Source organism: bacterium (assembly GCA_035505375.1).
Lineage (GTDB): Bacteria > Hydrothermota > Tepidihabitantia > Tepidihabitantales > Tepidihabitantaceae > UBA2258.
Window position 1 is genome coordinate 1 of record DATJQV010000034.1, and the last position, 56,664, is coordinate 56,664.

The following is a 56,664-nucleotide window of genomic DNA, read 5'->3' on the forward strand; positions in this document are numbered from 1 at the left end:
CACCTTCGCTCGACAGCAGGTCGACTTCTCATGCAAGGTAGCCATGCACGAGAATACAGCAGAGAAAACAGACTTAACTCACTCATCCGCAACCACTAGCCGCGCTCACTTTCAACGGCATTTCCGCCACGCTTGCCCTTCTTGTAACATGGTAGACCCCTTCTGCAAAGCTGGTATAAGGGCCGCGTCAGGATCGCACTATCTAAGAGAAAGAAAGGGAAGAAGAGGGATATTGAGCTTGTCCAATAACTCGACTGGCGCGTGCTTCTGCCACTATCCATTGAGTCAGGCATCGGCCAAGAGGACCAGCGCTTGTGGCGAGAACCTACCGCGCGGTAGTCTTGGAACAAGCTCCACTCCCCAATTTCTGGTCCGAATCGTGTGAATGGCGTCGTCCAGTCCCAGCCAAGCGCGGTGAAGAAGGGAACAGGCGAAGCTCGAACGACGCGCTGTCCGACAGGGGCCGCTGCGGCCAAGCCCGAATGATGAATTGACAGACTGAAGCCGTTCGGGAATGCAGCGCGGAGTTGTTCTTCTCAGTCGTCGTTGGACAGAAAGATCTTGCGGTTCTGGGCGAGGCGGTCAGCGAGACGTTTGAGGGCGTCGGGCGCGGTCCGTGACAAGGGGACAAGATGAAGGACTGAGGATGGAGGAGAGAGGATGAAGTTCCTCATTCCTTGCCTCTCCGTCGTCGGGCCGGTTTGTCGGAGGCGATGAACTCGGGCCGCGCCGTTCTGCGGCGCGCTTGTCGAGCGGGCAGGAGAATGCGCTCCCGCAAGGGACGCTCAACGCCCGAATCGGCGGATGAAGCGTGCTTCTCCCCGGGAACAAGGGCGAGTTCCACCCTTGCATCGAGGGCCAGCGCCAGCTTCGCCATCGTGGCGAGGGTCAGGTTGGCGGTGGAGCGGAGCACCTTGGCAACGTAAGCCCTCGACGTGCCAAGTCGGCGGGCCAATTCGGCCTGAGACACGCCGCGCTCGTCCATCATCCGGCCGATTTCCTCGCTGAAGACGAGCTTGATGTGTTCGACCCAGTACTCCGGTTCGCCCTCGTGGCGGGCGACCATCTGTCGGAACCACTCGGTAGCTTCAGTCATCTAAGCAAGCCCTCTCTCGCGCAGAGTTCATACGTTTCCATAACTTTCTCAATCTCCAGGTTCAGGCGAGCCCGGCCGGCGCGCTTCGGGCCTCCGTGGGTGCAGACCAGGGCGCGCCCAGAGAGGAAGCAGTACAGCCTCACGCCCGACGAGTGCTCCTTCAGTTCGTACGCCGGACCTCGCAGGTGGCGAAAGCGCTCCTCGCCTGTGCCGGCTCGACCGACCTCGGCCAGGCGCTGCATAACGCCGTCAAGGCTCCGCACCGCCCGTTCCGGTAGCGTACTGAGGAACTCCTGCGTCTCACACCTGCCGTCGCGCTCGAACGCCAACACGGTCCTCGCTGGCCCGTTCCTTATCGGAATCAGCTTCACCAAAATGCTAACCTATAGGTTTACACGGTCAAGTTCGGTCGACTGAGAGCCGACTGGTTCCGTCAGGAGGCGAAGTTGCTTTGCTTTGTAGTCAGGGGACAGGAAGACCTTGCGGTCACGCTCGAACCACTCGACGAGATCAGCCACCAGTGCGGGAGGTGAAGCTCCCATGGCGGCTCTAGAATAGACTCCCGCCGATGCAAGTCAAGCTGGAAGGAGGAGATTCCAGGAATGAAGGATTCGATGATTCCAGTGGCGGGTGACGGACAGTCGGCGGTCAGGACGGCGTGACGGTCCCTGACGACAGCAACTACGGCTTCGGCGCGGGGATGTCGAAGACGTCACGCGGCTTCGCCGCGAGTTTCCAGTTGCCAGTTGGCAGGTTGCAGTGGCCGGACGATTGGCCGCTGGGCAGGTTCCAGCGCGTGGTCTAGGGTTTCGGCGCTTCTACGTCAAAGACATCCTTACGGATTTTGGCCAGGACCTTGGGGTCGCAGCCACGAGCGGACCACTTGTCCAGCAGCACCTGGGCCGCCATCGCAAAGCTCTCACCCGAGATGCCCTGCTCCCGGCTCAGCTTGTAGAGCTGCCGGCCGAAGTTGAGGTAGGGTACGTACTGCGAGGTCGAGACGCCGCAGGCGTTGATGACCTCTTTGACCTTCACCTCCATGGCGTAGACCTGGGTAATGGCCGCTTCGTAGCGCGCGGCCATGTCTCCATGCAGGTCGTTCAGCGTATCCTCCACTCGCTCAACATTGTACTTCGCCTTCCAGCGATCGGCTCTCTTCTTCGGGTCAGTCATTTCGTACCTCCGTTCATGCTGTCTATTCTCGTGTCGTAGAATACCAGAGGCTGTGATAGCAGTCAAATACCGCAGTTTCGAGTCATAAGTCATTGCTTAGTAGTCTGTTATAATGTCCGGACATGCATTCAGCATAGCACCCGGCAGGTCACTCCCCCAGTCACTCCCCCAGTCACTCTCCGAGTGACTCCCCGAGTCACTTACCGAGTCACTCGGCGAGTGACCCCCCGAGTGAATTACCCAGTCAATTACCGAGTGACTTACAGAATGACTCGACGAGTGAGTCACCGAGTGACGCGGTGAGTGAGTCTCTGACTGACTTACCGATTGACTCCGCGAGTGACTCGCAGGGTGACTTACCGAGTGACTTGCCGAGTGATTCATGGAGTGATTCGAGGAGTGATTTGCAGAGTGACTCCAGGAGTCACCTGCCGAGTAGTTCGGGAACTGACTTGCCGGGTGCTTACCTATGTGCCGGTGTGGAACAACCTGCGGATGACTTCACATCTGGCAATCGGCCAGCCGCGGACCGTGCAACCGACGACATAGACTCCGTCGGACACCTGATTTCCCGCGTCATCTTTGCCGTCCCAGGCTACGGCATGCGCGCCTGCGGTCTTGCGGCATTCGAGCAGGGTCCGGACACGGTTGCCGCAGACGACGTACACGGCGACGAGGACACTGTCGTCTTCAGGCAGGCCGCACCGAAGCAGCAGCCTCTTCCGGTCCGGCTCGAATCCGGCGGCCGGGCCATTGGCCGGCGTGATAAAGGGCTGGGCAAAGTGTGGAGCCAGAGACCGGACCTCGACGCTTTCCATCTCCGTGTGACTTCGGATTGAGTCGCCGGAAGTCCACTCCCGGTTCCATGCGTTGGTGTCGCCATGCAGGTAACGTTCGAAGTACGCCGTCAGGTATCGGCGGACGGCCCTTTTCTGGGCGTCGCGCGTGTAGATCGAATGTCCGCCGTTCTGCCAGAAGACAGTGTGGTCCATGGAATAACCATGGTTGGCCCCGTGCAATGCCGCAAACGTGGCGGGCGCGTGCGCCCCTTGCCAATACGTGTTGCGGGCATGTTTCCACGGCGCGAACCGGTCGAACTGGCCGAACAGAAGCAGCGTGGGCGTCAGGACGTCTTGCGCGCGAGTCCGCGGCGTGCTGGGCGGTCCGGAGACGGCAACGATGGCGCGCAGCGTATCGTACAGCCCGAACCGGTCAGCCGCCAGCAGGACGATGCTCGCGCCCATTGAGTGGCCGGCAAAGCCCCAGTTCCACCGGTCGAGCGCTCCGTAGAAGCGGTCGCCGGGTACGGTGTCGAGCGCCGACACGTAGCGCGCGGCGTCAACCACAAGCCGGGCGCGCAGGTCGTGCTGCGGGATGATGGTCGGGTCCGAGTAGGTGGGCATGACGACTACGAAGCCCCGGGTAGCGAGGTGATAGGCGTAGCTGAAGTAGCGGTCGATGCCCATCATCCAGCCGTGGGCGAACACTATGATTGGGGCCGGAATCGCCGACTTCGGAAACGTGCCGGCGGAGTCAGGGAAACAGACGAGCGAATGCCTCATCAACTGGTAAGCGCCCGGGATGTCAATGGTCCGCGTGCCGCAGGGATACGGGCCGGGAGCCGAGTAGTCCGGGCCCAAGCCGCAGGCAACGGCGCACAGCAAACCGAGGGCACCGAGCAACCGGTGCATCATTCTCCACCGCCGGCCGCGAGCTTCGCGACCTGGATGCGTAGTGCGGCGAGCCCGGTGCTGTCGGCGCGGCCCGAGGCGTGCCAGCGGACGACGCCGCTGCCGTCGAGCAGGAACACGTACACCCGGCTGCGGTCTTCTACGCCGAGGCGCTTTGAGTAGCCGTCGATGTCGCCGTAGAAGGGCGCAACCCAGTGGCGGTTCTCTTCCGATGTGGCCTTGCGCATGCCCGAGTTGATGACACCGCGCAGCAGGCCGGGGATGCTGGGGCCCATCATCGGTACTTCGCAGGCGCGGAACTGGTTCACGGCGGTGTACTCCTGACGGAAGGGGCCGAGCCATGAGTCGATGTCGTCCTGCGACTGGCGCTGATACCCGAACCCAACCAACGTCATGTAAGTTGCCACAGAGTCGGGAAGGACAAGGCGCGTGCCGTCGAGCGCCGTTGCCTCAAGCCGTGGCAGTTTCACATAGGTTATGGGCGCAGCTCCTGCCATGGCCAGCAGCACCAATAGGCATGCGGCTAAGTTCTTCATGCTCACAGTTTCGACCGGCTTCCGTTCATGACCGGTTCAACGAGCAAGCGTTCATTGTTCAACGTTACTTCGTTCATCGTTGCCGGGCAAGGAATGCTCCGCGGCTGCGTTCATCGGCCCGTGCGTGGTTAACAACAACCTGACATCGTGCTTATCCGCAGCAAGCAGCGTCAATGCAGACTGGTGGTGAAAACAAAAGGAGTGAATGATGGCCGAAACGAAGATATGGAAAGCCAGAATGAGAAAAGCCTACCCCGAAGCCACGACTCACGTGGTCGTCGGTGAGGTCCTCGAAGAGAACCCGCTGTATCTCAGGATGCGATGCCGCGCCTTCCACTTCAAGCGCCCGACCGTGAATGCCAACATCACCACCAGCGACATCAAGGTCAGGCTGTTTCCGTGGGGGCAGATTTCCTATGTCACCGAACTGCCCGATTCCTCGGATTGGGAACTGGCGGAGGCCGGACTGGATGAGAAAGGGGACGTCGTCCTGAAGCACCCTATCAGCTCCGAGAGCATAAGTCTGAAGGAAGGGCTGGACGGCTGACGGATCAGCCGAAGTCAGAATTCAGAAGCTAGAATGCAGAAAGCAGAAGTGGCTGTCCGAATTGAGATGTTAGATGGAAGATGAGAGATGTAAGATGCACGATGGCATGGGCTTGAACCATGAACAAGAACTGCAGGCAGTCGAGCCGGAGCCGTACGTCGTCCGCCGTCCCTTGTTCCGTCGCTCTTTGTTGCTGGGAAGACAGAGGCAGTCCCGCGCACGGTCGAGGAAAAGCGGGTTTGCCTCCTTGAGGGACGATCCAGACGCTTCACGGGACTGTCCTCTGTTTTACCTCTGTCAGAGAACCGGATACTGCCTGCGTGGCACCGCGTAAGGTGGACTTTGAGTGATTAACAGAAACCTGACAATCGGCTTATACGCGCTTAGTCGATGGTTCATACACTTCCGCCGACCCTGAAAGGAGAAAACCGTATGAAGAAGACCGTAGTCGCCATGCTGCTGGCGATACTGGCAGCCGGCTCTGTCTACGCCCTTGACCCGGGCCAATCAGAGCTCGAATACAACGGCTGGTTCCGCTACACCAACCAGTCAAGCCCGTTCAAAGTCACGAGCCCGACCGTGAGCCGCTCCACGCTGGAGCGCGATTATCTGCGGGCCGGGCATCAGTGGACAAACAAGCTGTACTCGAAACTGACCCTCGACTTCCTGTCCTCGTCGAGCTACGCCGACGGCTTTTCGACGCGCATCAAGGAAGCGTACGTCGACATGGTGACGCCCATCAAGGACTTCAACCTCACCGCCGGAATGCAGAAGGTCTACTTCGGCGAAATCTACTCCTGGGATTATACCCATCCGGACAAGGAACTGGCTGACGACCGCGGCGTCTGCGCCAGCGCTGACTACGGCATGACGCTCAACGGATTCCTGCCCTCGGGCCTCGGCGAGCTGCAGCTCGGCGCGTACAACGGCGAAGGCTACAAGGTCACCGGCGCGAAGAACTCAGCCGCTCCCATGCTTCTTGCCAACCTGCGACTGACTCCGATTGCCGGATTCCAGGTCGGTGCCTCGGTCTTCAACAAGGTCAAAGATTTCTCCCCCTACTCCAACGGCAAGGCGGGACGCGGCACCGGCGCCGACACCACCAAGTTCTTCAACGCCGACACCGCCAACCGGAACCGTTTCGCCTTCGCGCCCATGGCGAAGGTGGCGTTCGGCCCGGTTTCGCTCACCGGCGAGTACATCATGTACAGCTACACACGTAACCTCTCCTACTATGCGCTGACGAGAGACACATCCACCCACAAAGTGACTGACTCGACCCTGACCGTGAGCAACAAGAACTACAAGATGTCGGGCATTGACCTGATGCCGCTCGTGACTCTGATGAACTCACACCTCGACGTCTTCGGCCGGTTCAGCACCTGGCAACAGAAAGAGCAGTCCGGAGACTCGATGCCGGAGAACAAGGCCAAGAGCCTGATGCGCTACGGCCTCGGCTTCAACTGGCACTTCCTCAAGCGCGCCGGCGGCTCCAAGCCCGCGGTCGCTTTCCAGTTCGCCTGGATTCACGAGCAGTCAGATGCGCTGAAGCCCGCGCCATCCACGGACAAGGTCGACCCGACGAACACGTTCATGGCCCAGTTCCGCCTCGAGTGGAACCACGTCCTGAACGCGAACTGACATTCGCAAGATATCAAGGAGAAGAACATGAAGAAACTGATAACAACCGTAGCACTGGCAGCCATGGTGACCCTCGGCACCGCCAAGGAAGTGGTGGTGAAGGGCTCGGACACCATGCTGAACCTGGTGCAGAACCTGGCCGAGGCCTTCAACAGCGCCCACCCGGACGCAACCGTGTCCGTCACCGGTGGCGGTTCCGGAGTCGGCATCAGCGCCGTCATCAACAAGCAGACCGACATCGGCGACGCCTCAAGGCCCATCGCGTCGAAGGAAATCTCCAGCGCCCGGGCCAACGGCGTCAACCCGGTGGAATACGCCATCGCGATTGACGGCGTCTGCATCATCGTCAATTCCGCGAACTCGGTCGAGAAGCTCACCGTCGATCAACTCGGTCAGCTCTATCAGGGCAAGATCACGAATTGGAGCGCGGTCGGTGGCCCCAGCCAGAAGGTCACGCTCTACGGACGTCAGCCCAGCTCCGGCACCTTCGTCTATGTCCGCGACGAAGCCGTGAAGGGCGAGTACGCCGCCTCGATGAACCAGATGAACGGTAACGCCCAGATTGTCGAAGCAGTCAAGGCCGACGCGGGCGCCATCGGCTACGTCGGTGTAGGCTATGCTCGCGAACAAGGCGTCAAGGTCCTGCAGCTCTCCAAAGACGGCACGAACTACTACTCGCCGCTCGACCAGGACGCCGTTAACTCCGGCAAGTACGCGCTGGCCCGGCCGCTGTTCCAGTACACCAACGGCAAGGCCAAGGGCGATGCCAGGGACTTCATCGCGTTCGAGGTCGGCCCGGAAGGACAGAAGGTTGTCAGCGACCAGGGTTTCTACCCGCTGACTCCGGGCTATCAGGCAAGCGACAGCGCCAATCTCCAGTAGATCAGTGTCTGCCTCTCTCAAGCCTGCAGGGGTGTCAGGGACATCCCTGCAGGCCGTGGCCGGCACGGGACAGCCGCGGCGCCGCTCAAGGAAGCTGACCGATAGGGCCGCAGGCGTGGTCTTCTGGGTCAGTGCGCTGCTATCCGCGGTTGTCCTGCTTGGAATTCTGCTTTTCCTGCTACTTTACGGCGTCCGGACCTTCCGCGAAGTGCCGGTATTCCGCTTCCTCTTCGGCACGGTCTGGAATCCGGATGCCTACGGCGTATCGTCATTCGGCCTCATCCCGCTGCTGCTCGGTTCGCTTCTGAGCACGGCCATCGCGCTCATCATCGCCGTGCCGTTAGGCATTGCCTCAGCCATCCTGATTTCCGAACGCCTCAAGGGCTGGGTGCGAGTCACGGCGAAAACCCTGGTCGAGCTCTTCGCCGGCTTCCCGTCAGTTGTGCTGGGGTTCTTCGGTCTGGTGATACTCGCCCCGTTCATCGCCCACCTCTTCCACGTACCATCCGGGCTGAACCTGCTTAACGCCAGTCTGCTGCTCGGGCTCATGTCGCTGCCGACAATCATCTCGGTTTCGGACGACGCACTCCGGGTGGTTCCGCATTCGTACCGCGAGGGCGCCTACGCGCTTGGGGCTACGCCCTGGACCACCGCGTTCCGCATCGTCCTGCCCGCGGCGAAGTCGGGCATACTCGCCGCGGTAATGCTCGGATTCGGCCGCGCGGTCGGGGAGACCATGGCAGTGATGATGGTCGCCGGCAACGCCCCGCTGATGCCGCACTCGCTCTTTCAGCCGTTTCGCACGATCACCTCGACCATCGCCATCGAACTCGGCGAATCCGCTTTCGGCTCGGCCCACTACTATTCGCTCTTCGCCCTCGGGTTCGTGCTGTTCCTGATTGCGCTCGGCACCAACCTGGTCGCCGAGTCGCTCATGAGACGCGCGAAGCGGAGTTTCACGCTGTGAAGAATGAGATTCAAGGAACCGAGGATTCAAGGGGTCCAGTGAACGGAATGTCCGGCTCGGGTCCGCACTCGAATCCTGGAATCCTGGAATCCTCGACCCCGGTCGGAAAGAAGCTCCGCCGCACCCGGTCCGCGAGCAGCTTCGGGTTTTGGATACTGGCGGTGCCGCTGGTCGCCTTCCTGGGCTTCATCGTGCTCATGTTCTACTACCTGTTCCGCAACGGGCTGGGCGTTATCAGTTGGCGATTCCTCACCCAGCCGCCGACGCACGGCATGACCCAGGGCGGCATCTGGCCCTGCATCGTGGGCACCGTTCTCGTCACCTTCGTCTCCCTCATCTTCTCCGTGCCGGTCGGCGTATGCTCGGCCATCTACCTTTCCGAGTACGCGCCGGCGAACTACGTGACCCGCGCAATACGCAGTTCCATCCGCAGCCTTGCCGGCATACCGTCAATTGTCTATGGGCTGTTCGGGGTAGCGCTCTTCGTCTCGGCCATGAGGCTCGGTCTCTCGGTCCTCGCCTCCGGCCTGACCCTCGGTCTGATGAACCTGCCGTGGATAATCGCCACCGCCGAAGAGGCAATAAGCGCAATCCCCGGTTCGTTCCGCGAAGGCGCGCTGGCCCTGGGCGCGACCAAATGGGAAGCCATAGGCCGCAACGTCCTGCCCTACGCCTTTCCCGGTATCCTAACCGGCGTCCTGCTCGCCGTCGCCCGGACCATGGGCGAAACCGCGCCGATTCTCTTTACCGGCGTGACCTACTACACGAAGCAATTGCCGACCTCGCCCCTCAACAAGTTCATGGCTCTACCCTACCACCTCTTCACCCTTTCGACTCAGCACGAACAGATGCTCAAGGTCCGCCCCCTGGCTTTCGGGACGGCCATGGTGTTGCTTGCATTCGTACTCGCGTTCGATGGCGTGGCCTTCGCTTTCCGGCTTCGGGCATCGTCATCCAATAAATGGCAGGTGTAGAGAAATGACGAAGTCAGATTGCCGAATGACGATTGCGCCGGGACCTCAATTCAAGGAGATGTGGAAATGACGCTGCCCGTCCGACAGCCGACAATCGCCAATCTAAAATCTAAGACCGAGAATCCCCTCAGCCAGACCGGGACGCCGGTGACCAGACCGGACCGAGGTCGGATCGAGGTCGACAGCCTGAACCTCTGGTTCGGCGACAATCACGTGCTCAAGAACGTGTCGTTCGAGATACCGGCCAACGCGGTCACCGCCATCATGGGCCCGTCCGGATGCGGCAAGTCCACGCTGCTGCGCACCATCAACCGGATGAACGACCTGATACTGGGCACCCGGGTGACGGGCGACATCCGCATCGACGGCGAGAGTATTTTCGCGGACTCGACCGACGTCATCGAGTTGCGCAAGCGGGTCGGAATGGTCTTCCAGAAGCCCAATCCCTTCCCCAAATCCATTTTCGAGAACGTCGCGTTCGGGCCCGCCATCCACCGGATGGGCGGCCAAGCCGACATCCAGCAACGGGTCGAACGGGCGCTCCGCCACGCCAACCTCTGGGAGGAGGTCAGGGACCGGCTCCACGACAGCGCTTTCTCTCTGTCCGGAGGACAGCAGCAACGGCTCTGTACGGCCCGCGCTCTCTCGGTCGAGCCCGAGATCATCCTGCTCGATGAACCGGCCTCAGCCCTTGACCCGCACTCGACCGCGCGGCTTGAGGAGTTGATACGCCAGCTCAAGCAGGACTACACCGTCGTCATCGTCACCCACAACATGCAGCAGGCGGCCCGCGTCTCCGACTGGTGCGCGTTCCTGATGCTGGGCGAGCTGGTCGAATTCGGCCGGACCGAACACGTCTTCACCAATCCTCGAGACAAGCGGACCGAGGACTTCCTGACCGGGAAGTTCGGATGAGCCGCACGATGTTTTCCTTGAACCTGTCAAGGAACTGGCCATAATGAATCGTAGTGAGGAGTGCTGATTGACTACCCTTCTAGAAGACAAAATAGCTGAGCTGAGACAACAGCTCATCACCATGGCCGGCATCGTCGAGGAGATGATAGCCGACAGCATTGAGGCGCTCGTTAACCGGGATCCGGCGCTGGCCGAGACGGTCATCAGCCAACATGAGGACCACGTTAACCGGCTTGAAATTGAGAACCAGGATACCGCCATCAACCTCATAGCGCTGCACCAACCCGAAGCAAAGGACCTGCGCACGATCGCGATGGCTGTAATGATCAACGACGTGCTTGAAAGGCTGGGCGACCACGCGGTCAATATCGCGCAGGCGGCACAGTATCTGATTCCCCGCCCACCGGTCAAACCGCTCGTCCACATCCCGCAGATGGCCGACCAGGCCGTCGCCATGCTCAAGGACTCACTCGACGCCTTCACCCGGACCGACCCCGAACTGGCCCGTTCTGTCTGCGCACGCGACAACGCAGTTGACGAACTCAATCTCTCTGTCCGATCCGAACTCATCGCAACCATGGTTGCCGATTCCGGCACCATCGAGCGGGCTCTGAAGCTGATTCTGATAGCGCTCAACCTCGAGCGGATTGCCGATCTGGCGACAAACATCGCCGAGGACGTAATCTACATGACCACCGGCGAAGTCATCAAGCACGGAAGGGGCGCGGCGCCTTCTACCGACCCGGCCGCCCCACCTTCCTCTGACCATTGAGCCGCCTGGTAGCCGTCGTTGATGACGAACCTGATATCCTTGAACTCGTCTCGCTCCACCTGAGCAAGGCCGGGTTCGCCGTCCGGACCTTCCCCGACGCCACCCGCTTTCAGAAGTCGCTCGCGTCCAGTCTGCCCGACCTTGTTATCCTCGACCTGATGTTGCCCGACGCCGACGGAATCGACGTCTGCAAGTACTTGAAGCAGGAAGCCCGCACCGCGCACGTGCCTGTTGTCATGCTGACCGCCCGCGGAGACGAACTCGACCGGGTGCTGGGTCTGGAAATCGGCGCCGACGACTACATAACCAAGCCGTTCTCGCCCAAAGAACTCGTGGCACGCGTCAAGGCGGTGCTGCGCCGTCACGAAAAGAAGGTGGAGCCGGACACGGTCGCGTTGGCCGAGGGAATCGCCCTGGACAAGAACCGCTACGAGGTCACTGTCCGGGGCCGCAAGCTCGAACTGACGACCACCGAGTTCAAGCTCATCGAGATTCTTGCGGAACGCCGCGGATGGGTGTTCAGCCGTGACGAACTCCTGAGCCGGCTGTGGGGCGATGAGAAAGCAGTACTCGACCGCACGATCGACGTACACATCACCAACTTGAGAAAGAAGCTGGGCAAGGCCGGGCACCTTATTGAAAACGTACGGGGCGTCGGCTACAAGCTCCGCGATTGAAGCGCTACATCCTGCTCCGGTTGCTCGCCATCCAGTTGGCGATAATCGTGGTTCTTCTGATCGCCGGCCTTGTCGCCGCTCACGGCACCGGCCGTGCCCTGGTGTGGATTGCTGCTGCCATCGTGACCGGTGCTGCCGGGGTCACGTCGTACCTGTTTGCTCGCGGCTTGGCGCGTCCGGTCCGTGACCTGACCGTTGCATTCCGCAAGCTCAGCGCCGGCGAGTTTGACGTGAGGGTCATGCTTGGGAAGCGCGGCCGGCTCCGCGAACTTGGGGACAGCTTCAATGAGATGGCCTTCAATACCAAGACGCTGGTGGCCGAGCTGCGGCAGCAGCGCGAGGCCCTCAACGCCATCGTCGGGTCAATCCAGGAGGGACTGGCCGTAGTGGACAGTTCCGGCCGAATCGTCCTCGCGAATGCCAGTTTCCGGAAGCTCGCCGGTGAACCGAAGGTCGAGGGCCGGCACTACTGGGAAGTCATAAGAGAACCGGACTTCGTCGAACTCGTGCGTGCGGTGACGACTGAAAGCCCGACCGCCGTGCGCCAACTACAGATAGGCGGGCAAGACTTCGCGTGCAGCGCCAGCTACCTCTCAGCGGCCAACCAGGTCGTCTTGACCTGCCACGACAACACCGAGGTCGCACGGGCGGCGCGCATGAAGAAGGACTTCGTCCAGAACGTTTCGCATGAACTACGCACGCCACTCACCGCCATCAAAGGCTTTGCGGAAACCATGGAGACCACGGTCGACAGCAACAATCGGCCCTATCTTGAGACCATCATCCGCAACACCGACCGGCTGGTCAGCCTCGTGAAGGACCTGCTCGCCCTGTCTGAACTCGAAGAACACGGGACAGAGCTCCAGCTTGAAGACGTGGACCTGAGCCAGGTCGCCGCACAGATGCTCGTGCTTTTTGAGAAGGCCGCGAGCGACAAGGGACTCGCGCTGAAGCTGTCATCCTCAGGCTGGAGCGGTTCGCTTCGTGCCGACCGGTTCAAGCTTGAACAGGTATTCACCAACCTGCTTGACAACGCCGTGAAGTACACCGAAAAGGGAGAGATCGAAGTCACGTTGAGCCGTGATTCGGCCGTTGGGAGTGGCGCATCGGGTAATGAGTGCGCTGTCATCGAAGTCCGCGACACCGGGCCGGGCATCGCGCCTGAGCACCTGCCGAGGCTATTCGAGCGCTTCTACGTGGTGGACAAAGGCCGCTCGCGCCAGCTTGGCGGTACCGGCCTGGGCCTGTCCATCGTCAAGCACATCGTTCTGCTTCACGGCGGCGAGGTTTCGGTACGAAGCACTCTCGGCGTCGGCACGGCCTTTCGGATAGTGCTCCCGGTCCGCGCGGGCTCTTCCTAGCCGACCGCTCCTCACCGTCTTTCGTCTTCCGCTTCTGCTTGAATCTCCGGCGTCTAACTGCGGCCTGACACCTTCCTTATAACCGCTTAACAACGACCTGCTAGAATGGGCCCGAGATGAATACCCGTTTGCCGTTCGCCTCATCCTTCCGAACGAGCCAAACGGGCTTCGGTACTACCTCAGGCAGGGGAGAGAAACCGCTCTCCCCTGCCGCCATCTTCGGCGGACCTCTTGCACCGAAAGAAAGGAAACAGTGTACATGGGCATCGTCCATTCTCCCGAGACGCAAGTCGCCCACAGCTCAGGCGCGCAGACTACGACAGCTTCGGAGACCCGTTCAGAAGTGGTGACCGGCAACACAATGCCGCGTCTCTCGCCCCCGTTCGCCTTCGAGGTCGAGGAGTTCCACTCCCAGATTCCGGATGATGACTGGCGCCACCGGCACGGAGTGCCCCAGATACTCGATTTTCCCTGAATAGTGGGACTTAAGACACGAGGACCATACGCAGGTGCTGCTTTGACCGAGGCCCTGTTGAGCGAGAAGCCGCCGGCGCCAGGCCAATAGCCATCGGCTGCGCTGCCGGGCCGACATCACGGGTCGTCTACCGCAAACCACGGGTGAGGGGGCAAAGGCGTGTATGCGACGGCAGACGTTCTACCAAACTGTGTGGAAATGCGGGTATTAGTCAGCACATTTTCCATGATTGACAAATACCTGCCGGGGGCTAGACTTCCGTTAATTGATGTCGGGTCGCGTCCTCGATTCCGGCGCCGTTGCGCGCTCCGAGCCTGCGCCCCGACATGGGGAGCACTTAACGAAGCGTAAGTAATGCTGATACCGTTTCTTGATGCGACCGCGGACAGTCTGGAGCTCCTGGACGAGTCTCAGAAGGGCATCTGGATTGCGGACAACCACGGACGCATCGTCTTACCAAACCGGGCCTTGGCCCGGCTCTCCGGCTACGGCGGCCATAAGGGACGCATGGTACCGGTCATGGAGAATTCGTGAACTCGGCCGTCGCCCATGTGTCATCAAGCCGCCTGGCTCGAAGCTTGATTATCCCACTGGCTGCGCAGCATACTACCCCCCGGCAATCCAACCCCGGCCCTGGCCGCCTAGGTGGCCAAATGAGTAGCGGCATAGTGGGAGTTTTGAGTAACTTCGGCGCGGAAGTCATGTTCAGCTTCATCCTGCCGACCAAGGAGGACGTGTGATCAATACCAAGAAAAAGATTCTCGTGGTCGAATCTGATTCCGGCCTGCGTGAAATCGTGCGAGGCCAGCTCGTGAAAGAAGGCTTCGACGTAACCACGGCCGCCGACGGATTCCAGGCTGTGATAACTGCACGTCAGACTGAGTTCGACCTCGTCATCCTGGAGCTGATGCTTCCCAAGATGGACGGCTACTCGGTCTGTCAGCTGCTGAAGTCGAGCGGGGCAAATGCCCCAATCGTTATCTTCAGTGCCCGCTCGTCGCCGGAGGACGTTCGCCGCGGCTTGGACATGGGCGCGAGCGCATTCGTTCCCAAGCCGAGCGATGTTTCGGTACTAGTCGGCAAGGTCCGCGAGATTCTCTTTCCCCAGCAGGCTGCGCCGGGAAAGCAGGCTGCCCCAACGGTCGTTGAACAACCAGCGGCGAAACAGCCCAAGGAAGCACCGGAAGTCAAGGAACGCGTCGAACCCGCACCCAAGCCCAAGGAAGAGGCACCGAAGCCCGCCCCTCAACCTCCCAAGGAACTGACCGAAGCTGACGCTCTGGCCGAGGCCGAACGCAAGGAGCTGGAAGAAGAAGAACGCAGGCTTGCCCAGAAGCGAGCACGGTTGGAGACCGAGGCCAAGGCCCGCGTCGAGGCCGACCGCAAGAAGAAGGAAGAAGAGCAACGGCTCGCCGCGCAACGCGCCAGGGACGAAGCCGAGGCCAGAGCCAAGGCTGAGGCCGAACGTAGACGGAAGGAAGACGAACAGCGACTCGCCGCGCAACGCGCGAAAGAAGAAGCGGACGCTAAGGCCAAGGCTGAGGCCGACCGCAAGAAGAAGGAAGAAGAGCAGCGGCTCGCCGCGCAACGCGCCAAGGAAGAGGCCGAAGCCAAGGTCAAGGCTGAGGCCGAGCGGAAGCGCAAAGAGGAAGAGGAACGCAAGCTCGCCGCTCAGCGCGCCAAGGAAGAGGCCGAGGCCAAAGCTCGCGCCGAGGTCGAACGCAAGCGTAAAGAGGAAGAGGCGCGTAAACTTGCCGAGCAGCGCGCCAAAGAGGAAGCCGAAGCCAGGGCCAAAGCCGAAGCGGAGCGCAAGCGGAAAGAAGAAGAACAGCGGATTGCCGCTCAGCGTGCCAAAGAGGAGGCCGAAGCCAGGGCCAAGGTCGAGGCCGAGCGCAGGCGCAAGGAAGAAGAACGGAGACTGGCCGAACAGCGTGCCCGTGAAGAAGCTGAGGCCAAGGCTCGCGCCGAGGCCGAGCGCAGACGGAAAGAGGAGGAGGCGCGCCGGCTGGCCGAGCAGCGCATCCGGGAAGAAGCTGAGGCCAGAGCCCGTGCCGAGGCCGAGATAAAACGGCTCGAGGAACAGGAGCGCAGGCTCGCCCTGCAGCGCGAAAAGGATGAGGCCAAGGTAAACGCCCGCATCGATGGAGAGCGCAAGAGACTGGAAGAGGAAGAGAAGCGACTCGCCGACCGCCGAGCCCGACTCGAGGCCGAGGCCAAGGTCTACGCCGAGGAGAGCCGCAAACGGAAGGAAGAGGAAAAGAAACTCGCAGACCGGCGTGCCCAACTGCAGGCCGAAGTCAAAGCCTATGTCGAGGCTGATCGCAAACGGAAAGAAGAAGAGGCTCGGCTTGCCGCACAGCGTGCGAAGGAAGAAGCTGAGGCCAGGGCACGGGCCGAGGCCGAACGCAAACGCAAAGAGGAAGAGGAACGTAAGCGCCGCGAAGAGGAGCAGCGCGCCAAAGAGGAAGCCGAAGCCAGGGCCAGAGCTGAGGCCGAGCAGAAGCGAATCGAGGAAGAGGAGCGGCAACTGGCAGAGAAGCGCGCCCGCATCCAGGCAGCGGCCCAGGCCCGTGCGGAAGCGGAGCGCAAGCTCGCCGAGCAGCGTGCCAGGGAAGAAGCGGAAGCCAAAGCCAGAGCCGAGGAAGAGCGCAAGCGGCTTGAGGAAGCGGAACGAAAGGTCGCCGAGCGCAAGGCCAAGGCGGAAGCCGAGGCCAAAGCCCGTGCCGAAGCCGAAAGGAAGCTCGCGGAGTTGCGCGCCAGGGAAGAGGCCGAAGCCAGAGCCCGGGCGGAAGAGGAACGCAAGCTGGCCGAGCACCGCGCTCAGGTAGAGGCCGCAGCCAAGGCCCGCGCTGAAGCCGAGCGCAAGCGCCTGCAGGAAGAGACCGAAGCCAAGGCTCGTCTCGAGGCAGAACGCAAGGAGTGCGAGGAAGCGGAACGGAAGCTCGCGGAGCGCCGCGCCCGCCTGGAAGCCGAAGCCAAGGCTCGGGCCGAGAAGAACCGCAAGCCATAGAACTGTCCTCGCGCCTTCTGGGCTGAGACCGGGCCGCTCTACTTACGGCCGATGACCACAAGACAGCTCATAACGGCCGCGCTGGCTGAAGACACAGGTTCCGGCGACATCACGTCGCGGCTCACCGTCCCATCAAACCGGCTTGTCCATGCGCGACTGGTCGCACGTGCCAACGGCATTCTGGCTGGAATCGACGTCTGTCGACAGGTCTTTCTCACCCTCGACCACACCATCCGATTCAGGCACAAGCAGAGTGACGGCATCCGGTTCCAGAAGGACGAGGTTCTGGCCGAAATCCAAGGCAGGGCTCTGCCCGTCCTGACCGCCGAGCGTACCGCCCTGAACTTCATCCAGCGGCTGTCAGGAGTAGCCACCGCAACCAGGCGATTCGTGGACGCGGTTCGTGGCACGAACGCGGTCATCCTGGATACGCGCAAGACGACGCCGGGCTGGCGAGCGTTGGAGAAGTACGCGGTCCGCTGCGGTGGCGGTACGAACCATCGTGTCGGGCTGTTCGATATGATTCTCATCAAGGACAACCACATCGCCGCCGCCGGCTCGATTACCGCGGCTCTCGAACGGTGCCGCTCAAGCCGACTTCCGGTCGAAGTTGAGACTCAGACTCTGGCCGACGTCAAGGAAGCCCTTGCTGCCGGGGCAACTCGCATTCTGCTCGACAACATGACAGTGACCCAAATGAGGAAGGCTGTGGCTATCGCCCGAGGGAAAGCGAAGTTCGAGGCCTCGGGCGGCATCAACTTGAAGAATGTGCGCCGGGTCGCGGAAACCGGAGTGGACTACATCTCGGTCGGGGCCATCACACACTCGGCTCCGGCCGTTGACATCGCGCTCGATTTCCTGCCGGACTGAGCCGGCTAGATCTCCTTCACAAAGTACTTGCCCGGCAACTGCCGAACCAGACCCTTGATCTCAAGCTGCATCAGAACCGAGAGCAGTCCTGCCATCGGCATCCCCAGCCCCTCGCAGATCTCGTCCACGTGCGCGGGCTCGTCAGTCAGGAACTCCATCACCGGCTTCTCCTCGGCCGCCACTTCTACCCTCGACCGCTCGTCAGCCCGCTTCGCCACCCCCAACTCAAGCAGCACGTCGTCGACCGAAATCAACGGCCTTGCCCCATTCTTCAGCAGTCGGTTGATACCGAGGCTCTGCTGCGACGTGATGTTGCCCGGTACCGCAAACACGGCCCGGCCCTGATCGGTCGCCCATGCCACGGTATTGAGCACTCCGGACTTCTCCCCGGCCTCGACCGCCACGACTGCCCGAGAGAGTCCGGACACCACCCGGTTTCGCTTCGGAAAGTTCATGGCCAGCGGCTCGACTCCGAGCGAGAATTCGGACATGACCGCGCCTCGGGCAGCGATGGCCTCGTATAACCGGCGGTTCTCCGGCGGATAGAAGACATCTATGCCGCATCCGAGCACGGCCAGCGTCCGGCCGCCGCCGTCGAGCGCGCCCTTGTGCGCGAAAGTGTCCACGCCCCGTGCCAATCCGCTCACCACGGTGACGCCATGCTGCGCGAGTTCGTGTCCCAGCTTCTCCGCGACCTGCCGGCCGTAGTGCGACGGCACCCGTGTGCCAACTACCGCGGCCGCAGTCCTGTCATCCGGCAAGAGATCCCCTCTGACGAACAACACCGGCGGCATGTGCGCGAGCTTCTTCAGGTTCTCGGGATAGTCCCTGTCACCGTAGCCGATGGTCCTGATGCCCAGTTCCCGCGCCGCCTTCAGCCGCCGCTCGGTCTCATCGCTGCGCCGATACGACCGGACGGCCGCGGCAAGTTCCTGGTCAACGCCCTTGACCTCGAGCAGGTCATTCAGGCCGGCGGCGAACACTCGCTCCGGCGTACGGAATCGGGCAAGCAGGTTCTTCAGCCGCGTCTCGTTCATCCGCGGCACCGCGTACAGGTCGACGTAGCCTTCGTTCACTATGCCCTCGGAAAGAGCCGGTTGATGCCCTGCCGCAGTTCGTCGATGCCCTCGCCGGTAAGACCGGATACCCAGACACGCTCCGCATCCAGCCGGATCGCGGGTTTGCGCCCGGTCAGCAGGTCCACCTTGTTCAGGACAACGATCCTCGGCCGTTTCAGAATCTCCTCATTGTAGCTGCCGATCTCGCCTACCAGTTCCTCATAGTCACGCTTGGGATGGCCTTCGGCCACGTCGATGACAAACACCAGCATCCGCGTCCGCTCGATGTGACGCAGAAACGCAAGGCCGAGTCCCTTGCCCTCGTGTGCGCCCTTGATGATGCCCGGCATGTCCGCGACCGTAAACCGCACGTCCCGGGTCTGGATTACGCCGAGGTTCGGCGTCAGCGTGGTGAACGGGTAGCTCGCCACCTTGGGGTTGGCCCGCGTCAGGCGGGATAGCAACGTCGATTTGCCGGCGTTGGGCAGCCCGACGATGCCGACGTCGGCCACCAGTCTCAGCACGAGCTTGACCTTGCGCTCCACGGCGGGCTCGCCCGGATCGAAGCGCCGCGGCGCCTGGTCGGTCGAGGTGGCGAATCTCGCGTTGCCTCGGCCACCTCTGCCGCCTTGCACGATGGCCAGTTCCTGGTTCGGCGCGAGAATCTCGCCGAGCTTTGCGCCGGTCCCGATATTGAAAACGTCGGTACCGAGCGGCACGGGCACGCGTATGCTCTCACCCTTCGCGCCGTGACGGTTCGCGCCCCTCCCGTGCCCACCCGCGCCCGCCTTGTAGAATCGGTGATACTCCAGATCGGCCAGAGTCTGCAGATAGTGATTGCCCCACAAGACCACCGAACCGCCATCCCCGCCGTCGCCGCCGTCCGGCCCGCCCTTCGGGACGAACTTCTCGCGGCGGAACGAAACGCAGCCGTCACCACCTGACCCGGATCGAACCTGGATAGTGACTACGTCAACAAAACGCATGGAGGAATGGGGCTAGGGCAAGGGTTCAACGGATCGAGTGTCTCGCACTTTATCCCTTTGTCCCTCTATCCCTTGGCGAGTTTCCGCCGCAGCGCCATCATCACCGGTTCCGGAACGAAACAGCTCAGCTCGCCGCCCTTGGCCGCAAGCTCCCGCACCAGCGAGGAACTAAGGTAGAAATACCGCTCCGAAGGCACGAAGAAAACGGTTTCCACGGCCGGCGCCAGCTTGCGGTTGGTCAGCGCCATCTGGAACTCATAGTCGAAGTCCATCACGGCCCGCATACCGCGGATGATGGCATGAGCGTGCTCCTGCCGAGCGAAATCCACCAACAGGCTGTCGAAACCCTGCACGGTTACCCCGTCCATTCCCTTCGTGACTACCTTTGCCAGGTCTATACGCTCCTGCCATGCGAACAACGGGTGCTTCTCCTGCCGACTCGCCACACCGACAACTACCTTGTCGAAGAGTTGCGCCGCGCGCTTGACCACGTCCAAGTGCCCTAATGTTATCGGGTCAAAGCTGCCGGGATATACCGCGACCCGCCGTTCTGCCTCCGGCTCTCTGCACTCTGACTTCTGGCTTCTGGTTTCTGCCCTCGCCTGCCTCATGATAGCCTCCTCAACACGCTTACCAAGGTCTCGCCGTAGGTTCCCTGCTTGATCGTCTCCCAGCCGTTCGGCGCCAGCGGCATCTCCTGCCGGTGATGTTCGGCCACGAACCACCCGTCCGGGGCAAGGACGTCGAACTCGGCTGCCCGGTCGAGCGTCGCCTGGACCAGCCCGTGCAGGTACGGCGGGTCTGCCAGCACGAGATCGAAGCGCACCCCTGCCAGTTTCTTGAGCACCCGCAGCACGTCACCGCGCACGAGTGTCACATTCGGCAGACCCTTCAGGTTTTGCCGCAGGAACCGCAACACCATCGCCTGCTGCTCCACGAAGACGACCGACTCCGCGCCCCGCGACAACGCCTCGATACCGAGCGAGCCGCCGCCCGCGTAGAGGTCGCAGGCCTTCGCCCCGCGCACCCGGGAACCGACGATGTTGAACATCGCCTGCCGCGTCACCGCCTTGGTCGGCCGCAGGCCCGCCCGCGGATACTCAAGCTCCCGGCTCTTGTACCGTCCACTGCTCACGCGCACGTGGCAACCTGGTTTCTGAATTCTACTCTGTCCGAACTCTGAATCTGCGTCATCTGCGTAATCTGCGGATAATCCTGTCCTCGTCCGCAATTCTGCATTCTGGTTTCTGGTTTCTGAATTCTGCTTTGTCCGAATCCTGAATCTGCGTCCACCTGCGGTTGCTCTATTCGGGCCTAAGGATGATTATCGGCGTCAGTTCATCGCCCTGGCCAGCCGGGTTGTCGCGCATCGCCTCCTGCACCAGCTTCACGTCCAGGCCGTCATTCGCACCGACAACCAGGCAGCCGAAGATGTCATTGGCGTCAACGATGGCGACCGGGAAGCCCAGTTCCTTCGAGAGCATCTGCGCGGTTCCGTCCGGGTCCTTGGGCCCCTTGATGACGCACTCGTAGAACTCCTTCACCCCTGAAGTGTGGGCCGCGTCAATCATCGCCGCCTGCTTGCCCGCAACCTTGTAGAAATCGCCGCTTCTCCCCCGCAGCTTGCCCCACGCGCCCGCAAGCGCGGCCCGGACAATCCTCGGCGCGCCGACCTCCTCTATCGCACACTGCATCGACCAGGACGCGCGCAGCCCGATACCGTATGGCACCTTCTTCACGAACCGCCAGAGCACCGTTGCCCAAAACCCCGGCCGTATCTTCGAAATTGGTATCGCCCGTCCCTGCATGACGGCCACCGGACTCTCGGCGATCGTAATGATGTCTCCTGGTTGCGCCACCGCCAGCGCATACCGCTTCACGGTTTCCACCATCGGGTCGGTCTCCAGCAGCACGTGTGTCTTGACCGGAATTCGCCTGATTCTCCGGCCACACGCCTCGATGACCGGCGGCTTCTCTTTCTTCGCCATGCGTCAATGTACCAACAATCGGCCTGGAATCAACATACGAGGCCAAGTACCAAGGACAAAGGACTAAGGACAAAGCAAGTAGAAAAGGGACATGGACAAGTCGGACTTGGTACTTTCCACTTTGGTCTCACTTTGCTTTGTCCTTACAACTTTGTCCTTGGGCGTCGCCTGCCTGCTCTGCTTTACTTAAGGCGTGCCTCGCCTATCATTCTCCCCGATGCACGAAGCCCCGGCAGGCGACGCCCGCACCGATGCCCATTTCACCCGCCGCGTCGGGGCGTTCAGCGTCGGGACACTGCTCTCGCGGATTCTCGGCGTCGTGCGCGAGTCGGTGTTCGCTTACCTGTTCGGCGCGGGTTTTGCGACCGATGCCTTCAACGTGGCGTTCCGCATACCCAACATGCTGCGCGACCTGTTTGCCGAGAGCGCACTCTCCGCCGCGTTCGTGCCGACCTTTGTCCGGAGCCTGCACGAAGGAGACCGGCGCAGGTCGTGGGCCTTTGCCTCAAACATGTTCAACACGGTCGCGCTCATCACCGGCGCGCTGTCGGTTCTCGGCATCATCTTCGCGCCCGCGGTCGTGAAGGTCATCGCGCTCGGCTTCTCGCACGACCCGGCCAAGATGCACCTGACGATGGTCCTCACCCGCGTCATGTTCCCTTTCCTCCTGTTCATTGCCATCGCCGCATGGGCCATGGGAATCCTCAATGCCTGCGGCACGTTCTTCATGCCGGCGGCCGCGCCCGCCGCCTTCAACGTCTTTTCGGCCCTGATTCCGCTTGCCGCCTATGGCTTCCTGAAGGCCCGCGGCATCGAGCCGATCCTGGGCATGGCCTGGGGCGTAACCATCGGTGCAGTGGCCCAGTACTTCATCCAGGTGCCGAGCCTGCGGCGTCACGGTTACCGCTGGACCCCGGTAATGGACGTCCGCTCCCCGGAACTGCGCCAGGTCTTTCGGCGCTGGGTGCCGATGGTCCTCGGTTTTGCCACCTGGCAGATCAACTTCATGGTCAACACGTTCCTGCTGGCTTTCCTGCCCCAGGGCTCGGTCACCTGGGTGAACTATGCCTACCGGATTCAACATCTGCCTGCCGGGCTCTTCGGGACCGCGGTCGAATCCGTATCCGTCGCGGAGTTCTCGCACCAGATGGCGCGCGCCGACGTGCCCCGGCTCAAGAGCCGCTTCCGTCACTCGATGGCGCTGATCTCGGTACTGACCCTGCCGGCCGCGATTCTCCTGATAGCGCTGGCGGTTCCGGTAACGCGCCTCATTTACCAGCACGGCCGGTTCACCCCGCACGACACGACTCTGACCGCGCAGGCGCTGGCGCTCTACTGCCTGGGCATCTGGGCGGCCGGAGCTACCAACATCGTCGCCGCCGGCTTCTACTCGACCGGCGACACACGGACGCCCGCCTTCACCGGAATGAGCGTTGTTGCCGCCAACATCGCCATCAACCTCGTCCTGATGCGGTACCTCGGATTCCGCTCCTTTCCGCTCGCCGCCTCCTTCACCCAGCTCGTCAACTTCATCATCCTCTATGCCATACTCCGCCGGCGCACGGGCGGACTTGAGGGACGCTATATCGCCGGGATAACCGTCCGCACGCTGGCCGCGGCTCTGCTCGCCGGCGCAGTCACCTTCGGCTGCGCCCGTGGCATCGGACACTACCTTCCGACACGACGCATCCTCTATCAGGTGGTACAGGTCCTCGTCTCCGGCGGTGTCGGCGTACTGGTTTACTACGGCCTCGCACTCCTGTTCCGCGTGCACGAAGTCAAACAAGCGGCAAAGGACTTCCTTGGACCCTTGTTGCGGCGCGGGCGATAACATGCGATGCAGCAGCAGGCAATGACCAAGCGCCAAACCTCAATGACCAATCAAGTCCGAAGCTCCAACAACCCAAAAGTGAGTCCGCCCGGTCTTGGGCATTGTCCGCGCTCGTCATTGACTAGTCAATGGGATTTGGGGACTGACGCTTCCGACTCAGGTGTCGGCTCGGTCGCGGCCGGGAACTGGTACGGCGGAATGCACGTCTAAGAATTTGACATGTCTGTAAATCTGCTCGGAAACGACGAAGCTCGGGCCCCGGTTTTAATCGCCGGCTGGCCGGGAATGGGTCAGGTCGGGCTCGGCGCGTGCGACTACCTGCGCCAGAAGCTGAATGCTCAACTCTTCGCTCAGATAGACGTCGGCTCCTATCACCTGCCCGACGCGCTTACCGTTGAGGACGGAATCGGCAGAATGCCGGACCCACCCAAGCAGGACCTCTACTACTGCAAGGAGCCGCCCCTGTTCATCTTCGAAGGCGACGCCCAGTTGAACGGGCAGCCCGGATTCAGGTTGGCCGCGGAGTTGCTGGACTGCGTCCGCCGGCACGGCACCGAGACCGTGTACACCGGAGCTGCCTACGCAATGGCGGTCAGTTTCCGCCAGCGCCCCGATATCTTCGCCGCGGCCACCGACGAGCAGCTCAAAGTACAACTCGCCGCGCTCGAGGTCAAGCCGCTCAAGGAAGGCAGCATCTCCGGCCTGAACGGACTCCTGCTGGGTCTGGCTGCGCAGCGCGGCATGCCTGCTGCCTGCCTGCTCGCGACCATGCCCCACTACGCCATCGAAGCGCCGAATCCCAAGGCCTCACGTGCCCTCATCCAGGTCTTCCAGCGCATCCTCAACACCAGCGTGGACATGACCGACATCGACGAAGCTGTGCGCCAGTCCGACCAGATGTTCAAAGACTTCGAGGGCAAGGTCAACGAGGCGATTCAGCAACTCAAAGAGAACCTGTCCGAACATGCCGAAGCTCACGAGGGCGAAGGCCCAGAGCCCGAGGAACGACCCGAGCCGCACGACCTCATGCAGCGGGTCGAGCAGCTCTTTGAAGAAGTCCAGCGCGACCGGGCCAAGGCGACCATCCTCAAACAGGAACTCGACCGCTGGGGCATCTTCCACCTCTACGAAGACCGGTTCCTCGACCTCTTCGAGAAACAACACCGCCCCGGCCTGTAGCCCCGCCCCCGCTGGTCCGCCATCACTCCGCGACTGGAGTCCTCAAGCTCTCGACTACTTGCTCCCATCTGCCTGATCTGCTGTTCCTGCTGTCGGCTGCGTAGTCTTGCTGACACCTCCTCCATCGGCAACTGCTGACAGCTAACGGACAGAGCTACTCTGCAGACAATTCTCCGAGCAAACCGGAGAGCAACGGCCGGAGCTCACTTGGGAGCAACCCGGACAGGAACCCTCGGACTTGCTCGTACCGTAACGCTCCGACCAAACCGGAGAGGAACCGGCAGAGCAACGGATAGACCAACCGGGGAAGCTAGCCGGAGAGGAACCGGTGAAGCAACCCGGCGAATTCCGGTGGAGGTTCATCCGAGAATTGCGGTGGAGATAACCTCCCTGTCTACTGTCTACTGAATCCTGTCTACTATCTGCGGGGTAATCCCCCGGGTGGGGGGGCGATTCAAGAGCTACAGGCCCAACGCCTGAAGCCGCAAGCAGATAACCTCAACGGCCCGCTCGCGGCGAATGATACGAATTAGTCTCATCGACGCCGAGGTCGGTTACCGCCCGCTGATGGCTATCGGCCGAAGGCTGTTAGCGGTCAGCGGCCAAACCGCGCCCGGAATAGAACAAGCTGGACATCGGCAAATGAATTTAAGCAAAGACTCGTCTAAAGGAGTACTCATGAAGCGAAGTCTTATCGCTGCAGTAGCAGTCCTGCTGCTACTCTCCGGCATGACCTATGCGTTCCAGCCGAGGCCGCATCGACGGCCACGGATCATCTCCGGTCCGGTGCTTGGTCGGTTCGGCTATCACCGTGAGCCGCGCTGGACGGGACAATACGTGGAGAATTGCCTCCCGCCTGAGTTTGTGCCCTGCCGCGGCTGGATCCCGCCCGGCGACATAGGATATCAGTATTACGGCTGGGGCTGGCGCTTTGGCTGGGGATACGGTCGATACGGCGGCTGGAGCGGGAAGCATGAGCATCGCGGCTGGACCCGAACCGCGATGAACACCGTCGAGACGCGGGCGGTGGTCACGATGGTCACGGCAATGGCGGTGGCCGCGGCCGCTGACAGCCTGCATCGGGCTCGGTCTATCCAGGCGGGTGCCACACCCGCCTGATTTGTTGCCCCTGCTTTCCGCACTCATACTTCCAGCCCTGCCCACACTAACTAGCACGAGCCGGGTCCGGGACGCATCGAGTCGCACGGCGACGACATCGAAATAGCTGACACGGCGCACCCGCCGGTCTTCGGGCCCGGTGCGGAAGCGCCTGGTCAGCGCCTACTGCGCGTCGTACCCGCCGTCCACCAGCAGGCACTCGCCGGTGATGAACGACGCGGCGTCCGAGCAGAGCCAGACAACCGCCTCGGCCACTTCTTCCGGACGCCCAAGCCGCTTCATCGGGTGCAGGTCGACGACGGCTTTGTAGGCATCGCTGCCCGGGACCAGCCCGGCGTTCTCGATCATCGGCGTTGCAGTGAACCCGGGGCAGACCGAGTTCACGCGGATGTTGCGGGTCGCGTACTCGAGGGCCGCCGTCTTGGTGAGACCGTTGACGCCGTGCTTGGCCGCGGTGTAGGCGGGCGCTCCCACGAAACCCACAGTGCCGAGGATCGACGAGACGTTGACGATGGCCCCGCCCTGCCTGAGCATCAGGGGAATCTCATGCTTCATGCACAGCCAGACGCCGGTGAGATTGACGTCCAGCACGCGCCGCCAGGATTCTTCCGGGTAGTCTGCGGTCTGGGCCTGCGCTCCGCCGATCCCGGCGTTGTTGCAGGCATAGTCAAGCCGCCCGAACTCACTCAGCGTTTGCTCTACGAGCGACCTTATGACCATGGGCTCAGCGACATCGGTCTTGACGAACACGGCGTCTCCCCCGCGCGCCTTGATGGCGCTCACGGTCTGAGCACCTCCGGCCGCCGACACGTCGGACACGACCACCTTTGCCCCGAGCTCCGCGAACTTCAGGGCGCAGCTCGCGCCGATCCCGGAACCGGCGCCGGTGACTATTGCCACCTTGTTGTCAAAAGGCCTGGTATTCATGTCGTCTCCTTGTCTACACCAACGAAGGGATCCGCCTGGTCAGTTCCGCCCAGTCGTCGCCGATTGCCTTCCGGACAAGTTGCGCGACCCCGGCGAAGACCGGCGGCGGCATCAACATCTGGAAGTTCCTCATCACGTTTTCCCGATCGGTGACATCCAACAGGGGAAAGAGCCATGCGACCGCCTCGGGATAGCGATCCTGCGGCACCGACTTGGAAAGCGTACCGGCCATGTCGGCCAGGTCGGACGCGGTCAGGCGCTCTCGTATCAGCGGGTACAGTTGTGCATCCTCTTTGCGCAGGTGAATGTCGAGGTGGAACTTGAACGTGGCGGTCGCGCGCGCGGTGGCCAATGGGTCGCCGGCCGTCACCGCCTCGCTCAGCATGTCGGACAGCGTATCCAGACCGCGGTGATCGACTGTGTAGGGCTCGGCGAGCCGCGGCGCAATCCGTTCAAGCGCCGGGAAGACGACCAGTTCCTCGCCGCGGGCATGCCACGCCAGCACCTCATTGAAGAAGCGGAAGCGTTCGAGGTTCGGCTTCTCACCCTGGCCTCCGCGTGCGAGGTCCAACGCCGCCGCGTCGATCTTCTTTATGTCCGCTCGGAACGCGTTGTGGAACGCGAGAACTGAATCAAGTGGTCCGGTCATGTTGGCTCCTTCCAGCGTTTAGCTGCGTTTTCCCGGGCATACGGCCCTGCTGTCCAGACATCGGCAGCGTGGCTGACCGTCTGCCGGGGACTTTCGGTCTTGAGTCATCGCACCTTCTATGCGCTCGACTTCGCATTCCTGCCCGGCTAATGCCGTCGCCGGGCCAGTATTTTCGACGCCCAACTACACTGCGGTGCATTGATGTCAAGATAGTCGGCCCGCATTTTCTCCAGCAGAGCTACTGCCTCGTCCCGCTTGCCCTGTTTAAGCAGCACGAAGGCGTCAGCCGAGTCAGCACTGAACTGCCGGGCCAGTTCGCCTTCGGCTGATGCAACCAGACGCTGCACGCCATCCCTGTTCGTACCTGCCAGCCGAGCCAGGGCCTTCTTCCAGAAGTCGATGGCCAGACCGAAATTGCCGGGAAGACGCTTGTCATAGACCGCTGCCGCGCGGGCCGCGCAGAAGGCAGCGTAGTTGGCCAACTGCTTGGCGTTGTACATCATTGACAACTCCATAACCACCAGCAGGAAGAACAAGAGCACCGGGAAGACAATCACGGTTTCGAGCAGAGTCTGACCCTCTGTGTCCCGCAGCAGGCGTCGCAGTCGCGCCCTGCCCCGCCCGCGGTTGTCTCCGGCAGTTGTCCGCACTGGAAAATCGAACATGCTGAAGCAAATGCACTGTGCGTGCCGTGCCGATTGGGCCCATGCATTACGCGCTGTCTCAGGCAGGCGGCGCGCCGGGATGTCACCACATCAGTTACTTGTGGGTAGTCAGTAACGTACCGAGTTACGGCACGACCCGGCACCTCAGTCGGCAGGGAGACTTTGGATTGCAGCCGGTTTGTGCTGTCGGTGCGGGCCGTGCCAGCTTCCGACCTGCATGGTTTAGCAAAGCCAAGCAGAAGAGTCCGTGCTACGAATCGGCGCGTCCGAAAAGGTCATCAACGGCACGCTGCGGCCCGTGAACCAGACCAGCGAAAGGAGATCGGCTACAGCGCGCCACGGCCTATGCGGAATCGAACGCCAACCCGGACGTACGACCATCCCGGTTCTTCTGGGGCCGCTCAGTCTAGTGCAGAGTGAGAACCGGGCACTCGGCATGGCGTACGACCTTTTCCGCCACCGAGCCGAAGAAGACGTGGGAAAGGCCGGAGCGACCGTGCGTGGGCAGGACGATCAAGTCGGACTTCTCCTCTTTCGCCATGCGGACGATCTCGGTCGCCGGGTCGCCAGTCACCACCCGCACTCGCGCCTTTGTATCATGACTGAGCCGCTCTTCGCGCAACTGCTCTAGCGAGGTTTGGTAATGCTCACGCAGTTGTTCTTCGTAAGCGACAACGTCGAAGGGAGGAATCAGCGCGCCATCAATCGGTGGCTGGGGGACCGGCGTGGGTGGAACAACATGAACGAGCAGCAGCTCGGCGCAGAAAAGGCCTGCAAGCTCCTCAGCCGTCCTCAATGCGCGGCATGCGGCCTCAGTCGGACCGTGCCCATGGACGCAGTCCGGCTGCGCGCCGGTCGGCGCCGACGTGCTGACCGGAGTCTGGTCAACCGGACAGAGGATGCGTTTGAGCGGCAGCCAGGTTGTTTCTGTTTGCATCGTCTTAGGCTCTTTGCCACCAGGCATTTCGACCTCCGGGTGATTGCTAATCCGATCAGGTTTCATAGGCGCTCCTTATGTTTAGGACACGACGGTCAAGACGCTGTCTTCGCACTCCGCATGCCACGACAAGACTCCCACGACCGCCCCGCGCTCGCCAGATCAGCAGTAGCTGGCTGCCCGTGCGACAGGAATCGCATGCTGTGTCACCGGGATCAGTCTAACTCTGGACACTGGAGGTACCTGTCCCTCACTCCTGGCCTGTCCCTTCACTTGCCCGGCGGTCTCGTAGTATCGGGTTGAGGCGGAAGCGTGTCGTAAGACAGCGCCTGACAGGAGGCCTGAACGCTGCCGTACAGGAGCAGGCACTCACGATAGGCCTGGCCCACGCCATACTGGTCGTGAGCGTCGCGCCATATCCGCAGACCGGCCGTGAGCGCTTTGAGCTGCTCCTCCATTTGTCCGATTCTAAGACGGACGGCCACCCCGGCCGGCACTCCGCGCCATGCCAGCACGGCCTCGATCGAATCGAGACGCGCTTGCAGTACCTTGACGCGCTGCTCGTAGACTGCGACGCTGTCACGACTGGTGTTGACCGACAGCGTTATAACGTCCCTGGGCTTCTGCAGAATCAAGGCCGCACCAATGGCGGCGCCCACCACAATCAAAGCTATTATGGCCCACGTCAGTCCCTTCACTCCGACCTCCTCAGATCTACGGTCGCGGCCTCGCTACGTAAAGCGCCTTCTCTCACCGATGCTGCTTGCTGAGCAGCGACCCGGCTTCGGGCTAATCGAGTCATGGCATCGCGGGGCCGCGCGTGTCAAAGGCGCAGGCGATACGTTCAAGGCGCTGCGCGCGACCCAGCCGGTCCCTTGCCGGGTTATGTTCACCCATGAGTTCCCGGTGGAAGACCGGTTTCTCGGTCTCGTAGATAACGCCGAGCGGCAACCGGTCGCGCCTTGCGGCGGCAGCCATCGCCGCGACAAGGTCCTTCGGGTCGTGCGTCGCCGGCTCTGTCTCGGCGTTGTACTTCTTGTACGCGTCGTTGAACGTAACACAGGGTTGCAGCACGTCGATGAACGCGAACCCACGGTGCTCTATGGCCCGTGCCATCAGGTCAGCGAGTTGCTCGACCTTGCCCGAGTACCCGCGAGCGACAAAGGTCGCGCCGGCCACGAGCATCAGGGTCAGCGGGTCAATCGGGTCTTCGACCGAGCCTGCGGGCGTGGACGGGCCTTTGAACCCGCGCCGGCTCGTCGGCGTGTATTGCCCGGTCGTGAGTCCGTAGACGCCGTTGTCATGAACGATCATCGTCATGTCCGCGTTGCGCTTGGCCGCGAACAGGAGATGAGCGATACCCTCGCCGAACGAGTCGCCGTCGCCGCCGAACGCAACCACGAAGAGGTCCGTGTTCGCGAGCTTCATGCCCTGCACCGCGGCGATTTCCCGACCGTGGATGGAGTAGAGCCCGGACAAGGCAAGGTAGTCGAATATCTTGCCGTGGCAGCCGATGCCGGCCGAGATGAAGAACCGGCTTCGGTCCACTCCCTCCGACTCGAGCCGGGCCACCGCGCGCTTGAAGGCGTTCAGGATACCGAAGTTGCCGCAGCCGGGGCACCATGTATTCTCGGCCATGGTGGCGAGTGGTATCAATGGGCCTCCATCAGCTCGGCGGCGAGCTCTTCAGGCGCGAACGGACGCCCGTCGTAGCGCTTGATTACCCGCGACGCCGTGATACCCGCCTTCTCCTTCAGCAGCGCGGCAAAGAGCCCGGTCGAGCTCTGCTCGACCACGGTCACCTCCTGCCCCGCGTACCGGGAAAGCTCCCACGCCGGAAATGGCTCAAGGTAGACAGGCTGCACCACGGTCGCCCCGATTCCGCCGCAGCGTAAGGCCTCAAGCACGCTCAGGGTCGTGGAACCGTAGGTCATGATGACCGGCCCCCGGTCGCCAAAGGTGTTCACCGTACGCAGGGTCCGGACATGGTCCGAAAGGCTCTCGCCCTTGCGGCGGCGCTTGTCCGACATCCGGGTGGAGATACCTGCGTCCTCGGTCGTGAACCCGTCTTCATCGTGCTCATAGCTGTTCCACTTGATGAGCTCGGCCCAGGGCGGGAAAGCGAGAGGTGAGACCCCGGTCGGCGCGTCAAGGTAGCGATGGTACGGGCCGGGCGCTGCGGCGACCTGCTCGGCCCAGGCCGCCTTGCCCGTGTCCAGTTCGACCGTGACGTGGCATTCGGATAGATGCTTCTCAGTCAGGAGTATCGTCGGGGTCTGGAACTCCCAGGCAAGGCTCATCAGTTCCGCCGCGAGCAGATATGCCTCTTCGACGCTGCCCGGCGAGGCTACCACGCGCGGGAATTCGCCGTGTCCCTGGTTAAGCGCGAAGTTCAAGTCTCCCTGTGAAGTGTAAGTGGGCAGGCCGGTCGAAGGTCCGGGCCGCGAGGACAGCAGGCATAGCAGCGGTACTTCGGCCATCCCGGCGAGCGATAACGCCTCCTGCATCAGCGCGAACCCGCCCCCGCTCGATGCCACCATCGCGCGGGCGCCGGCCGTGGCCGCACCGATTGCCATGTTCATCACCGCGATTTCGTTCTCGGGATGGACGGCTACGATTCCGAACTCCCTGGCCTTGCCGGCCAGGAAGGTGAGAATGGACGACGCCGGGGTCATCGGGTAGGCGAAGAAGATGTCGAGCCCGGCCGCAACCGCGCCCAGCGCAATTGCCTCGTTGCCGGAAAGCAGCGGCCGTTCCTTGTCCCCGCCTTCCAATTTGAACCGGCCGGCGAGCACCGGCAGAGCTGCGTTGAAGATGGTTCGCGCGTAGGCGGTGTTCTCCTCCGTGCCGCGACGGTACTCCTGCCCGATGAGCTTCGTCAACTCATCTTCCGACATCCCGATGGCGGCGGCCAGTACCGCGGCTACGCCGACGCCGGTGATGAGGTCGGGCTCCGAGTACTGCCTGGCCGTGGAAGAAAAAGGCAGGCTCACGAAAGCGGGAAGCCCGGAGTTCGACGTTCGGCGGTCGGCGTTCGACGTTGCATTGGCCTTGTCGTCGAGAACCATCACTCCGCGTTCACTCAGGTGTCCCTGGTGCGTATCGACTGAGCGCTGGTCGAGGCAGACAACGAGGTCGGCCTTCATGTAGTTGCTGGTAAGCGGACCGGCCGCGGTCGAGACCGCGCAGAAGTTATGCCCGCCGCGGATCAGGCTCGGGTATTCATCCATCTGGAAGACGCTCCTGCCCATCCGGGCAAAGAGCCGGGCCGCAACCGAACCGGCCTTCCGGATGCCATAGCCGGCCTTGCCGCCGGCAATCAGCGTGAAGACGTCACCTGCCATGTCTGGTCCGCGGGTTCGAGTACCGGGGCCAATGACGAAGCCCGAAGCACGAGTCCCGATTGAAGCTCGATTGAAGGAAATCGGCCAATTCGGGCTTCGGGTTCTGCCCGCCTTCAATCGTCATTCTGACTTCTGGTTTCGAGCCTTGCTTCTATCTTGCCTCGGGACCGGGATTGGACCAAACCACGAAGCCTTCCAGAGGCGCGTGAAGGCGCGAGTCTGCACCGAACCCTCGGTCATGTCCGTCCGCTCCGTGGCCGTGTGCGGAAATCCGAGCTGCTCTTCTCCCAGGCGTGCGAACGGAGCAGACAGCCTGGCCCGGCTGGATATCAACAACGTGTGATTCATGAACACCTCAATTGCACCCAACGTGCCAATAGGAAGAACGCCTGATTGAAGCTCTCCTTCCCTCATCGGGACATGACCCCACGGCAGGTGGTGGTTCGCAGGGCCGGAATCATTCTTCCAAAGCACAGACCGCCTTGGGTTCGCGGAGGAGCAACGCGATGCTCTCCGAAACCGACAGTTGCACATCCGGGCCGACGCGGCCGACGTAGCCGACGCTCAAGTCCTGGCCGATGACGATAGTCGAGAACTGCGCACCGGTGGCGAGCAGTATCCCGCCCGTCTTCAGGGCCGGGCTCTTGAACACTCCGCCGCCGACAATCTTCTCGATATGCGCGAGCTCGGTGCCGTTGCCGTCCGGGTAAAGCCGGTACAGCAGGTTGTAGCGGGCGGGTTCGAGCGCGAGTGCGTAGGGCCCGTGGAACCCGGCGGCATCGAGCAGGTTGACCGCGTCAACCACATCCGTCGCCGCCTTGCTCAAAGGCCGCCACGAAGTGAGCTTGTGATGGACGATTCCCGGGGCGGCAGTAAGCCCGGGCGCGTTCTTCGTGCCGGTGAAGATGAGTTCCTCCTCCGCCCTTGCACATTCGATCGCCGCGCGAACCGCGGGCCCGGCGTCAAGCATGAGCGGCTCCCGCTCATATACGGCGATGTCACGCAGACTCAGACCAAAGGTCCGGAAGATGTAGTGCAATGGCAGCAGCCGAGCGACCGCATGTCCATCTGGCGAATGCTCGTCGGACAAAGGCACTGCCTGGACACCAAGTCCGTGCGGCCCCTCAATCGAAATGAACCGGCGGGCCGAGAGCTGGCTCATTGCCGCCCCGACCGCCGCGCGCTCCAGCACCTCCCAGGTTTGGTTGCCGATGCCGGAACTTCCGCGGTTCTCAAGATCGCTGCCCATCAGCCCTCCTTCTTCTCCATCAACGAACCCACCGTCTCTCGCGTCCCCGCGTCTCCGCGTCTCCGTGTCACTGCGTCTTTCCTCATCTGCTCCACTTCCTGCGCCCCGGCGTCGGTGAGCTGCTGCTCGTTGCCGGCCAGAATATGTATCAGACGCATGAACTCGCCGATGTGCTTGCGCTCCTCATCGGCGATGTCGCGCAGCACTGCCTCGGCCAGCGGGTCGTCACAGGCATCGGCATGGGCCAGGTAAAGATGCACAGCCTCATGCTCGGCCGCCAGGTCGAGCCGCAGGGCCCGGACCAGTTCCTCCCTGCCGAGCTTGCGGTCCGGCACCCGGCCGGGGAAAGGGTTCAGGAACTCCGGCATTGCGCCTCCCTAAGATAGTTCCAGCTCTTTACTGTTTTCCCAAAGACCATGAATGTTGCAGAAAGCCAGCGCGTGCAGTGTGCCCGGCTTCTTTGTCTTCAGCGCCGTGGTCACGGTGTGGCTGGTGTAGGCAGGCCCCTGGTTCGGGCCTTCCACCGACTCACCGTGGGCCGCGAACTCAAAATGGCCGATATGGACCGGGAACTTTGCGCCCTCGGGGTGAAAATATAGCGATATCCAGCGGATGTGGTGCTCGGTCGTGTTCGGATGTGCGATCTCCTTACCAAGGCTGACCTTGACAGCGAATTCGGCATCAGGCGCCACGCTGTCCGGGCACTCGATCGCGGGGACGTGCTTTTCTTTCTTCCAATCCGCCCGTTGAATGTGACTGCTCAACTCCGCCATACATACCTCCCTAAGTCTGATTTGCAGCCTGCCGCGATTGCGGCGCCGACAACTGGTCCGTGCAGAGGTCGGGACGATGCTCAACTACTGCACTGACGTGTTCGACTTCTTGTGGATTACGCTACTGCAGGATACATGCCGGGCAGAGAGAACGCGCGGCGGCCCGGTCTTTGAGGCTCGGACGCCTGAGTCAATGGACGGACTGTAATACCGACGCGGGGACGGAGGCTCTGCTTCTGTAACGGGAGGCGTTACACCTGCCGGGCAAGGGCGGCAGTTTCGACCGGGCTTAGTTCAAGCGGTCGAAGAAATCGGGGGCGGAAAACCCTCACCATCGGCGGGCTACCTCGCCGAGACAACGCACGCGCGACGAGTGACTCGGCGCTGGATGGAACCCTCTTCCCGGGTTCTCGTTCGGACTTGTCGATCCGGACTTACTCATTCACTCGTGCGGTTCTGTATTCTGGTCTCTGGTTTCTGAGTTCTGAATTATCCGGGCTGTTCCTTCGTCTTCGGTCTTGTGATACCGTGCTTGCGCAACAACCGGTAGATGTGCATGCGGCTGTAGCCGGCCAGCTTGGCCGCTTTGGTGGCGTTCCATTTCGCCTTCTCCATGTAATCCAGAAGCATCCGCTTCTCCACGTCGCCGCAGACTTCGGCCTCAATCGACGCCCGCACGTGCCGCAACTGGCCGGCGGGCTCGTGCCCGACGGGCGGGACGTTGCCCTTGAACTCCTCGGGCAGATCCTGCAGCCGGATGGTGCTTCCTTCCGACACGACGACCGCGCGCTTGATGACGTGTTCGAGCTGGCGGATATTGCCTGGCCAGTCGTGGGCAACCAGGTGCCGGGCGACTTCCGGGTCGACGCCGGTGAGGGCCCGTCCGTACTCGGTGTTGAACTTCCGGATGAAGTAGGCCGCGAGTTCGCGGATGTCGTCGGCCCGGCCGCGCAGCGGCGGCAGGACCAGTTCCACCGCGTTGAGCCGGTAGTAGAGATCCTTGCGGAATGCGCCGGACGTGATCCGATGGTGCAGGTCCTGGTTTGTCGCCGCGACCACGCGGACGTCCACCTTGACCGACGAATGGCCGCCGACCCGCTCCACCAGGCTGTCCTGCAGCACCCGAAGCAGCTTTGCCTGCAGTTGCGGGCTCATGTCTCCGACTTCGTCGAGGAACAGGGTCCCGCCGTCCGCCGCCTCGAACTTGCCCTTGCGTTCGGTCACGCCGGTGGCGATTCCCTTGTGGATGCCGAAGAGCTCGGCTTCGAGCAGGGTTTCCGGCACGGCGGCGCAGTTGACGACGATGAACGGCAGCGCGCTCCGCCGGCCGGAATGGTGCAGCGCCCGCGCCACCAGCTCTTTGCCGGTGCCGCTCTCGCCCCGTATCAGAACCGGCACATTGGTGTCCGCGACCTTCCTGACTACGCCGAGGTTTGCGAGCATCTGGGGGTTGCAGCTTATCATTCCGTCGTAAACCAGGCCCGGCAAGGTTCTTTCGCGAGTGGCGGAAATGACGAGCTCGGTCATCTCCCGTCCGCGCTCCCTGATGTCGGCGGTCGTCCGCTCGGCGCGCTTGCGTTCGACCGCATACCTGATGCGGCGGGCGAGCGTCTCTCCGTCAACCGTGCCCTTGACCAGGAAGTCCTGCGCTCCCGCGGCCACGGCCTGGATCCCGGTCTCCCAGTCGGACGAACCGGTGAGCACGACGACCGGAATCCACGGCGCCGCGGCGTGCAACGTGTAGAACGTATCCAGCCCGGCGCTGTCCGGCAAACCGAGGTCCAGGAGTACAATTTCATGCCCACCGCCGGCAAGCTGCGTCAGCCCGTCGGAAAGCCGGCTGGCGTGCGAAATCTCGCATCGCGACGTAGCGGTCGAGTCGAGCATCTCCCGGACCAAGTCGACATCGCCCGGGTTGTCTTCAACCAGCAGCAGGCGAACCGGCGGCTCAGGCACCGGACACCCCGCCATTAGGAGGCAGCCGGACAACCGACAGCCAGAACTCATCAATGGAACGGATGACCTTGACGAACTGGTCGAGGTCCACCGGCTTGGTGATGTAGCAGTTCGCCTGCAGGCGGTAGGACCGGACGATGTCGGTTTCCGACTTCGAACTGGTCAGGATGACGACCGGTATTGATGATAGCCGCGGGTCGGCCTTGACCTCGCTCAGCACCTCGCGGCCGTCCTTCTTGGGCAGGTTCAGGTCAAGCAGGATGAGGTCGGGCGTGGGCTTGTCGGCATACTCACCCTCGCGGTGCATGAACGCCATCGCCGCCTCTCCGTCCTTTACCCAATGGATGCGGTTCTTGACCTTGGACTGCTCCAGGAAGTCGAGCATCAACTCGGCGTCGCCCGCGCTGTCTTCGACCATCAATATCTCAATCGGCGTCACGTCTGATTTTGGTGCCATCATTGCTCCTTAGTTCTTGGTTCCTGGTTCCTTGTTCCTTGTTCCCGGTTCTTCAGGCCTAACCTCAACCTTAGCCTCGGCCTCGTCCCTCTTGGGCAGCGTGAAGATAAAGGCAGAGCCCTTGCCCGGCTCGGACTCCACGCGAATGCTCCCCCCGTGCCTTTCGACGATCTTCTTGCAGACTGCGAGCCCGATGCCGGTACCGGAATACTCCTCTTGCGTGTGCAGCCGCTGGAACAGACGGAAGATGCGGTCACCTTGCTTCGGGTCAATGCCGATGCCGTTGTCCCGGACCTCGAACTGCCACTTGTTACCGGCATCGTGACAGGAAACCGACACCTTCGGCGGCTGCTTGCTCCGAAACTTGATGGCGTTATCCATGAGATTCTGGAAGAGCTGGACGAGCTGGGTCTCGTCGCCGGATACCGTGGGCAGGCGGCTGACCGTGATGGCCGCACCTGACTGCTCGATGGCTATCGTCAGATTCTCCCGGGCCTGCGCGACCACCCGGTCAAGGATGACGGGCGCCAGCGGCGCGGCCCGGGTCCCCACCCGTGAGAATGCCAGAAGGTCATTCACCAGTTGGTGCATCCGGACAGCCCCGCCCGAGGCGAAAGCGATATACTTATCAGCCTTCTCGTCGAGCTGCCCTTTGTAGCGTTGCCCGAGTAGTTGCACATAGCTCGCCACCATCCGCAGCGGCTCCTGCAGGTCGTGAGAAGCGACATAGGCAAACTGCTCCAGTTCCTCGTTGGATCGCTTCAATTCGGCCGTCCGTTCCGCAACCCTGACCTCCAGGGTGTCGTAGGCCTTCCGCAGCGCTTCCTCGGCTCGCTTTCGGGCGGTGACGTCCCGGGCAGCGGCAAACACGCCGGTGACAACGCCCGCAGCGTCCCGGTACACGCTCGCGTTGTAGAGCACGTCGGTCAGATGACCGTCGCGGTGACGGATGGTCAATGGATAGTCGGTGACTAGTCCCTCGGCAAAGACCCGCCGGTAACCCTGACCGGCCTTCTCGGGTTCGGTGAAGTACTCGCAGAAGTCCGTGCCGACGAGCTCGACGCGGGTGGCGCCCGTAGCCTTGACCGTGGCCTCGTTCACGTCGGTAATCCGGCCTTCCGCGTTGATGGTCACCAACGGGTCGAGCGACGACTCAATCAGGCTGCGGGCGTACTGCGAGGCAGCGGTCAGGCGCTGCTCGGCCCGCTTTCGCTCCTCGATCTCGTCCGTGAGCTCAGCCGTCCGCTCCTTGACCTTGACCTCGAGCGTCTCCTTCGCCTCGCGCAGTTCCGCTTCGGCCCGCTTCCGCTCGGTGATGTCGCGGTCAACCGACACGTAGCCTGTGGTCAGGCCCTGCTCGTCACGCAGGACGATGACGTGGGCCTCCACCGAAAGCTGCCGGCCATCGCGCGTCGTCCGCAGTGACTCCACCTCAGCATGCCCATCGGCGGCGATGCGCTCGACCATCTGCTCGCGGGTAGCGCCGACGTAAACCGGATGAAAGAGATCGGTGCTGGCCCTGCCCAGGGCCTCGGCTTCGCTGTAGCCGTACATTACCTCGGCCGACCGGTTCCAGAACATAACGTGGTAATCCGTGTCATAGCCGATAATCGCATCGTTGGCGCTGGCCAGCATCAGCGCCTGTTCGGTCAGTCTCCGTTCCGCCTGCTTCCGCTCGGTGATATCGGTGAAGACGGTGGCGAAGGCATCCTTGCCCGGCGAGAATACGGAGATGTGGAAGCACTTGGCCATCGGCGCGAACTCGGTCTCGAACTCGGCCGGCTCGGAGGTTGCCGCCACTTTCGCGTAGATATCGATGTATGGCGGGCTGCCGGTGCCATAAAGCTCGGATGCGAGCCGGCCGACCGCCTTGTCGCGGCCGATGCCGGTGATCGCCTCGAACGACGGGTTGACGTCGAGGATGCGGTAGTCGGTCGCCTTGCCCGACTCGTCGTAGACCATCCGGTGCAGCGCCATGCCCTCTGACATTGCGGAGTACAGCTTGCGGAGTCGCTCTTCGTTCTCCCGCAACGTCTTCTCGCTGAGGACGTGCTCCATCGCCATCGAGACAAGGTCCGAGACCGCCTTCATCATCGCCCGGTCTTCGTCCGAGAAGACGGGGCGGGTGGTCGCACCGAAGGAGAGAGTGCCGATGACCTTCCCCTTCGACAGCAGCGGATGGCAGCAATAGGCGTCGGCTCCGAGCGACTTGACGAGCGTCGCGCGCGGGTCGGGAACGGACTGGATGTGGTCGACCGCTATCGGCGCGCCGCTCTCGGCGACCGCGCCGCAGACCGCCTGGCCGAAATCGAGCCACTCGAGGAGCTTGACTTTCGTCGGCGGCACACCGGCACAGGCGTTCAACCGCAGCCGGTGCGACGGCTCATCAACGAGGAAATTGACGAAGACCTGGCAATCCAGATGCTCCATCACTCGCCGGCACAACTGCTCGACCAATTCATGGGGTCGGCTCGTTGCCAGCAGCGCGGCTGCAGTGTCGGCAAGAATCGCCTGCCGCTCGCGGCTGCGGCGCAGCGCTTCCTCGGCCACCTTGCGCTCGGTGATGTCGCGGTTCGACCCTCGGGTGCCGAGGAACCGGCCGTCTGAGCCGTAGATCGGCTGGCATACGTGCCCAATCCAGCGGACGCTGCCGTCGCGGTGAATGATGCGGTGGTCCAGCAGGCCGGGCTCGTCCCGCTCGGCGCTCCGGACGTGGTCTACGAGCATCTGCCGGTCTTCCGGATGCGCTATTCTGAACCGGAGCTCGGGGTCGGCGAGGAACTCCGCCGGCTTGTACCCGGTAATCCGCTCGCAGGACGGCGAGACGTAGACGTACTTGCCGTCGGGGTCGAGCCAGAACTCGAAGTCGTAGGTGTTGTCCGCGACGATGCGGAACTTGCCTTCGGAATCGCGCAAAGCCTGCTCGGCCCGTTTGCTCTCGGTGATGTCACGACTGAAACTCACGACTGCTGTCACCCGCCCCTCAGCATCCGTGACCGGGTAGAAGCTGTGCCGAAACTGCATTCCGGCCCGCTCGTCCTCGAACTCCACCGGCCGGGCTGCCTCGACCACCTCCTGTAGCCGGGCCCGGCGCAACCTGGCCAACTCCGGCGACAGAATCTCCTCCATTGACTTGCCGACGACCTCCGGGCTGGCCTTGCCGAAGCGCGTAAGGGCCATGGCGTTGGCCTGAAGCACGACCCCCTCAGCGCTGAAAAGCCAGATGGACTCCCTGGTGGCATCCAGTATCCCCCGCATGGTCGCTTCGTTCCGGCGCAGCGCCTCCTCGGCCTTCACCTGCTCGGTGATGTCGGATGCGACCTCGCCCGCGGCCACGATTGCGCCCTGCCCATCCCGAATCAGCGTCTGCCGCGCGCTGTACGTGCGCCGGTAGCGGCCAAGGTCTCCGAACTCCATCCGGTACGTTCCCCGAACGTCGCCCGTCAGTGTCCGGCCCCAGTTCTCGATGGCTGCTCGCTGCAGCTCCGGCATGTGAGCGAAGACGTCTCTCATGCTCGCGCCGACCGCAAGGCCCATGCCGCCGAGACGCTCTATCTCCTCCCGGTACGCCTGATTGAAGAAGAGGTAACGGAAGTCGGTATCTACTGCCGCGACGATAACCTCGGTGCCGGTGGTCACTGCTTCAAGCAGGCTGGTGGTGCGCCGCAGCCGCTCCTCGCTTTCCCGAATCGCGAGCTCGGCCCCCCGGCGGTGCGCGTCGGTCCGGTTGGCCGCCCGGGCCGCGAGCCAGACAAGCACTACAAAGACGACAGTATAGGTGGCCGCAACCAGCGCCACCCCCACCTCGGAACTGAACAGCCCGCTTCTCTCGCCCTGCAGCCTCAGCCAGCCGATGACCACCGGTGCAGCCATAAGCGCGGGAAGCAACCTTCGGGCCATGAACGCTCCAACCCCGTCACCGGTAAGCGCCGCCATCAGCCAGGTATCCGTTCGGGACGCGAAGACCGCCAGACAGAGGAAACAGAAGGCAATACCCGTGTTCAGCGCCATGGGCGTGCCCAGCACGGCGCTCATGGACTGAACCCCGAGGAGGTAGCTGAGCGGGGCTACATAACTGACGATTGCAGCCGGGAACGCAAGCATGTGAGCGACGTGAGCGGACCGACGGCTACCGAAGGCCAGTAGAATGAGGGCGAACCCAACCAGGGTGAAAATGACCGCAGTCATCAGAGCCATCCTCGTCTGCGAGGCGAGGAACAGATTCAGTAATGAGGAATCGATCACGACCGACGGCTGGCCCACGACCAGTTGGCTCACGTAGTCCACGATTGTAGCGAGGCCGACCACGACCACCATTCCGCCCAAGAGCATCGCGCCGATGTTCCGGCGACGGCCTGCGGACCCCAGATAGATGAGCGTCAGCGCGCCCGCGCTGAAGAGGAAGCAGACCATCGTGATGGGCTTCATCTCGACCCAAGAGGACGCAACGCTGGTGAGCAATGTCATGTGCAACGGGCCGCCCACCAGCCGCAGGACGCTGATTGCGGAGACGACGGCAATTGAGAGCCAGCCGACTGAACGGGCAGAATTCAGCCTGGCTCGACCGGGGCCGGACTTGCGAGGAAGAATAGTGGTCAAGTGGTCCAGTGGTTTAGTGATCCAGTGGCGGATGAAGAGTGGGCGACATAGTCGTCAAGTGGCCCAGTGGTCGAGAGAACGTGGTTCACGGGTTCAGGGGTTGAGCTCGGCGCTCCCCGTCGGACGGCGCCGGGGTTCTGACTACTTTGGATCTGCGTAATCTGCTGAATCTGTGGATGTCCTGTCCGGGCCATCTGCGTCATCTGCGACATCTGCGGTTACTTCGGGTTCGGATTCCGGGCTCCTCTCGGAGCAAGGCAAAACGCAAACGCCCGGCCTTGGCCGCCGGGAATTCGATTCCTAGGCTGATTTCCGCGCCCCACAGTGTTGTCATCTGCGACCCAAAGCACAGTTGGCTGAAATCGTTGACAGTGTACAGCCAAGAATGGGTTCGAGTCAAGCCAGTAAGTGTAACATTCCATGCAACAAACATGCCTAACGACGCCAAGGAAGAATGGGTCACGGTTGTGTAACATGCCTGAAGAAAGTGCTGAGACTGTAACGTCTGCTGTGACAGTCTGACAGTATCATCTGGTGCTGGCAAGCTACCCTGTGCCAGCCTTTGTAGAGGCGTTCGCTGCGTGAGAAAAGCGCACCCAGGCTGGACATCATCTTCTCGGGCACGTCAGTTGCATATCAGTACGCGGATGGAGCGGAACGCTACGAGTGGAAGAGGGCATCCGGGTACGCGGCTGACAGTTTCCAACTGCCGGCGCACAGCAAATACACAAAGTTCGTCTGCGAACCCGGGCTCTTCGAAAGCTGCCGGGGTGGCACCGCGCCCGCCATCCCGGCAGCCAGACGACAGGAGACCGGCATGAAAACCAGTCCTGGGACGGAATAAAGGAGAGAGAAATGTCAAGACTTGCAGAACGATACAGGTACAGCCCGTTTTCCGCGGAAGACCATCACCCGCGGTCGACGGACACGGCTCTACGCTCTGGGGGGCGGCTATCCGATGACAAAAACCGTGGTCGGGCTGATGGCTCTCAAGGCCGGCAGGTTGACGCCGGCGCTGGCGCCTCGGATGGCTGGATGGCAGAACGGCATGACTGGCTGGTGCCGATGGAGCTGCCGTGAGCCTGAACCGGCAGTCGGAGACGAGGCAGAGCGTGGCTGAGGGTTGCCTGTGCTCTGTCGCCTACCACCCGAAGTCAAAGATCCTCATTCTTGAGTTCCCGCGCGATGGCGCCTACCTCTATCACAATGTGCCGGTGAGCGCCTACGAGAAGCTAAGTCGCTCCCCGGTAGTACGCGCGTCTTTCGTCAGAGGCAGTCGCCATCGTTACTCGGTAGTCTCCACAGCGTGATCTCAAAGGAACAAAGCAGAGATGATACTCTGCGCTGAGCGCTTCGACCGAGAGCTCTCCCGACCGTCGCCAGATCTCGGCTGCTCCTCTGGTCAACTCTGGATTCCGGACTCTGGATTCTGGAATCTGAATTGTCCGGTTCCTGGTATCCGTCCCCGGGCACTGCCCGCAAACCGACACGGCCGACGCCCGACCAAACGTACCAGGACTACAACAGCGACTGCGCATGGTTCGCAGCCGATGAATTAGCTTCCGATCGCCCCATGAGGAGGCAGGCACCAAGGCCTCCAGCCTGCCTCCTACCATTCTTAGAACCCGACTTCAACAATCCGAGATAGTCGGCCACGCACTGTCGGACAGGGACTGCGGAGGCCAATGACGATTGAAGTCCGCACTGTCCGACAGGGGCGCCGTGGCCAATACCGAATGAGTCCGGTCGTCATAGGGACTTTCAAGCTTGAGTCGTCATCCGGACTTCGAGCTTCGAGTTTCTCGTCAACTCTGGATCCTGAATTCTGGATTACTCGGTTCCTGAATCTGCGGTTCACGTCGGCTCCCAGCCTCCGGTTCCCAGTCCCTGGTCTGGTCAATTCTGGATTCTTTTCTCTGGTTTCTGGATTCTGAATTATCCGCTTCCTGCAGCTTGGGCTTGAGCTTGTGCCCACGGTTGGCTGCGAGGTGTAGGCGTTGAGCAGGTCGGTGATGTCGTTGAACGAAGCCTTGCAGGCCCGCAGATAATCGGCCACGAAACCGAGAGAAGGGTAGGGGGCTTTGCCGAGTTCGACCTTGCCGATGAGCTGATGGTTGCCTTTCCCTTGCCTGCCCATGAGTACGGCCAGTTCCTGCTGGGTCATGCCTCCGCGCAACCTCAGCCCCATCTCGGGCGTGAATCTGAACATCTCTTTCGACTGGCTCATGTTGTCCGCATGATACGAATAAGACTCATGCGGGTCAATGGCACGAACAGGGGATAAGAGGCCGAATCAGCAGAGGTTGAGGTCGCTGCGCAGGTCACGGTGGGGGTCACCCGGGGAACGGTTCAGGAGGTGGTTCCCAAAGTCGCCGGGAAAGGGACTCCGAGGGCGATTCGGACGGGGATTCTCGGGGCAACTCGCACGACGACTTGCAGGGCCTCTCGGACGGCGACCTGGAACGCGACTGACAGTGCCACTCCGACCGCGATTTCCACCGCTACCTGCCGCGCTACTCTCAAGGTGACTCTCAGCGCGACTCGCAGGATGACTTGCAGGGTAACATGGCAGGTGATTCTGGCGGTAGTCCGTAGGGCCGCTGTCACGACATAATCCGCTACTCCCCACTCCCTACTCCCGACTCTCGACTCCCTGATCATCTGATACATTCGTCGATAACCGGCGCGAAAAGTCACACGAAGAGTTACTAATAGCGGCGGTCCTGCCGGCCACAAACCATGGTCCCGGGCCTGTGCGGCAGGTTCTTCTGCCATAAACAAAGAGCGCGGGGCCCACTGAAAGCCCCGCGCCCACTGGTGGCCCTGTTTCTACTCGCCTTCCCTGGGAGTATGGGTCTCTTTCCTCAGCAGTCGATGTGCACCAGTCGTGCCAGGATCCAAAGCGTTGAACTCGGCACGAAGCCTGCATGGTATGTCGGAGATTTGGATGCGCAAAAGGAGAAGTCTTGTTCGAAATCGTGAAACGTGATGGTCGTCGCGAGACGTACGACCAGGCCAAACTCGCGCGATCACTGACGCGGGCCGGCGTGCCTGCGTACATGATCTCCGGAATCGTGGACAGCGTCGCCCCGGTCCCAGACCAGGATACCGGCTCGCTGCGCGCGAATATCGAGGCCGAACTCGAAAACTGGCATCCGGCTGCCGCCCGACGCTATGCAACTACCCGAAGTCTCCTCGTTCGCGCTTCCGAGCAGGCAGGCTACGGATGGGTGTGTCTGCATCCGGAAACCGTGAGCCGGCTCGGGCTGAGACCCGGCCACACGGTATGGCTGGGGCATGAGGGAACGTCGGCATCGCTCAGCGTTGAAAGCCACGAAGACGTAGAACGCGGACAGGCCTGGCTCAATCCCCGGGAAATGGCCGCAATGGGAGCCAGGCCGGGGATCAAGCTCGCAGCATCGAGTACCTACCACGAGACATCGCCGATCGAGAGACATCAAGCCACTACCCGTGCAGCCGCGACGGCGGCCAGGTCGCTGAATGGAATGGCAGGCCATAGATGAGGCTCGGATTTGACGCACAGACTCGGACGGGGTGCGGACTAGAACCATCGACATCTGCACATGCAAGCGACATAAGGCTTCCGCGCCCCAAGGCAGGAAGGCCGGCCCAGCGCCTCGGGTCGGCCTCCTGCCTGACAATTGGCCGGGCCTTTGCCCGGTAGGCTGCAAGAGGAGATAATCACCGTGAATCGACAGCAGGCCGAAGAACACTTCCATCGAGACATCACCTACCCGATCACGGCCGAAGGCATCTGCGAACTGTGTGATAACATGATCCGCTTCACGGCCGAGGACCGGGAATGGATAAGCAAGCACATCCCGCCAGGAGTCTATGAGACCCCGGAACAGGCGATTCGTGCAGTAGAGTGGAGCCGTAATTGAGTCGCCTGAACATCAACCCGAGAAAGAGAGCCTGCCTGACCGGCCCTGCCGATTGGCGAGGTCGCTGTCGGCGGCGCCATGAGTTGTCTCATGCCGGGGACGGATGAGAAATGACCAGAGAAAGAGCCCGCCCTCCGGCGGCAGTCACCGTGTTGGAGGCAGCCAGCCTGGTGATTGATGGTTTCCAGCCGGTCCGGAGTCGCTGGACGTGGCAACCGCTTCTGCCCGAATTGTGGCTGCGCGAGCAGGAGCGGCATCACTTCCGAGAGACGACCTTCGACCTGAAGAAGAAGGTCTGACGTGTCCGGGGACTGCGTACCAAAGGAGATACCATGATTAACGCAAAACCGATGGTGATAGGAGTGATCGCGCTGGCGTTGCTGGCTTGGACCGGCGCACTGCACGCCGAGGAGGCTACAGCGCCGGCTGACAACAACGTCGATACCGAAGCCGGGAACGTCGGCGGAATGTGTGGCGGTATTGCCGTGGAGGACACCGGAGCGGTGGTCAACTCGGTTACCGGCTGGGTCGTGGACGCGAGTTGCTGGCTGGGACTGGGCGCCCGCGGGGAGAAACATCAGCAGTGCGCAGTGGCCTGTGCCAACATGGGCACGCCCCTTGTTATCCTGACCGACCGCGGCACGGTCATCTACCCGGTGATGCTGACTGCGCCCGCCAGCCCGAAGGAGAATAACGCGAAGCTGATCCCGTTCGCCGAACAGCGTGTCACGGTCACCGGCAGGGTCATAAAACGTGGACAGGAACGTGGCATCGTTATTGACACCGTTGCCACGGCTCCGGAGCCGGAAAAGCCCGTGTCGTTCGCGGGCCGGGAAACCGCAAACGTCCAGCTCGTAGCCCGGGTTTCGGACCTGAGTTGCTGGATTGGAAAGGGCGAACATGGCACGAACCATGCCGAGTGCGCGCAGGCGTGCGCCCAAGCCGGCGAACCGCTTGTCCTGGTCAACGATTCCGGCTATATCTACTATCCGGTCACTCAGACGATGCCGTCGGGTCCGGCCGACAACGCCCGTCTCATGAACTACTGTGAACAAGAGGTACAGGTTACAGGCAAGATCATCCAACGTGGCCGCGAACGGGCTGTTGTTATTGACAAGGTGGCGGCGTACGCACCGATGCCAAAGCCGGGCAGCACCGGTTCGGGGAAGTGAGAGATGTCCGGAGCTCCCGCCCGGACCATATTTCTCGCTGCCGCACTCCTACTGCTATTTGTTGGTATCGCGAAGGCTACGCCGCCCGACCGCATCCGGCTCGCATACAGCGACTCAACCGGAATGCTCGCAATCGCGGTTCACCACCCGACGTTCTACCCCGCAGCACACCACATAGCCAAGGTCGCGGTGATGTTGAATGACTCAGTGATCTTGGTGCGGCAGTTCTCCCGCCAGACGAACAGCCAGGAACTGGACATGAAGTGCCCCGTCCCGGGTGCGAAACCAGGCGACCACCTCAGCGTGACTGCGACCTGCAACTTACTCGGCAAGCGGACTGAGACGCTCACCCTGCCGGCCGGCAGCCCGTGACTGACGCGGGCAATGCCGGCCGGCAAGCCGGAACGAACTACCGAGTTCTACAAGTAGGCGTTCGGCTGGACCGTCAGGAAATGGGATGGGCCCAGGACTACTGGCTCGTCAGCACCGGCAAGCCGGGCGCGCCCGGCATCGGTGGAGACACAAATGACAGGAGTCTTCCGCGCCGCTTGGCTGGAAGGCCGGCCCAGCGCCTCGGGCGGCCTCCTGCCGATTGGACCATTCGCAGCCGGCGGTTGGCCGCCGGACCATGAGGCACGGAGGAGGCGATCGCAGTGGACCGAAAGAATGCAGACGAGCACATCCGCAACCATGTCAAGTACCCTGCGACCGCCGAAGACATCAAACAGGCCTGCAACCGGATGTCGGACTTCTCGACCGAGGACGGGCACTGGATGAACGGACACCTGCCGGACGGCAGGTACGAAACGCCGGAAGCTGTAGTCCGCGCGTTCGGTTGGTAGTGGCGGTGCAGCGTGAAACCAGCGGGAAGCAGGGATCCGGCTCGGCTCCTGTCTTCCCGTCTGGCGTCCGGGCACCAGCATCGTTGACAGACCATCGCTCGGAGCCGGGCTGGCGAATGAGCCATCGCCCGATCCTCCGAAACGGCCGCGACGAGAAGCGCAGCCGCCGGCTGGCAATCGGAAAGATGCGGTCAGCGACACAAGACCGACGGCAATCGCAGAAATCGTGCCGGCGTCGCCAGACGGGCAACCAATTCCGATTCCCCAGATTGTCGATTGCAGATCAGCCGCGTCTCCTCCGCGCTGAGGCCCTTTACAATGTCGCGGCTGCGGCTATATTGTCGCATGCGAACAGTCGTCGCCGCTATTCTCGGACTGAGTTTCGTGGCCGGAGCCGCAGTATTTGGGAACTTCTTCTATCGCGCGCGGGCTCAGGACAACACCATCCGCGTGGTTGGCGCGGCCACCAAGCGGTACGATTCGGACATCGTGAAGTGGCGGGTGTCGGTCGGCCGGAACACCGGGTTGGGAGACGCGAGCGCGGGCTATCCCGACACCAGGAAGGCATTCAAGGCGCTGATGGCGGCGTTGAAAGCAGCCGGCATCGGCGACTCCGAGATATCGGTGCAGCCCATCAATCGGACCCCCGTCACCGACAACAACGGCAATAGCACCGGGTACAGCTTCAGCCAGAGCGTGTATGTGATATCGAAGGACATTGCCACGGTCGAGAAGCTCGCGCTCAATCCCGACGAGATGTTCCTGCGGGGCGTAGCGCTCCAGTCGTCCGCGCTGGAGTACTACTTCTCCAGGCTGCCCGACATCAAGAAAGAACTGCTGGCCGAGGCCGCGCGTGACGCGAGACAGCGGGCAGTAGAAATCGCGAAGAACTCCGGGGCCGGCATCGGCGCCATGCGCTCGGCCAGGGCCGGCGTTTTCCAGATCACCGAACCTTATTCGACCGAGGTCTCCGACTACGGCATCTACAACACCTCGACCCGCCAGAAGGACGTGACCGTCACGGTCACGACCGAGTTCGGCGTTCGGTAAGAAGCCGGAGCCTGCCTGAAAACAGATGGGCGGCAGTGCCGCCCATCGTCGCTATTGTTCGGGTCGGAGCCGTCAGCTATTCGAGCCAGATTTCGACGTGGTTGCCGTGCTCGTCTTCGTCCACGTCGACGATCTTGCCGGTGATGCCCTTTTCCAGCGCGTCCGTGATCATCCTCAAATCGATTTCCTGCTCTTCGATCTTGGCCCTGGCCTCGCTCGGGATGAAGTTCATTCCCCACTTCACGAGGCCGATGGGCAGGGTTACGTTGACCTTGGCCCGGTCCGAGCCCCGTGGGAAAACCCGGACCTTGAGGAACCGGTTGCGCTGGCCTCCACCGCTGTCGCCGCGTTTGATGGCATCGAGCAGTTTCGCCGCCTCTTCGGCCGTTATCTTCTTTTCTTCGAGCAGCTTCAGGACCCGGTCCTGTTCGTCGCTCATCGGTTCCTCTTGATTTCGTCAACCGCCTTGTCCACGTCGATCTTGCCCGATTCAAGTTCTGTGATGACGTCCGAGGCGCTCTTGCGGTGCCAGCGCCGGTGTCGCTGTATCCGGCGAACGATGACGTAGATGCCGAACCCCACTATCAGGAGCGGCCAGTTGCGGCTGAAGGCGATGTAGGGAACGCCGAGCGCGGAAAGCCATATCCACAGCCCGACGACCACCAGCACTGCGCCCCACCAGATGGTTCGCTTCATCCTCGCCTCCCGCGCCGGATGATCCATGAGACGCCTTCGCCCACGGTGAGCAAACCGATGATGATGATGATAACCGGCCAGTCGCGACTGAACACGATGCCCGACGTAATCTTGCCGAGCTTGGCCAGCCATATCCAAAACCCGATTGCCATGATTATCAGTCCCCAGATGATCGTCCGTATCATGCGTTCCTCCTGTGTCCATTGGTCCTGCCCTCTACCTTCTCACTTCTCAGGTCTCTCGTCTTGCATCCAGCCCCTGCGCGCTTCACGTCCTACTTCTCCTCCGCCCGACCTATCTCGATGTCGCCGATCTTGGTGGTGACCTTCAAGGTCCTGCTGCCCGCGCCGAGCTTGAGCTTCATGTACTCGTCGTGCTCTTCCAGCACTTCGTGCGGAAGGTCGTCGTCCACGTGAATGTCGCCGTCTTCCTCGGTCGCGAGCTCAAGCACGAGGTCCGCATCCTCGGGCAGATCCACGGTGACATCACCACTCACCGACTCCAGGCTGCCTGAAATCGGGCCGGTGGCGCCGAGTTCAATGTCTCCGGACCGGGTTTCGACCTCGACGCTACCGCTGACGCCGTCGAGGTCCACGTCGCCGGAGACCGTCTTCACCTGGATACCTCCGGTCGATTGGTCGATGTCCACGTCACCGGAAACCGTCCTCACCTCGATGCGCGCGCTGCCGTCGTTCACCGACACGTCGCCGGACACGACTTCAAGCTCCAGCCGGCCGTCAGCCGGCACGGTCGCGGAAACGTCGCCGGCCATGGTCCGGACGACCACCTGGTCGCCGCTCGTGCGCACCTTGACCATTCCGCCGGTGTAGCTGACCGCCACCTTGTCCTCGTCGCCGCGGGCCACGTCGAGGTCGCCGCTCACGCTCTTCACGAGCAGGTGGCGTTTGCCCGGGAAGTCGGTGCTTCGTTCCTCTCCCGGCTCGAACCCCGACTTCATTGCGGACGCGACCGCGGTGGCCACGATGTCGGGAATCCGCCCGAAGTCCCGGTGCCCGCCGCGCACGCGGAAGTGCCGCTCCACTCCGAACGGACCGTGCGGTCCTCGGCTGAACTCAGGCCCGGCGCTCTGCGACCCCAGCGCCTCGATCAGGCGCGTGGCCTGGTCCGCGGTAATCTTGCCGTCTTCCAGCAGTTTCAGAATCCTGTCTCTCTCATCACTCATGTTCGTCCTCTGTCTTTCGTCCTCATTTCTCAGTCCTCAGTCTTCATTCCTTCGCCTCCGCGCAGCATCTTCTCCGCCTCTTCCGGCGTAATCTCGCCGCGTTCGAGCATCTCGATGACCTGCGCGTTGTCGGCCTTGCCCACGCTCTCGGAGAACCCGAGCGCGGACAGGACCGCGTCCAGGCGTGACCGCACCGTCGGATACGAGATGCCCAGTTCCTTTTCCACGTCGCGGATGACCCCGCGGTTTTTCACAAAGACCAGCAGGAACTGGTACAGGTCGTCGGGCAGGCGGCAGAGGTCGGGCACTCGAAACCGGCCCCGCACTGATGTCCCGCACGACTCGCAGGTCAACTCCGATACAGCCATGTCCGATTCGCAGACCGGACATCGGGAAACTAGTCCTTTTCGTGCCATCGTCTCACTCCTAGTCAATGTTCGCGCCGGAATTGTTCATCGCGACGCTCCGATTCCGATATGCCCGCACTTCCACAGTGGGCATCACCAACCTCGGCATCTCGGCCCTGACCACGACCTCGGGCATCATGCCCTGTTCCCTTGCGGCAGCCCGGGCATTCGCAACAGCCCGAGTCACGCCGGCCAGTAAGGCCACGAACAGCGTCGCAGCTATCACCACGGACAGCACCTTCATCATCGAATACTCCTTGTTGCTCGGTCTTTGTTGTGCCGGTCCTCGCAGGCATGGTCCAGTCGCAGCCGTTAGGAAGGTTTCGGCTTTCGTCATCCGGCTTTTGCTCATGCCTGTAATCATAGCCCTTTGACGCTGAAAGTCAATGAAAAGTTGCAGATAATATTAACTTTCTTAATGTCAACATTAACTTTAGTGAGTACTGGCCCAGCATGGATTGATTTAAGTAGCCAGTTCTTGAGTAGTTGTGCTTGCTTCCCCGGCTGGGTGCTTGACGCATCCCGAGCCTGGCCCATGGATCCATTTCCGGTGCCTTCTCCGCATGCAAAGGCGGTCGGTCCACATGGGGGGGCGAATTTGACACTGCCGGCCCTAATCGGTATCCTAGATTATTCGCGCACTCCTTCTTGGTCTTCTGCTCGTAGGGTTTGCCGCCGCCCAATCCCCTATTGTATTGGGTCGATGTCCGCTTGAGAACGCGATTGCCATCAGCGCCGGTCGATTCACAAGAGGCGACTCCGACGATGTCCTAGTCGTTCAGGACCTTGGCCGGTTGGAGCTGTCGCGCGGACCCGGACGGGCAAAGACGGTTCTGGACCTGCGCCGGCTGGCCCTGCTCCGGTTAGGCGGAACGAGCTTCAGAACCGTGTGGCAGAGCGACCCGTTCAACTGCACCAGCTCCTCGGCTTCCGAGATAGCTGGCACGTCCTGGACCGCAGGAGACATCGACGGCGACGGCCTGAGCGAGCTGCTTCTCTTCACCGCTGATTCGTGCACGGTTCTCCGCTTCGGAAACGACACAGCCACAGCGACTGTCTACGGCATGGGCGGCGCGTGGGTCGAGGCGGGAGCAGTCTGCGACGTGAACGGCGACAGCCTGCCCGAGGTAGCAACCATGGAGTTGTCGCGGCAGGATACTGCCAAGACGAAGCGGTTGCTCCGGTTGTATCGGATGACCGGAACCGGGCTTGTGTCATGCGGACCGTGCTCTGTCAGCGTCAACCCGGGAGCCGACGTTCGCATGGAGTTACTGGGCTCGGCCAGGCTCGCGGACTACCCGGGAGAACTCCCGGTCGTCGCCAGCATCTACCCGACTCTCAGACCGAGTGCATACAAGGCCCTGTACTGGCCCAGGCAGGACTCGCTCTTTCTCACCGACAATCCGTTCCCCTGGCAGGAGTGGTTCTCAAAGACCCGCGTCCTGCCGGCCGGCGAACTCACGCTCTTCAATGTCGGCGACACGCTGGTCGGGTACGGCTATTTTGTGCCTGGTGCGCGGCCATCCGGCCCGTCGCAGAGCTTCGCCGCGCTGGATGACGGCGAGTGGCGGCTGTTGCCGCTGCAGGACGACGCGAGGTACGTCTCAGGTCCGGTCTGCCGGTTCACGCGAAACGGCGTTCCCGGCTGGCTCGAACTGCGCGACAACCTGTTCTACTTCTATCCGGGCGAGATCTTCCGCTGGCGCTAGGCGCGGCGGCAGCGCCGCGAGTGACCAGTTACCAGTTGCCAGTTTGCAGTAGAGGAAGGGAACCGGAATCTGCGCCATCTGCGTAATCTGCGGTTGGTCATCGCCTCAGCCGCACTTCGTGTCGATTGACTGGCAGGACGGCGGGAATAGAATAGCGCGTGCGTGTACTCCGAGTTTCGACCCGGGACCTCCTGTTCGCAATGGAGAATCGCGTACCGGGCACGACTCACTACCTGAACACCGAAACCGGCGAGGTAATTCCCGCGTTCGGATTCAACCGCGACCAGATTCTGGCTGAAATCCGGCAGTCCCCAAAACGCTACCTGCGTCTGGCTCCACAGGCCGGCCGCTTCGGCTACGACTCCATGGTCGAGTTTGCTCGTACGGTCAGTCGGCTGGAACTCCGTGCCGAACTTGAGGCCGCGCTTGACGGCCCCGGTGTGTACCGCCGGTTTCGTACCGTGCTCAAGAACGAGCCACGCGAACTCCATCGCTGGCACCAGTTCCAAGGTGAGAGAGTTGCGGGCAGGCTGCGTAAGCGGCTCGAAGCCGAAGGCATCGCCATCGAGCTCATCTCCGACAACGAGTAACTACAGGAAAAGGGACAGAGGGACCAAGGGATAGAGAGTGCAAGTCCGGGCACTCGCTCCCTCTATCCCTCGATCCCGTTCCAGACTCTAGCCTGCTATCAGCCGGCCAGCACCAACCGCACGGTCCGGCTTTCGCTGCCCGTGCTCAGGCGGCAGAAGTAGGCGCCGGCAGGGACGGTATGACCGTCGCTCGCTCTCCGGTCCCAGGTTGCCGAGTAGCGTCCAGCCGATCTCTGACCTTCAAACAGGGTCCTGGTGAGTCGACCGCTGCCGTCGTAGATGTCTATGCGCACCGGCGCAGCAGACCCGAGATCGTAGGCCAGCCGCACCGGTCCCACTGACGGATTCGACCCGGTCAGGCGCAGTGCAGTGCGGTACGGTACGGACGGCCCCTGCGCAATCCCGACGTGTGTGCTGCTCTGGCAGAGAATCCAGTCGTTCGGGTTGAACGTGACGCTGGTCGGCTGCCCACCGACCGCGAATACGTTCTGTTGTGGGCTGGTCGTCACGTCATAGCGGAATGTGGCGCTGTCGCCCGACCAGTTCACCTTCACCTCCACCGGCATGTGGAATACTGCCGGCGCTCCGCTGCTGTTGTTCTGCGTGAGCTGGAGCACTACCTCCCAGCCGCCGCCGTTCTGGCGTCCCTCCCATCCGAGGGAGTAGATGGGGTAGCCCATGTCATAGATCCATTCATTGAAGAACCAGCTCAGGTTCAGACCGGTCATGTGTTCGTGGACGCGCTCGTAGTCAGCGGTGCTGGCGTTGCCATAAGCGAAGCTGTCGCCGTATGCCCGCATGGACCTGAAGAAAATGCCTGGCTGGGACCAGATTGTGTCTCCCTCAACATACCGCAGCATGTGCTGCACCCAGGCGGCCTTGTCGTAGGTGTGACCCACGTCGAAGACATGGTCCGGATACGGCGGGTTGTACACGGGGCGCGGACCAGCGTCCTCTTCGGAGAAGTACTCCTGGGCCTCGTTGTCGATGCTGCTGTAGAACGCGGACAACCCGGAGGAATGCCACGTATACAGGTCGGCCGAATTGGTGGCGAACCCTTCATTGAGCCAGATGTTCCGCCAGTCAAGACAGGTGACGTGGTCTCCCCACCATTGGTGAGACATCTCGTGGCTGATGCCGTTGTCGTCGCCGTAGAGAACCCACTGCCTGTGAACCATTGTCATGGTCTGGTTCTCCATCCCGCCCCACTGGAATGGGTAAGCCTCGACCATCCCGTATTTCTCGAAGGGATAGGGGCCGTAGCGCGACGAGTCCTCGAAGAAGGTTATCATGTCAACGGTATGCGCGTACGCATTGACCGCAGAAGCCGAATCCTCGGGCCAGTTGAAGTGCTGCATGTAGAGCGATTCACCCGGACTCGTCGGGAACCACTGCTTGAAGCTGGTCCAGCGTGAGGCGGCGAACGTCATCAGGTACGTTGATATCGGGTAATGCTCAGTCCACCAGCACGTCCTCAGGCCGCCCGAAGTCGTGACGCTGTCCCGGATACCGTTGGAGCAGGCGCTCATCGAATCAGGAGTGGTGACGTTGATCTGGCAGCCGCGCTCGGCCTTGTCCCACGGCTCATCAAAGCACGGTATCCAGTACCGTGCGTCGGAGGGCTCAGTCGTCGAGTAACAGATGGCGTGCGGGATGCCTGAAGAACCCTTCGCATACCAGTAGAACCCTTGATAAAAGCTGCCGGAGTTCCGATGGTAGTAGATATCGACAGTCAGCGATTCACCATTGGAAAACGAGCGGTCAAGAGTGATGTGCAACAAGCCGGCGGGGGTCGTAAACGTACAGGTATTGCCGGCTCGACGCACCGAGTCGCAGACCAGGCTGTCCATGTGCAGGCTGAACGTGTCGAAGTTGTCGTGGCGCGGCGTCAGGTCGATACGCGCGCGCGCAGTCATCGCTCCGGACGTCATCGGCAGTTTGACGTCCGCACGGTAGAATCGAACGTCGAAGTCGTGGGTCGAGTCGCCCGGCATGAGCGGCGGATACGGCGCGGTCACGTACTTGCCCTCGTGGAACGTCTGGGCGACGGCCGCCAGGACAAAAAGGGTAATACCGACAAGGACCAGCTTCTTCATATTATCTCCTTAGGGTTTGCGCAGAGAGTCTAGTCAGGCTGCCAGCGGGGGTCAACCAACAGCGCACTCGATGCCGCGACCGGCAAACTCAGACCGTATGGTTTCCAGTTCTTCAGGAAAAGGCAAGCGGACGTGTTCCATCCGGTACTCGCGGTCCAGCTCCTCGTACTTCGCCGCGCCGAAGGCATGGTAGGGAAGCAGCCGCGCCGCGCAGATGCCCAGTTCCCGGCACAGGCCCGCCACAGCGGCAGGCTCTTCGTCGGCGGTATTGACCCCGGGCACAACCGGATAGCTCACAATGACATTCACCCTGGTCCGGGCCAAGCGCCGAAGGTTGCTTAGGATCAACCGGTTGTCGCGGCCGGTGAGTTGCCGATGGAGGTCGGCCGACACACACTTCAGGTCGTAGTAGACGAAATCCAGCCGCTCGACCGTACTTTCCAGACGGCTCCAGTCCCACAGGCCGCAGGTTTCGACCCCGACTTTCAGGCCGGCTCGCTCACACTGGTCAAGAAACACATTGACGAAGTCCGGCTGGGCCAGCGGTTCGCCGCCGGACAGGGTTACACCGCCTCCCGAGTTGCGAAAGAACCGGATCTGACTGGACACCCGTTCACACAGGGCCTTGGGCGACCAACGCTCGCCTGCGACCCTGATGGCCTGCGCAGCGCAGGCTCGGACGCAGTCCCGCGTCTCGCACGAAGCGCACGCCTCACGACGGAACCGGGGATAGCCGTCGGGGCCCACGGCAATTGCCTGCTGCGGACAGCTCGCGATGCACGTTCCGCAATGGCGGCACCGGCTCCGGACGTGAAGCACTTCTGCGTGCGGCGACTGGCCCTCGGGGTTCGCGCACCACTGACAACGCAAGGGACAGCCCTTGAGGAAGACAGTTGTCCGGATCCCTGGACCGTCGTGGACCGAATACTCCTGGATGTTGAAGACTAGACCAGTGGAGAGGATTCTAGGATTCAAGGGGTCCAGGATTCCAGTGTCCTGCACTAGTATCCTCGAATCCTTGATTCCTGGAATCCCCCTCTCACAGTCCGTGCTCTGTGCGCGCGATGATCTGGTCCTGAATCGACCGGCTGAGTTCGACAAAGAAAGCGCTGAACCCGGCGACCCGCACGATCAGATCGCGGTAATTCTGCGGGTTGACCTGAGCATCGCGGAGCATCCTCGTATCGACGACGTTGAACTGGAGTTGGAAGCCCGTTGATTCAAAGTAAGTGCGTATCAGGGCAATGAGCTTGCGCGCGCCGTCGCTGCCGCGCAGGGCTGAAGGGTGGAGTTTGAGATTGTGCAGGCCACCCCTTATACGCGTGTGGTCCACCTTGCCGGCGGAGAGCAGAACCGAGAGTGGCCCTTTGGTATCAGTACCGGGCTGAGGCGAGGTGACGCCGTCGCACAGTGATTCGCCGGCGTACCTGCCGTCCGGCGTCGCCAGGCAGGCCTTGCCAAAGGGTGTGTGAGTACTGATCGCCAGCATCGAAGGATCGTAGGGCTTGCCCAAGTAGTTCGTCTGCCGGGATACGAAGTCACAGTATGTTTCGAAAAGGTCGAGGTAGATGGCATCGGCCCGGTCGTCGTTGTTACCCCACTTGGGGGCGGCAATTGCCCGGCGGTGCAAGTCTTCATGCCCATCCCAGTTGGCGCTGCAGGCCTTGCGCAACTCATCGAGTGTGCATGTCCGTTCTTCATCCACTAGTT

Annotated in this window: 62 protein-coding genes (1 of these 62 only partly in view); 27 read left to right on the forward strand and 35 right to left on the reverse strand. The window is 62.0% G+C overall.

Going from position 1 to position 56,664, the window contains the following annotated elements; genetic code table 11:
* Positions 1-536 precede the first annotated feature (536 nt).
* The 4 genes from VMH22_05305 to VMH22_05320 are packed head-to-tail and all read right to left on the reverse strand — an operon-like array spanning position 537 to position 1,638.
* Positions 537-674, reverse strand: coding sequence for a hypothetical protein (locus VMH22_05305; protein ID HTW91107.1), 138 nt, complete (start codon positions 672-674; stop codon positions 537-539).
* A complete protein-coding gene (locus tag VMH22_05310) occupies positions 671-1,096 on the reverse strand; it encodes a helix-turn-helix domain-containing protein (protein ID HTW91108.1) in 426 nt (141 codons plus the stop codon). Before VMH22_05310 ends, VMH22_05305 begins: the two co-directional genes overlap by 4 nt.
* A complete protein-coding gene (locus VMH22_05315) occupies positions 1,093-1,467 on the reverse strand; it encodes a type II toxin-antitoxin system RelE/ParE family toxin (protein ID HTW91109.1) in 375 nt (124 codons plus the stop codon). Before VMH22_05315 ends, VMH22_05310 begins: the two co-directional genes overlap by 4 nt.
* A gap of 12 nt (positions 1,468-1,479) precedes the next feature.
* Positions 1,480-1,638 carry a hypothetical protein gene (locus VMH22_05320; protein HTW91110.1) on the reverse strand — a complete coding sequence of 53 codons (159 nt, stop codon included), beginning with the start codon at positions 1,636-1,638 and terminating at the stop codon, positions 1,480-1,482.
* Between the two features lie 116 nt (positions 1,639-1,754).
* Here VMH22_05320 and VMH22_05325 point away from each other — a divergent pair, with 116 nt between their 5' ends.
* Complete coding sequence (locus tag VMH22_05325) at positions 1,755-1,901, forward strand: hypothetical protein (protein ID HTW91111.1); 147 nt, start codon at positions 1,755-1,757, stop codon at positions 1,899-1,901.
* Here VMH22_05325 and VMH22_05330 read toward each other — a convergent pair.
* The 3 genes from VMH22_05330 to VMH22_05340 form a co-directional block, all read right to left on the reverse strand.
* Complete coding sequence (locus VMH22_05330; GenBank protein HTW91112.1) at positions 1,898-2,269, reverse strand: hypothetical protein; 372 nt, start codon at positions 2,267-2,269, stop codon at positions 1,898-1,900. The two genes, VMH22_05325 and VMH22_05330, sit on opposite strands and share 4 nt — an antisense overlap.
* Positions 2,270-2,736: 467 nt before the next feature.
* Complete coding sequence (locus tag VMH22_05335; protein ID HTW91113.1) at positions 2,737-3,963, reverse strand: FlgD immunoglobulin-like domain containing protein; 1,227 nt, start codon at positions 3,961-3,963, stop codon at positions 2,737-2,739.
* Positions 3,960-4,496, reverse strand: coding sequence for a hypothetical protein (locus tag VMH22_05340; protein ID HTW91114.1), 537 nt, complete (start codon positions 4,494-4,496; stop codon positions 3,960-3,962). The genes VMH22_05335 and VMH22_05340 overlap by 4 nt, the downstream gene beginning before the upstream one ends.
* Positions 4,497-4,734: 238 nt before the next feature.
* On the opposite strand from VMH22_05340, the gene VMH22_05345 reads away from it, so the two are divergent.
* From VMH22_05345 to nadC, 13 genes are all read left to right on the forward strand, one after another.
* Positions 4,735-5,043, forward strand: a complete 309-nt coding sequence (locus VMH22_05345) for a hypothetical protein (GenBank protein HTW91115.1) — start codon at positions 4,735-4,737, stop codon at positions 5,041-5,043.
* Positions 5,044-5,475: 432 nt separating this feature from the next.
* On the forward strand, positions 5,476-6,684 hold the full coding sequence (locus tag VMH22_05350) for a hypothetical protein (GenBank protein ID HTW91116.1): 1,209 nt from the start codon (positions 5,476-5,478) through the stop codon (positions 6,682-6,684).
* Between the two features lie 27 nt (positions 6,685-6,711).
* Positions 6,712-7,566, forward strand: a complete 855-nt coding sequence (locus VMH22_05355; GenBank protein ID HTW91117.1) for a PstS family phosphate ABC transporter substrate-binding protein — start codon at positions 6,712-6,714, stop codon at positions 7,564-7,566.
* 31 nt (positions 7,567-7,597) lie between these two features.
* Positions 7,598-8,533: a phosphate ABC transporter permease subunit PstC gene (gene pstC / locus VMH22_05360; GenBank protein HTW91118.1), complete on the forward strand. Its 936-nt coding sequence runs from the start codon at positions 7,598-7,600 to the stop codon at positions 8,531-8,533.
* On the forward strand, positions 8,530-9,507 hold the full coding sequence (gene pstA, locus VMH22_05365; protein HTW91119.1) for a phosphate ABC transporter permease PstA: 978 nt from the start codon (positions 8,530-8,532) through the stop codon (positions 9,505-9,507). The genes pstC and pstA overlap by 4 nt, the downstream gene beginning before the upstream one ends.
* A gap of 66 nt (positions 9,508-9,573) precedes the next feature.
* Positions 9,574-10,422 carry a phosphate ABC transporter ATP-binding protein PstB gene (gene pstB / locus VMH22_05370; protein HTW91120.1) on the forward strand — a complete coding sequence of 283 codons (849 nt, stop codon included), beginning with the start codon at positions 9,574-9,576 and terminating at the stop codon, positions 10,420-10,422.
* Positions 10,423-10,489: 67 nt separating this feature from the next.
* Positions 10,490-11,194, forward strand: a complete 705-nt coding sequence (gene phoU / locus VMH22_05375; GenBank protein ID HTW91121.1) for a phosphate signaling complex protein PhoU — start codon at positions 10,490-10,492, stop codon at positions 11,192-11,194.
* On the forward strand, positions 11,191-11,871 hold the full coding sequence (locus VMH22_05380; GenBank protein ID HTW91122.1) for a response regulator transcription factor: 681 nt from the start codon (positions 11,191-11,193) through the stop codon (positions 11,869-11,871). Before phoU ends, VMH22_05380 begins: the two co-directional genes overlap by 4 nt.
* Positions 11,868-13,232, forward strand: a complete 1,365-nt coding sequence (locus VMH22_05385; GenBank protein HTW91123.1) for an ATP-binding protein — start codon at positions 11,868-11,870, stop codon at positions 13,230-13,232. Before VMH22_05380 ends, VMH22_05385 begins: the two co-directional genes overlap by 4 nt.
* Positions 13,233-13,578: 346 nt before the next feature.
* Entirely contained in the window at positions 13,579-13,707 is a 129-nt protein-coding gene (locus VMH22_05390) for a hypothetical protein (protein ID HTW91124.1), read from the forward strand.
* A 354-nt stretch (positions 13,708-14,061) separates the two neighbouring features.
* Positions 14,062-14,241 carry a PAS domain S-box protein gene (locus VMH22_05395; protein HTW91125.1) on the forward strand — a complete coding sequence of 60 codons (180 nt, stop codon included), beginning with the start codon at positions 14,062-14,064 and terminating at the stop codon, positions 14,239-14,241.
* A gap of 202 nt (positions 14,242-14,443) precedes the next feature.
* On the forward strand, positions 14,444-16,717 hold the full coding sequence (locus VMH22_05400; GenBank protein HTW91126.1) for a response regulator: 2,274 nt from the start codon (positions 14,444-14,446) through the stop codon (positions 16,715-16,717).
* A 51-nt stretch (positions 16,718-16,768) separates the two neighbouring features.
* The gene (gene nadC / locus VMH22_05405; GenBank protein ID HTW91127.1) at positions 16,769-17,587 is read left to right on the forward strand and encodes a carboxylating nicotinate-nucleotide diphosphorylase; all 819 of its coding nucleotides are present in this window, start codon (positions 16,769-16,771) and stop codon (positions 17,585-17,587) included.
* A gap of 5 nt (positions 17,588-17,592) precedes the next feature.
* Here the strand turns inward: nadC and dprA are convergent, their stop codons facing one another.
* The 5 genes from dprA to VMH22_05430 all read right to left on the reverse strand — a co-directional run bounded on the left by dprA (position 17,593) and on the right by VMH22_05430 (position 21,619).
* The gene (gene dprA / locus VMH22_05410; protein HTW91128.1) at positions 17,593-18,663 is read right to left on the reverse strand and encodes a DNA-processing protein DprA; all 1,071 of its coding nucleotides are present in this window, start codon (positions 18,661-18,663) and stop codon (positions 17,593-17,595) included.
* Entirely contained in the window at positions 18,663-19,631 is a 969-nt protein-coding gene (gene obgE, locus VMH22_05415; GenBank protein HTW91129.1) for a GTPase ObgE, read from the reverse strand. The genes dprA and obgE overlap by 1 nt, the downstream gene beginning before the upstream one ends.
* Positions 19,632-19,696: 65 nt before the next feature.
* Entirely contained in the window at positions 19,697-20,242 is a 546-nt protein-coding gene (coaD, locus tag VMH22_05420; GenBank protein HTW91130.1) for a pantetheine-phosphate adenylyltransferase, read from the reverse strand.
* The gene (gene rsmD / locus VMH22_05425; protein ID HTW91131.1) at positions 20,239-20,862 is read right to left on the reverse strand and encodes a 16S rRNA (guanine(966)-N(2))-methyltransferase RsmD; all 624 of its coding nucleotides are present in this window, start codon (positions 20,860-20,862) and stop codon (positions 20,239-20,241) included. Before rsmD ends, coaD begins: the two co-directional genes overlap by 4 nt.
* A gap of 73 nt (positions 20,863-20,935) precedes the next feature.
* Complete coding sequence (locus tag VMH22_05430; GenBank protein ID HTW91132.1) at positions 20,936-21,619, reverse strand: coenzyme F420-0:L-glutamate ligase; 684 nt, start codon at positions 21,617-21,619, stop codon at positions 20,936-20,938.
* Positions 21,620-21,836: 217 nt separating this feature from the next.
* On the opposite strand from VMH22_05430, the gene murJ reads away from it, so the two are divergent.
* The 3 genes from murJ (at position 21,837) to VMH22_05445 (ending at position 25,748) form a co-directional block, all read left to right on the forward strand.
* Positions 21,837-23,450, forward strand: a complete 1,614-nt coding sequence (murJ, locus tag VMH22_05435; GenBank protein HTW91133.1) for a murein biosynthesis integral membrane protein MurJ — start codon at positions 21,837-21,839, stop codon at positions 23,448-23,450.
* Between the two features lie 219 nt (positions 23,451-23,669).
* Positions 23,670-24,629, forward strand: coding sequence for a PAC2 family protein (locus VMH22_05440; protein HTW91134.1), 960 nt, complete (start codon positions 23,670-23,672; stop codon positions 24,627-24,629).
* A 678-nt stretch (positions 24,630-25,307) separates the two neighbouring features.
* Positions 25,308-25,748, forward strand: coding sequence for a hypothetical protein (locus VMH22_05445; protein HTW91135.1), 441 nt, complete (start codon positions 25,308-25,310; stop codon positions 25,746-25,748).
* 162 nt (positions 25,749-25,910) lie between these two features.
* Here VMH22_05445 and VMH22_05450 read toward each other — a convergent pair whose 3' ends face one another.
* From VMH22_05450 to VMH22_05510, 13 genes are all read right to left on the reverse strand, one after another.
* Positions 25,911-26,675 (reverse strand): SDR family oxidoreductase, encoded by a 765-nt coding sequence (locus VMH22_05450; GenBank protein ID HTW91136.1) that lies wholly within the window; start codon positions 26,673-26,675, stop codon positions 25,911-25,913.
* A gap of 13 nt (positions 26,676-26,688) precedes the next feature.
* Positions 26,689-27,324 (reverse strand): hemerythrin domain-containing protein, encoded by a 636-nt coding sequence (locus VMH22_05455; GenBank protein HTW91137.1) that lies wholly within the window; start codon positions 27,322-27,324, stop codon positions 26,689-26,691.
* 146 nt (positions 27,325-27,470) lie between these two features.
* Positions 27,471-27,989 carry a TadE family protein gene (locus VMH22_05460; GenBank protein HTW91138.1) on the reverse strand — a complete coding sequence of 173 codons (519 nt, stop codon included), beginning with the start codon at positions 27,987-27,989 and terminating at the stop codon, positions 27,471-27,473.
* Positions 27,990-28,395: 406 nt separating this feature from the next.
* A complete protein-coding gene (locus VMH22_05465) occupies positions 28,396-28,992 on the reverse strand; it encodes a universal stress protein (GenBank protein HTW91139.1) in 597 nt (198 codons plus the stop codon).
* A gap of 203 nt (positions 28,993-29,195) precedes the next feature.
* Positions 29,196-29,624: a hypothetical protein gene (locus tag VMH22_05470; protein HTW91140.1), complete on the reverse strand. Its 429-nt coding sequence runs from the start codon at positions 29,622-29,624 to the stop codon at positions 29,196-29,198.
* Between the two features lie 100 nt (positions 29,625-29,724).
* The gene (locus VMH22_05475) at positions 29,725-30,582 is read right to left on the reverse strand and encodes a thiamine pyrophosphate-dependent enzyme (protein HTW91141.1); all 858 of its coding nucleotides are present in this window, start codon (positions 30,580-30,582) and stop codon (positions 29,725-29,727) included.
* Positions 30,579-32,270, reverse strand: coding sequence for a 2-oxoacid:acceptor oxidoreductase subunit alpha (locus VMH22_05480; GenBank protein HTW91142.1), 1,692 nt, complete (start codon positions 32,268-32,270; stop codon positions 30,579-30,581). The genes VMH22_05475 and VMH22_05480 overlap by 4 nt, the downstream gene beginning before the upstream one ends.
* Positions 32,271-32,727: 457 nt before the next feature.
* Positions 32,728-33,519, reverse strand: coding sequence for a family 1 encapsulin nanocompartment shell protein (locus VMH22_05485; protein ID HTW91143.1), 792 nt, complete (start codon positions 33,517-33,519; stop codon positions 32,728-32,730).
* Positions 33,519-33,887, reverse strand: a complete 369-nt coding sequence (locus VMH22_05490; GenBank protein ID HTW91144.1) for a Rubrerythrin — start codon at positions 33,885-33,887, stop codon at positions 33,519-33,521. Before VMH22_05490 ends, VMH22_05485 begins: the two co-directional genes overlap by 1 nt.
* 9 nt (positions 33,888-33,896) lie before the next feature.
* Positions 33,897-34,292 (reverse strand): class II SORL domain-containing protein, encoded by a 396-nt coding sequence (locus VMH22_05495; GenBank protein ID HTW91145.1) that lies wholly within the window; start codon positions 34,290-34,292, stop codon positions 33,897-33,899.
* Between the two features lie 489 nt (positions 34,293-34,781).
* Complete coding sequence (locus tag VMH22_05500; GenBank protein HTW91146.1) at positions 34,782-36,263, reverse strand: sigma-54 dependent transcriptional regulator; 1,482 nt, start codon at positions 36,261-36,263, stop codon at positions 34,782-34,784.
* Positions 36,241-36,705: a response regulator gene (locus VMH22_05505; GenBank protein HTW91147.1), complete on the reverse strand. Its 465-nt coding sequence runs from the start codon at positions 36,703-36,705 to the stop codon at positions 36,241-36,243. Before VMH22_05505 ends, VMH22_05500 begins: the two co-directional genes overlap by 23 nt.
* 9 nt (positions 36,706-36,714) lie before the next feature.
* A complete protein-coding gene (locus VMH22_05510; GenBank protein HTW91148.1) occupies positions 36,715-41,133 on the reverse strand; it encodes a PAS domain S-box protein in 4,419 nt (1,472 codons plus the stop codon).
* Positions 41,134-42,380: 1,247 nt separating this feature from the next.
* Here VMH22_05510 and VMH22_05515 point away from each other — a divergent pair.
* Positions 42,381-42,614 (forward strand): KTSC domain-containing protein, encoded by a 234-nt coding sequence (locus VMH22_05515; protein ID HTW91149.1) that lies wholly within the window; start codon positions 42,381-42,383, stop codon positions 42,612-42,614.
* A gap of 308 nt (positions 42,615-42,922) precedes the next feature.
* Here VMH22_05515 and VMH22_05520 read toward each other — a convergent pair whose 3' ends face one another.
* A complete protein-coding gene (locus VMH22_05520; protein HTW91150.1) occupies positions 42,923-43,531 on the reverse strand; it encodes a helix-turn-helix transcriptional regulator in 609 nt (202 codons plus the stop codon).
* Between the two features lie 739 nt (positions 43,532-44,270).
* On the opposite strand from VMH22_05520, the gene VMH22_05525 reads away from it, so the two are divergent.
* The 7 genes from VMH22_05525 to VMH22_05555 all read left to right on the forward strand — a co-directional run bounded on the left by VMH22_05525 (position 44,271) and on the right by VMH22_05555 (position 48,273).
* Positions 44,271-44,828 carry a hypothetical protein gene (locus VMH22_05525; GenBank protein HTW91151.1) on the forward strand — a complete coding sequence of 186 codons (558 nt, stop codon included), beginning with the start codon at positions 44,271-44,273 and terminating at the stop codon, positions 44,826-44,828.
* A gap of 150 nt (positions 44,829-44,978) precedes the next feature.
* The gene (locus VMH22_05530; GenBank protein HTW91152.1) at positions 44,979-45,209 is read left to right on the forward strand and encodes a hypothetical protein; all 231 of its coding nucleotides are present in this window, start codon (positions 44,979-44,981) and stop codon (positions 45,207-45,209) included.
* Between the two features lie 110 nt (positions 45,210-45,319).
* Positions 45,320-45,508, forward strand: coding sequence for a hypothetical protein (locus tag VMH22_05535; protein ID HTW91153.1), 189 nt, complete (start codon positions 45,320-45,322; stop codon positions 45,506-45,508).
* A 33-nt stretch (positions 45,509-45,541) separates the two neighbouring features.
* A complete protein-coding gene (locus tag VMH22_05540) occupies positions 45,542-46,381 on the forward strand; it encodes a hypothetical protein (protein HTW91154.1) in 840 nt (279 codons plus the stop codon).
* A 3-nt stretch (positions 46,382-46,384) separates the two neighbouring features.
* A complete protein-coding gene (locus VMH22_05545) occupies positions 46,385-46,753 on the forward strand; it encodes a hypothetical protein (GenBank protein ID HTW91155.1) in 369 nt (122 codons plus the stop codon).
* Between the two features lie 281 nt (positions 46,754-47,034).
* Positions 47,035-47,223: a hypothetical protein gene (locus tag VMH22_05550; protein ID HTW91156.1), complete on the forward strand. Its 189-nt coding sequence runs from the start codon at positions 47,035-47,037 to the stop codon at positions 47,221-47,223.
* Positions 47,224-47,568: 345 nt separating this feature from the next.
* The gene (locus tag VMH22_05555) at positions 47,569-48,273 is read left to right on the forward strand and encodes an SIMPL domain-containing protein (protein ID HTW91157.1); all 705 of its coding nucleotides are present in this window, start codon (positions 47,569-47,571) and stop codon (positions 48,271-48,273) included.
* Between the two features lie 76 nt (positions 48,274-48,349).
* On the opposite strand, the gene VMH22_05560 is transcribed toward VMH22_05555, so the two are convergent.
* The 6 genes from VMH22_05560 to VMH22_05585 form a co-directional block, all read right to left on the reverse strand.
* On the reverse strand, positions 48,350-48,712 hold the full coding sequence (locus VMH22_05560; protein HTW91158.1) for a hypothetical protein: 363 nt from the start codon (positions 48,710-48,712) through the stop codon (positions 48,350-48,352).
* Positions 48,709-48,969: a hypothetical protein gene (locus tag VMH22_05565; protein ID HTW91159.1), complete on the reverse strand. Its 261-nt coding sequence runs from the start codon at positions 48,967-48,969 to the stop codon at positions 48,709-48,711. The genes VMH22_05560 and VMH22_05565 overlap by 4 nt, the downstream gene beginning before the upstream one ends.
* Positions 48,966-49,154, reverse strand: coding sequence for a hypothetical protein (locus VMH22_05570; protein HTW91160.1), 189 nt, complete (start codon positions 49,152-49,154; stop codon positions 48,966-48,968). Before VMH22_05570 ends, VMH22_05565 begins: the two co-directional genes overlap by 4 nt.
* Positions 49,155-49,243: 89 nt before the next feature.
* Positions 49,244-50,152: a DUF4097 family beta strand repeat-containing protein gene (locus VMH22_05575; protein ID HTW91161.1), complete on the reverse strand. Its 909-nt coding sequence runs from the start codon at positions 50,150-50,152 to the stop codon at positions 49,244-49,246.
* A 29-nt stretch (positions 50,153-50,181) separates the two neighbouring features.
* Complete coding sequence (locus VMH22_05580) at positions 50,182-50,568, reverse strand: DUF2089 domain-containing protein (GenBank protein HTW91162.1); 387 nt, start codon at positions 50,566-50,568, stop codon at positions 50,182-50,184.
* 10 nt (positions 50,569-50,578) lie between these two features.
* The gene (locus VMH22_05585; GenBank protein HTW91163.1) at positions 50,579-50,806 is read right to left on the reverse strand and encodes a hypothetical protein; all 228 of its coding nucleotides are present in this window, start codon (positions 50,804-50,806) and stop codon (positions 50,579-50,581) included.
* Positions 50,807-51,254: 448 nt separating this feature from the next.
* Between VMH22_05585 and VMH22_05590 the strand changes: the two genes are divergently transcribed.
* Positions 51,255-52,268, forward strand: a complete 1,014-nt coding sequence (locus VMH22_05590) for a VCBS repeat-containing protein (GenBank protein HTW91164.1) — start codon at positions 51,255-51,257, stop codon at positions 52,266-52,268.
* 158 nt (positions 52,269-52,426) lie between these two features.
* Positions 52,427-52,858: a UPF0158 family protein gene (locus tag VMH22_05595; GenBank protein HTW91165.1), complete on the forward strand. Its 432-nt coding sequence runs from the start codon at positions 52,427-52,429 to the stop codon at positions 52,856-52,858.
* Between the two features lie 98 nt (positions 52,859-52,956).
* Here the strand turns inward: VMH22_05595 and VMH22_05600 are convergent, their stop codons facing one another.
* From VMH22_05600 to VMH22_05610, 3 genes are all read right to left on the reverse strand, one after another.
* Entirely contained in the window at positions 52,957-54,954 is a 1,998-nt protein-coding gene (locus tag VMH22_05600) for a M1 family aminopeptidase (protein HTW91166.1), read from the reverse strand.
* 51 nt (positions 54,955-55,005) lie between these two features.
* Positions 55,006-55,929, reverse strand: a complete 924-nt coding sequence (locus VMH22_05605; GenBank protein HTW91167.1) for a glycyl-radical enzyme activating protein — start codon at positions 55,927-55,929, stop codon at positions 55,006-55,008.
* A 64-nt stretch (positions 55,930-55,993) separates the two neighbouring features.
* A protein-coding gene (locus tag VMH22_05610; GenBank protein HTW91168.1) for a pyruvate formate lyase family protein crosses the window boundary here: on the reverse strand, positions 55,994-56,664 show its end. The gene runs 1,834 nt beyond the window's last position; only the last 671 of its 2,505 coding nucleotides appear in the window; the start codon falls outside the window, past its right edge; it ends in the stop codon at positions 55,994-55,996.

Coding starts and splice junctions, on each gene's coding strand:
- VMH22_05455 (HTW91137.1), bottom strand. CDS start 27,324: ATGACCGGACCACTTGATTCAGTTCTCGCGTTCCACAACGCGTTCCGA.
- VMH22_05505 (HTW91147.1), bottom strand. CDS start 36,705: ATGGCACCAAAATCAGACGTGACGCCGATTGAGATATTGATGGTCGAA.
- VMH22_05565 (HTW91159.1), bottom strand. CDS start 48,969: ATGAAGCGAACCATCTGGTGGGGCGCAGTGCTGGTGGTCGTCGGGCTG.
- VMH22_05535 (HTW91153.1), top strand. CDS start 45,320: ATGACCAGAGAAAGAGCCCGCCCTCCGGCGGCAGTCACCGTGTTGGAG.
- VMH22_05445 (HTW91135.1), top strand. CDS start 25,308: ATGAAGCGAAGTCTTATCGCTGCAGTAGCAGTCCTGCTGCTACTCTCC.
- VMH22_05305 (HTW91107.1), bottom strand. CDS start 674: ATGAGGAACTTCATCCTCTCTCCTCCATCCTCAGTCCTTCATCTTGTC.
- VMH22_05545 (HTW91155.1), top strand. CDS start 46,385: ATGTCCGGAGCTCCCGCCCGGACCATATTTCTCGCTGCCGCACTCCTA.
- VMH22_05355 (HTW91117.1), top strand. CDS start 6,712: ATGAAGAAACTGATAACAACCGTAGCACTGGCAGCCATGGTGACCCTC.
- VMH22_05395 (HTW91125.1), top strand. CDS start 14,062: ATGCTGATACCGTTTCTTGATGCGACCGCGGACAGTCTGGAGCTCCTG.
- VMH22_05490 (HTW91144.1), bottom strand. CDS start 33,887: ATGCCGGAGTTCCTGAACCCTTTCCCCGGCCGGGTGCCGGACCGCAAG.
- VMH22_05600 (HTW91166.1), bottom strand. CDS start 54,954: ATGAAGAAGCTGGTCCTTGTCGGTATTACCCTTTTTGTCCTGGCGGCC.
- VMH22_05345 (HTW91115.1), top strand. CDS start 4,735: ATGAGAAAAGCCTACCCCGAAGCCACGACTCACGTGGTCGTCGGTGAG.
- VMH22_05580 (HTW91162.1), bottom strand. CDS start 50,568: ATGGCACGAAAAGGACTAGTTTCCCGATGTCCGGTCTGCGAATCGGAC.
- VMH22_05585 (HTW91163.1), bottom strand. CDS start 50,806: ATGATGAAGGTGCTGTCCGTGGTGATAGCTGCGACGCTGTTCGTGGCC.
- VMH22_05465 (HTW91139.1), bottom strand. CDS start 28,992: ATGAAACCTGATCGGATTAGCAATCACCCGGAGGTCGAAATGCCTGGT.
- murJ (HTW91133.1), top strand. CDS start 21,837: ATGCACGAAGCCCCGGCAGGCGACGCCCGCACCGATGCCCATTTCACC.
- VMH22_05495 (HTW91145.1), bottom strand. CDS start 34,292: ATGGCGGAGTTGAGCAGTCACATTCAACGGGCGGATTGGAAGAAAGAA.
- VMH22_05540 (HTW91154.1), top strand. CDS start 45,542: ATGATTAACGCAAAACCGATGGTGATAGGAGTGATCGCGCTGGCGTTG.
- VMH22_05510 (HTW91148.1), bottom strand. CDS start 41,133: ATGAAGCCCATCACGATGGTCTGCTTCCTCTTCAGCGCGGGCGCGCTG.
- VMH22_05430 (HTW91132.1), bottom strand. CDS start 21,619: ATGGCGAAGAAAGAGAAGCCGCCGGTCATCGAGGCGTGTGGCCGGAGA.
- VMH22_05485 (HTW91143.1), bottom strand. CDS start 33,519: ATGGGCAGCGATCTTGAGAACCGCGGAAGTTCCGGCATCGGCAACCAA.
- VMH22_05460 (HTW91138.1), bottom strand. CDS start 27,989: ATGTTCGATTTTCCAGTGCGGACAACTGCCGGAGACAACCGCGGGCGG.
- VMH22_05310 (HTW91108.1), bottom strand. CDS start 1,096: ATGACTGAAGCTACCGAGTGGTTCCGACAGATGGTCGCCCGCCACGAG.
- VMH22_05350 (HTW91116.1), top strand. CDS start 5,476: ATGAAGAAGACCGTAGTCGCCATGCTGCTGGCGATACTGGCAGCCGGC.
- VMH22_05575 (HTW91161.1), bottom strand. CDS start 50,152: ATGAGTGATGAGAGAGACAGGATTCTGAAACTGCTGGAAGACGGCAAG.
- obgE (HTW91129.1), bottom strand. CDS start 19,631: ATGCGTTTTGTTGACGTAGTCACTATCCAGGTTCGATCCGGGTCAGGT.
- VMH22_05440 (HTW91134.1), top strand. CDS start 23,670: ATGTCTGTAAATCTGCTCGGAAACGACGAAGCTCGGGCCCCGGTTTTA.
- VMH22_05320 (HTW91110.1), bottom strand. CDS start 1,638: ATGGGAGCTTCACCTCCCGCACTGGTGGCTGATCTCGTCGAGTGGTTC.
- VMH22_05560 (HTW91158.1), bottom strand. CDS start 48,712: ATGAGCGACGAACAGGACCGGGTCCTGAAGCTGCTCGAAGAAAAGAAG.
- VMH22_05555 (HTW91157.1), top strand. CDS start 47,569: ATGCGAACAGTCGTCGCCGCTATTCTCGGACTGAGTTTCGTGGCCGGA.
- VMH22_05570 (HTW91160.1), bottom strand. CDS start 49,154: ATGATACGGACGATCATCTGGGGACTGATAATCATGGCAATCGGGTTT.
- coaD (HTW91130.1), bottom strand. CDS start 20,242: ATGAGGCAGGCGAGGGCAGAAACCAGAAGCCAGAAGTCAGAGTGCAGA.
- VMH22_05340 (HTW91114.1), bottom strand. CDS start 4,496: ATGAAGAACTTAGCCGCATGCCTATTGGTGCTGCTGGCCATGGCAGGA.
- VMH22_05330 (HTW91112.1), bottom strand. CDS start 2,269: ATGACTGACCCGAAGAAGAGAGCCGATCGCTGGAAGGCGAAGTACAAT.
- VMH22_05520 (HTW91150.1), bottom strand. CDS start 43,531: ATGAGCCAGTCGAAAGAGATGTTCAGATTCACGCCCGAGATGGGGCTG.
- VMH22_05480 (HTW91142.1), bottom strand. CDS start 32,270: ATGGCAGGTGACGTCTTCACGCTGATTGCCGGCGGCAAGGCCGGCTAT.
- VMH22_05335 (HTW91113.1), bottom strand. CDS start 3,963: ATGATGCACCGGTTGCTCGGTGCCCTCGGTTTGCTGTGCGCCGTTGCC.
- VMH22_05500 (HTW91146.1), bottom strand. CDS start 36,263: ATGGCGGGGTGTCCGGTGCCTGAGCCGCCGGTTCGCCTGCTGCTGGTT.
- pstB (HTW91120.1), top strand. CDS start 9,574: ATGACGCTGCCCGTCCGACAGCCGACAATCGCCAATCTAAAATCTAAG.
- VMH22_05450 (HTW91136.1), bottom strand. CDS start 26,675: ATGAATACCAGGCCTTTTGACAACAAGGTGGCAATAGTCACCGGCGCC.
- nadC (HTW91127.1), top strand. CDS start 16,769: ATGACCACAAGACAGCTCATAACGGCCGCGCTGGCTGAAGACACAGGT.